The following is a 56,894-nucleotide window of genomic DNA, read 5'->3' as shown; positions in this document are numbered from 1 at the left end:
AAGGCGTCGAAACCCAGGAGCAGCTGGCCTGGCTCGACGACCAGGGCTGCCATTACGTCCAGGGCTACCTGACGGGCAAGCCGATGCCGGCCAACGTGGCCGTCACGGCGCTCAAGGAAAATCTCTATACCGCTCTTCTGCCGGCCGACCACCGGACAGGAAAATCATGACCACACAAGCCAGCATCACGGCCACTGCGCCGGCCCCCAGCCCGCACTCGGCGAAGTCGCAAGCCACCCTCGCCCTGCTGTGGGAGCGTATCCGGCGCCAGGGCGACATGCCGGGCTTTACCAAGGCCATCAGCGCCATCCTGGCCTCGATGCGCGGCGAGGACGAGCGCGACTTCTCGATGACGCAGACGGTGCTGTCCGACCCGGTGCTGACCCAGAAGGTGCTGCGCCTGGCCAACAGCAGCATGTATGCGGCCTTCGGCCAGCACGTCAACACCATCTCCAAGGCGGTGCTGGTGCTGGGCACCGAGTCGATCGGCCACCTGGCGCTCGGCCTCAAGCTGATCGAGGAGCTGAGCCGCAGCAGCCCGGACACCGAGGCCGCCCACGTCGAGATGGAAAAGGCGGTGCTGGCCGGGATGGTGGCGCAGCAACTGGCGGCCGACGCCCGCTCGCGCGACCCGGAAGAAGCCGTGGTGTGCTCGATCCTGCACTCGCTGGGCCGCATGATGCTGACCTTCTACATGCCGGAGCGCTGGACCAGGATGCGTGAAGCGGCCGGCGAAGGCCGCGAAGAGAACGCCGCCCGGGAAGTGCTCGGCCTGTCGCTGGAAGAAGTCGGCCGCGCCACCGCCGCCCATTGGGGCCTGCCGCGCAACCTGGTGGCCGGCATGCGCCGGGTCGAGCCGGGCGAGCGCTTCGAAGGCTTCGCCCACGAGGACTGGCTGGCCGCGCTGGGCAGCATGTCGACCCAGGCCGCCGACGCCCTGTGGGCCGACGACGCGGCCGGCGCCGAAAAGGTCGCGCAACTGGCCGAGCGCTTCGCCCCGATGCTGGGCCTGCCGGCGAGCGGCATCCTGGCCTCGATCGACAAGGCCAGGGTGGAAGCCGCGTCCGACCTGTCGATCGCGCCGCTGGCCAAGCCGGCCGAAAAACGCGCGCAACAGGCCGCGGCCACCCGGAAGCGCATTGCCGGCAACAAGATCCTGATGAGCGGCGTGGCCGACATGCGCGACGCCGGCGCCACCGCCACCGCCGGCCAGATGATCTCGATGGCCCTCGAGACGATGCACGAGGGCCTGTCGTTCACGCGCTCGTTCGCTTTTCTTCGAAACCGGCGCGAAGGCCGTTACTCGGCGCGCCTGGGACTGGGCGAAGACGTCAAGGCGATGCTGCCGAACCTGGCGTTCGACGACGTCTACGAGCCGAACGTGTTCCACGCCGCGCTGGGGAGCGACCGCGTGATCTTCATCGAGAACGCGCACGACACCAAGTTCGCGACCAAGCTGCCGGGCTGGTGGAAAGGCACGCTGGCCGAGGCGCGCTGCTTCGTGATCATTCCCCTGGCGGCCCACGGGCAGCCGGCGGGCTTCATCTATGGCGACTGGGACGGCACCTTCCCGCAGGTGATCCTGAGCCAGACCGAGTTCTCGCTGCTGAACGACCTGCGCGCGCTGGTGGTGCGCACGGTCGAGCGGCGGCATCAGATGGAAGCGATCGTCACCCGCGTCTGACGCGGCCGCGCGACATGGCGGGGTTGGACGGCGAAGCCGACCAACCCACCCCGCTCATGTCAATTTTGGCGTGGCGACCTGCACGTCGCCGCACTGCGCCCGGTTCATCAGCGCGTGGTCGATCAGCACCAGCGCCAGCATCGCTTCCGCGATCGGCGTCGCGCGGATGCCCACGCAGGGGTCGTGGCGGCCGAAGGTCTCGACCGTCGCCGGATTGCCGGCCTTGTCGATCGAGCGGCGCGGCACCCGGATCGAGGACGTCGGCTTGATCGCCAGCGACGCCGTGATGTCCTGGCCGGTCGAGATCCCGCCCAGCACGCCGCCCGCGTGGTTGCCGACGAAGCCCTCGAGGGTCAGCTCGTCGCCATGCTCCGAGCCGCGCTGCGCCACCGAGGCGAAGCCGGCGCCGATTTCCACGCCCTTGACCGCGTTAATCCCCATCATCGCATACGCGATGTCGGCATCGAGCTTGTCGTAGATCGGCTGGCCCAGGCCCACCGGCACCCTGGTGGCCACCACGTCGATGCGCGCGCCGATCGAGTCGCCGTCGCGGCGCAGCTGGTCCATCGCATCCTCCATCCGCTGCAGCAGGGCGGCGTCGCCGGTGGCGGCGAAGAAGGGATTGGCGTGCACGTGTTCCCACCCCTCGAACGGCACGGCGATGTCGCCGAGTGCGCGCATGTATCCCATGACTTCGGTGCCATACTTCTCGCGCAGCCACTTCTTGGCGACGGCACCGGCGCCGACCACCGGCGCGGTCAGGCGCGCCGACGAACGGCCGCCGCCGCGCGGGTCGCGCACGCCGTATTTATGCCAGTAGGTGTAGTCGGCATGGCCGGGGCGGAAGCTTTCGGCGATATTGCCGTAGTCCTTGCTGCGCTGGTCTTCATTGCGGATCAGGAGCGCGATCGGCGTGCCGGTGGTGACGCCCTGGTAGACCCCGGACAGGATCTCGACCCGGTCCGCCTCCTGGCGCTGGGTGACGTGGCGCGAGGTGCCGGGCTTGCGGCGGTCGAGCTCCGGTTGGATGTCGGCCTCGCTCAGGGTCATGCCGGGCGGGCAGCCGTCGATGACGCAGCCGATCGCGGGACCATGCGATTCGCCGAAGGTGGTGACGGAAAACAGCTTGCCAAATGTATTGCCGGACATGGTAATGATGAGTTCGGATTGATCGAATTACCATTTTAACAGGCCGTCTGGCAAGCAGAAACGAACATCGAACGATCGACTGTCGCAAATATGTTTCCTCATGGATATATTTTTCGCTAACAGCCCCGGAACGGGCTCTTTCCTTTTTACAATTGCATATATACTGAAGTTATCCATGCCGAGCCAACCTGGAGACGTAGCACATGCCCGCATCGATTACGCCATCAGGACCACTGAAGGATGACAGCGTTACCGACGACCTCGTCTTTGCCGACGAAGCCGCCGCCGCCGCATCCCCGAGTCCAGCATGGCGGATCCTGGTGGTCGACGACGATGCCGACGTGCACTCGACCACCACCTTTGCTCTCGGCAACGTCGAGATGCAGGGCCGCCCGCTGGTCTTCCTGCACGCTTATTCCGCCAGCGAAGCCTTCGACCTGCTGGCGCGTGAACACGATATCGCCGTCATCCTGCTGGACGTGGTGATGGAAAGGGCCGACGCCGGCCTGCTGCTGGTGCGCCGCATCCGCGACGAGCTGGGCCTGCACGACGTGCGCATCATCCTGCGCACCGGCCAGCCCGGCTATGCGCCCGAGATGGAAGCCATCCGCGGCTACGACATCAACGATTACCGCACCAAGTCCGAGCTGACCCGCACCAAGCTGTATACGACGGTGGCGGCCGCGATCCGCTCTTACCAGCAGATCCGCGCGCTCGAGGCCAACCGCATCGGCATGGAACACATCGTCTCCGCCTGCGCCGAGCTGATGACCCTGCACGGCGTGCGCGACGTGGCGGCCGGCATCCTGGCCCAGGCCGGGCGCTTGGTCGGCCAGCCGCCCGAGGGCGTGCTGTGCACGCGCGACAGCGGCCATGGCCGCCCCGAGACCCTGCGCGCGGTGGCCGCCGCTGGCGCCTGCCGCAACCTCGACGGCCGCGAATTGACCGGCCATTTCGCGGTCGCCGCCGAGCGCACCCTGCTCCAGCGCCAGTGCGGCGCCGAGGACGGCCTGCTGAATATGTACTTCCCGGGCAAGGCCGGACGCGATTTCGCGGCCTGCATCCCGCTCGAGCGGCCGATGGACGAGGTCGAGCGGCGCCTGCTGAAGGTGTTCTGCGGCATGGTGGCGGTATGCCTCGACAACTGCGAGCTGGTCACCAGCCTGAACAAGTCGGCGTTCCACGATCCGCTTACCGGCCTGCCGAACCGCACCCGCATGGTCGAGCTGCTCGAGGCCATCCTGGCCGGCCCGGGCCGCGCGGGCGCGGTGCTGGCCCTGGTCGACCTCGACCATTTTGCCGAAACCAACGACGCCCTCGGCCACCATTTCGGCGACCTGCTGCTGGTGGCGGTCGGCCAGCGCCTGACATCGCGTCTGGCCCCTGGCCTGGAGATCGGCCGCATCGGCGGCGACATCTTCTGCGTGCTGGGCGACGCCGACGCGGTGCAGCCGGTCCAGATCCAGGCCCTGTTCCGCGAATCGTTCCGCATCGACGGCCAGGACGTGCTGGTGTCCGCCACCCTTGGCCTGGTGCGCCTGCCGGAACACGACGGCAGCGGCGCCAACGCCCTGAAGGACGCCGACATCGCGCTCAAGCGCGCCAAGTCGCAGCAGCGCGCCGGCCACTTCTATTTTTCGCGCAGCATGGGCGTCGAGATCCGCGAGCGCGTGCGCATGATGCACGCGCTGCGCAGCGGCTTCCAGCGCGGCCAGCTGTTCCTGCACTACCAACCCCAAGTCGACCTCGCCACCAACCGCCCGTTCGGCGCCGAGGCGCTGCTGCGCTGGCGCCTGGATGACGGCCGCCTGGTGCCGCCCGACCGCTTCATCCCGATCGCGGAATATTCGGGCCTGATCGTCGAGATCGGCGAATGGGTGCTGCGCCAGGCCTGCGCCGAACTGATGCGCCTGCGCGCGGCGGGTCACCGCGAGTTCACGATGTCGGTGAACGTCTCGCAGGTGCAGTTCCGGCATCCGCACTTCGTCGACATGCTGCAGCGCGCGCTGGCCGACACCGGCGCGCCGCCCGACTACATCGAGCTGGAGATCACGGAATCGATGGCGATGGAAGAGCCGGCGCTGCTGGTCGAGAAGCTGGCCCAGGTCAAGCGCACCGGCGTGTCGATCGCGATCGACGATTTCGGCACCGGCTTCTCGTCGCTCTCGCATCTGCAGCGCCTGCAGGTGGACCGGCTCAAGATCGACCGCACCTTCGTCACCGAGATCACCGGATCGGCGCGCGGCAGCAGCATCGCGCAGATGGTGGTGCAGCTGGGCCGCAACCTGGGATTGTCGGTGATCGCCGAAGGAGTCGAGGACGAGCGCCAGGCGCAGATCCTGCGCCAGCTCGGCTGCCCGCTGGCGCAGGGCTTCCTGTATGCGCGGCCGCTGTCGCCGGAAGGGTTGCTGGAGTGGCTGGCGGGGAATCCGATGACGCGCGCGGCGTGAACGATGCCGCGATCGGCATCGTCATCGATACATCAAACCAGCGTCATTCCCGCGGAGGTTCAATCCGGCGCGTTCTGCTCCGCCGGCCAATCGCGGATATACGCCTTGAGCATGCGGTTCTCGAAGCTTTGCGCTTCGAGCACGGCGCGCGCGACGTCGTAGAACGAGATCACGCCCAGCAGGGTGCGGGCGTCCATCACCGGCAGGTAGCGCGCATGCTTTTCGAGCATGATGCGGCGCACCTCGTTGACTTCGGTGTCCGGGGTCACGGTGATCGGGCTGTCGTCCATGTGGCGGCGCACGGTGCCGGCGCCGACCGAGCCGCCGTTCGCGTGCAGCGCCTTGAGCACTTCGCGGAAGGTCAGCATCCCGACCAGGTCGCCGTACTCCATCACCACCAGCGAACCGATATCGTTCTCGGACATCGTGGTCACCGCGTCGACCAGCGGCTGGTCAGGCGTCACGGTGTACAGGATATTGCCCTTCACTTGCAGGATTTCCGAAACTTTCATGTTCGCCACCCCCGCTTCGTCAATATTGCTGATACTGGATAAATTTGTATAAGGCATAACACCGACTGTAGCCTATGCCCGCCAAAAAATCCAGCGTTGCGCTGCATCATGGTGCGCGCTCAGTGACAAGATGGTGCAGCGCAGATTGCGCAAAGACCCATAACTGCTAGGATGCGCCATCCCTTTGATACGAGTCCAGCATGAGCGCTCCCCGACCTCCCGGTTTCGACACCCTGTCCCTGCACGCGGGCAGCGCACCCGATCCCGCCACCGGCGCGCGCGCCACGCCGATCCATTTCACGTCCTCGTTCGCCTTCCGCGACTCCGAGCATGGCGCGGCGCTGTTCAATATGGAACAGAGCGGCCATGTGTATTCGCGCATCTCGAATCCGACCAATGCGGTGCTCGAAGAGCGCATCGCGGCGCTCGAAGGCGGCGTGGCCGGCATCGCCACCGCCAGCGGCCAGGCGGCCATGCACCTGGGATTGAGCACGCTGGTGGGCGCCGGCGACCATATCGTGGCCTCGCGCGCGCTGTACGGCGGTTCGCACAACCTGCTGGCCCATACCCTGCGCAGGTTCGGCGTCGAGACCACCTTCGTCGACCCGCGCGACCTCGATGCCTGGCGCGCCGCGATCAGGCCAACGACGAAATTACTATTCGGCGAAACGCTCGGCAATCCGGGCCTGGACGTGCTCGACATCCCGGCGATCGCGGGGCTCGGGCACGCGCACGACCTGCCGCTGATGGTCGATGCGACCTTCACCACGCCGTACCTGCAGCGCCCCTTCGAGCTGGGCGCCGACCTGCTGTTCCACTCGGCCACCAAGTTCCTGTGCGGCCACGGCACCGCGATCGGCGGCCTGCTGGTCGATGGCGGCACCTTCGACTGGCAGGCCGCGCATGACCGGAGCGGCCGCTTCGCCACCCTGTGCGAGCCATATGAGGGCTTTCATGGCATGGTGTTCAGCGAAGAGTCGACCGTCGGCGCCTTCGCCCTGCGCGCGCGGCGCGAAGGCTTGCGCGACTTCGGCGCCGCAATGAGCCCGCACAACGCCTTCGCCATCCTGCAGGGCGTCGAGACGCTCGGCCTGCGCATGGAGCGCCACGTCGCCAATACCCGGCGCGTGGTCGAGTTCCTCGCCACGCAGCCGATGGTGGCGTCGGTGTCCTATCCGGAACTCGACAGCCACCCGGACCATGCGCTGGCGCAGCGTATCCTGCCGAAAGGCTGCGGCGCGGTCTTCACCTTCGAGCTGAAAGGCGACCGCGCCGCCGGCCGCCGTTTCGCCGACGGTTTGCAGGTGTTCTCGCATCTGGCGAACGTGGGCGACGCCAGGTCGCTGGTCATCCATCCGGCATCGACCACCCATTTCCGGGTGCCGGCCGGGCACCTGGCGGCCAGCGGGGTCACGGAAGGCACATTGCGCCTGTCGATCGGGCTGGAAGACCCGGACGACCTGATCGACGACTTGAAGCGTGGCTTGAAACTGGCCGCGAAGGGGGCCTGAGATGCTGCTCGACGTTCATGGCCATCAGGCCTACTGCTACACCGGCGGCAAGGCATTCGACCCAAGCCAGCCGGCCGTCGTGCTGCTTCACGGCGCGCAGAACGACCATTCCGTCTGGGCCCTGCAGAGCCGCGCCCTCGCCCATCGCGGCTACGCGGTGCTGGCGCCGGATCTGCCGGGGCACGGCCGCAGCAGCGGCCCGCCCTTGCAGCGCGTCGAAGCGATGGCGGACTGGATCCTGGCTTTGCTTGCCGTGGCCGGCGTAAAGCGCGCCGTCCTGGCCGGGCACAGCATGGGCGCGCTCATCGCGCTGGATGCGACCCACCGCGCGCCAGAGCGCGTGAGCGGCTTGGCCCTGCTGGGCGCCGCCTACCCGATGCGGGTATCGGACGCGCTGCTGGAAGCCGCGCGCACCGAACAGGACGCGGCCATCGACATGGTCGCCGCCTGGTCGCATGCCTCCTGGCTGCCCGGCCCCTCGACCGCCGGTCCGGGCATCTCCGTGATCAACACCGCGCGGCGCCTGATGCAGCGCATGGCGGCGCGCGGCGCGCCGCAGCTGTTCCATACGGATTTCGCCGCCTGCAATGCGTATGCGAATGGCGAGACTGCCGCCGCCTCGGTTGCCTGTCCGACGCTGTTCGTGCAGGGCATGAAGGACATGATGACGCCGCCGCGCTCGACGAAGCTGCTGACCGGTGCGCTCCGGCACGGCAAGATCGTCACCGTCGACGCCGGCCACGCGATGATGAGCGAAGCGCCGGATGCGGTGCTCGACGCCTTGCTCGGCTTTGTTGCAATGAGCCGATAACAAGGGAAAATTTATTTCCGGAGGATGTTCTTTTCCTGTTTTTAGGGGCAATATAAGGCGATTCTTTCCTATTCGGAAAATGACGATGAAATGGATTCGCCGCCTGTCGATCGTCTTGCTCGCCGGGGCCACTGCGTTCGGCATCGTCCTGGTCGGGACCGCCTTGCGCGCCGAGCGCCCCGTTGGATTCGATCTGGTCCGCGTGAACGACACCGATGGCCAGGCATTCGCGGTCGCCATCTGGTATCCGACCGAAGCGCGCGCCTGGCCGACCACCTGGCTCGGCCTCAGGCTGATGGCAGTGGCGCGCGATGCGCCGGTATCAGGACGGAACTTGCCGCTGGTGGTGATTTCACACGGAAATGCCGGCGGTCCGGGCAGCCACGCAGACCTGGCGCTCGCGCTGTCCGATGCCGGCTACGTCGTCGCGGCGCCCATGCACCCCGGCGACAATCACATCGACCAGAGCGCTGCCGGCACCGTGCCCTGGATCAGCGGACGCACCAGGCAGGTCGGCATCGCCATCGACCATCTGCTCACGAGGTGGAGAGGCAGCGCAGCCATCGACCCGGGCCGGATCGGGGCGTATGGGTTCTCCGCGGGCGGCGCCACGTTGCTGGCCTCCGCCGGCGCCCGGCCGGACCTGCGCCAGATTGCACACCATTGCGCCGAGACGCCCGAGTTCGTTTGCCAGCTGTTCCGGGACGGGCACTCTCCGCTGCTGGACCCCGAGGCAGCGCAACTGGGCAACAACTATTCCCATGATCCACGAATCAAGGCCCTGGTCGTGGCGGCGCCCGGCCTGGGCTTCCTGATGGGACCGGATGCCTTGCGGGACGTCCGCGTGCCCGTCCAGCTGTGGAGTGGCGAGCAGGATCGGCTCGTCAGCTATGCCAGCAACAGCAAGCCGCTGCGCGATGCGCTGGGCGAGCGCGCACAATTCCACTCGGTTCCCGGGGCCGGACATTTTTCATTCCTGGTGCCGTGCGGCGTCCTGGGACCACCGGCGCTGTGCGACGATGGCGAGGGATTCGACCGGCCAGCCTTCCATGCGCGCATGAACGCCAGCGTCATCGAATTCTTCGACCAGCATCTGAAAGCCACCCCGGCTTCGCTTTGACCAGAACGCCAACCCAGCTGCCCACTCAGTCGAAAGGCTGAGGCCGCTTGGTCGCGTCGCTCGACGGCGGCAGGATCGGCAGCACGACCCGGGGCTGCTCGCCGGTCAGCGTCTTCAGGAAGGCGACCACGTCGGCGATCTCGGCCTCGCTGAACTTCCTGCCCAGTTGCAGGCGGCCCATCGTGTCCACGGCCTGGCCCAGAGTATCGGCCGCGCCGTCATGGAAATACGGATAGGTCAGCTCGACGTTGCGCGAGGTCGGCACCTTGAAATAGAAGCGGTCGATGTCCTGCTTGGTGACGGCAAAGCGGCCTTCGGCCGTGCTGGTCGTCTTGCAGGCTTCGATCAGCCCCATCTTCTGGAACGAGGCGCCGCCGACGTTCGGACCGTTGTGGCAGGCGATGCAGCCGCTGCTCTTGAACAACCCGTAGCGCCGCAACTCCTGCGCATCGATCGCCGTCTGGTCGCCCTGCAGCCACTTGTCGAAGCGCGCATTGGGCGTGACCAGCGTTTCCTCGAAGGCGGTGATGGCGGACGTGACCTCGTCGATGGTGAGCTTGTCGTGGCCGAATATCGCGTGAACGCCATCTCGCCGGGGTTGGCATCCGCATGGTGTTCATCATCACTCCTGGCTGGAAAGACACGCCCGGTATTGATTTCCGGACAGTGTCTTCAGCCTAAGCGTGAGTGTCGCCGGAGGCAATATCGCCGGCCCGGCCAACGCGTCAAAACATAGCGTGAGTCAAGAAAGCGCCGTCACGACGGCAAGCTCAGCTGGTAGCGCGCGCCTCAATGTCCGCCAGCACGGCATCTTCGGGATCGCCGAAGTGCGCCGCCAGCGTCTGCTCCAGCCCCGCCTCGACCGCCTCCTCGACCTGGCGCGCGAGGTTGCCGACGTCGAGCGCCAGCGGCGTGTCCGGCCCGCCCTCTTCGCGCTGCGCGCCTTCCGCCGCCGCGCAGTCGAACACGAACAGCCGGTAGACGTCGGCCAGGCGCAGGCTCGCCGGATCGGCCAGCAGCACCCAGTTCTCCTGGCTGCCGCCGCGGTTGAAACGCCAGCCGGCCCGCGCCGGGGCGTCGTCCTGCACCCGGCCGACCCAGCCCTCGGCCACCATCCGGTCCAGCAGGCGGCCCAGCTCGTCGTAGCCGATCCGGGTGTGATCGCGGATCGTGCTGCTCGCCACCAGCGCATTGCCGCTCAGCTTCGCGCTGCCGTACAACACCTTGAGCACCGACATCGCGTCGACGAAGGCGCCACCCGGCGCCGGCTGGTACCACCAGCGTTCATGCTTGACCACCGGCAGCGCCGCCGTCAATACCGCGCCGACCAGCGTGATCATCCAGGTGACGTAAATCCAGACCAGGAACAATGGCAGCGCCGCCAGCGCGCCATAGATGATGGCGTAGGTCGGGAACTGGCGGATGAACAGGCCGAAGCCGCGCTTGGCGACCTCGAAGGCCATCGCCGCCGCCAGCGCGCCCCAGAACGCGTCGCGCCAGGCCACCTTGCGGTTGGGCACCACGACGTACAGCAAGGTGTAGCCGGCGGTGGTGACCGCCACCGAGGCCAGGGTGAAGAACAGGGTGCCGAGCAGGGAGGCGCCCTGCTCCAGGCCGCCGGTCACGTCCACCAGCTGCGAGGTGAAACTGATCGACAGGCCGAACAGCAGCGGCCCCAGCGTCAGCAGGGCCCAGTAGACCAGCAGGCGCTGGGGCAGCGGGCGCGGCTGGCGCACGCTCCAGATCTGGTTGAACACGCGCTCGATCAGGCTCATCGTGGCGGCCGTGGTGAACAGCAGCGCCACCGCCCCGAGGGCCGACAGCCCCTTGGCCTTGTCGGCGAACTGCGTCAGGTTGCCGCTGATCGTGCTGGCGATGGCCTTGGGCATCAGGTTCTGCACGAACCAGGCGTCGATCATCTCGCGCACCTGGCCGAAGGCCGGGAACATGGTAAAGATCGCCAGCACGATGGTGAGCAACGGCACCAGGGCCAGGGTCGTGGTGAAGGTCAGGCTGCCCGCCACCTGCGGCAGGCGCTCCTCGCGCAGACGACGCACGGCGAAGCGCACCAGGTCGCGCGCCTCGGGCCAGGTCAGGCCGCGCTCGGCGCCGCCACCCGCGAACTCGCCACTGGCACGCGACACGCCACTCACCGCCCCGGTCACCGTCTTGTTCGCCATGGTGTTGGATTTACCGTATTCGTCATCGTCGCCAGCATGTCATTTCAACAAACCGCACTATAATACCAAGGATGAACACGACCCCACTGAGCATCCTCGTCCTCTACTATTCGCGCCATGGCGCCACGCGCAAGCTGGCCGAACTGATCGCCCAGGGCATCGACAGCGTGCCGGGGGCCGAGGCCCGGCTGCGCACCGTGCCGCCGGTGTCGTCGGTGGCCGAAGCGACCGCGCCCGGGATTCCCGACCAGGGCTCGCCCTACGTCGAACTGGACGACCTGCGCGAATGCGCTGCCCTGGCGCTGGGCTCGCCTACGCGCTTCGGCAATATGGCCGCGAGCATGAAATACTTCCTCGACGGCACCGCGACCGAATGGGTCAACGGGTCGCTGTCCGGCAAGCCGGCCGTCGTCTTCGCTTCCACCGGCAGCCTGCACGGCGGCCAGGAAGCGACCCTGCTGTCGATGATGATCCCCTTGCTGCACCACGGGATGATGGTGATGGGCCTGCCCTATACCCATCCCGAACTGATGAACACCGCGAGCGGCGGCAGCCCCTACGGCGCGACCCACTGGGCCGGCGTCGATGGCAAGCGCCCCGTTACCGAAGAAGAGCGTACGCTGGCGATAGCGCTCGGTCGCCGCCTGGCAGAGGCGGCCCTGAAACTGCAGGGAAACCGCTGATGGGAACAGGGAAAAAAGTCTTTCACGTGGGAGCGATCGCCAGCCTGATCTGGCTGATCGGCTGGCTGGTCGCCTGGGAAGCCTACGTGGCGCCCCTGCAGCCTGGTAGCTGGCTGCTGGCCCTGAAGGCTTTGCCCCTGTTGTTGCCGCTGCGCGGCGTCATCAAGCGCGACCTGTACACCCTGCAATGGTCGTCGATGCTGATCCTGATCTATTTTGCCGAAGGCGTGGTGCGCGCCTGGGCCGACCAGAGCCCGGCCTCGCGCCACATGGCCATGGGCGAGATCGCCCTGGTCGTGGTGTATTACTTCTGCGCCCTGCTCTACCTGCGCCCCTACAAGAAAGAGGCGCAGCGCCTGGCCAAGGAATTGCTGGACAAGGTCAAAGTGCCGCATGGCTGAGCCGTGCCCCGATGCCCTGCTGGCGCGCTGCCGCGCGATCGCCGGCGACGCCCACGTGATCACCGACGAGGCCGCCATGGCGCCGTTCATGGCCGACTGGCGCGGCCGCTACAACGGACGCGGCCTGGCGGTGGTCCTGCCATCCGACACCGCGCAAGTGGCCGCCATCGTCGCCGCCTGCGCCGCAGCGCGCGTGCCGATCGTGCCGCAAGGCGGGCGCACCGGCCTGGTCATGGGCAGCGTCCCGGACTCCTCGGGCCGGGCCATCGTGCTGTCGCTGCGGCGCCTGAACCGCATCCGCGCCATCGATCCCCTGAACCGCACCATGACGGTGGAGGCCGGCTGCATCCTGGCCGATGTGCAGGCCGCGGCCAGCGAGGCCGGGATGCTGTATCCGCTGTCGCTGGCGGCCGAAGGCAGCTGCACGATCGGCGGCAACCTGTCGACCAATGCCGGCGGCACCGCCGTCCTACGCTACGGCAATACCCGCGAGCTGTGCCTGGGCCTCGAGGTCGTCAACGCCCAGGGCGAAGTCTGGGACGGCTTGCGCGGCCTGCGCAAGGACAATACCGGCTATGCGCTGCGCGAACTCTTCATCGGCGCCGAAGGCACGCTGGGCGTGATCACGGCGGCGGTGCTGAAACTGTATCCGGCGCCGCGCGCCGCCCTCACCGCGCTGGTCGCCCTCGACTCACCGCGCCAGGCCGTCGATCTGCTCGGCCTGCTGCAGGCGCGCTGCGGGGCGGCGCTGACCGGCTTCGAGCTGATGTCCGCGTTTTGCCTGGACCTGGTCGCGACGCAGTTTCCCGACCTGCCGCGGCCGTTCGCGGATCGGCATCCGCAATACGCCTTGGTCGAGCTCTCGAGCAATGAATCCGATGAACATGCCCACGGCCTGCTGGAATCGGGCATAGGCGAGGCGCTGGAAGCCGGCGCCGCGCGCGACGCCGTGGTGGCGACCTCGCACAAGCAGGCCCTGGACCTGTGGCGGCTGCGCGAACACATCCCGCTGGCGCAGGCGGCGGCCGGCAAGAACATCAAGCACGATATCTCGCTGGCGGTGTCGCGCATCCCCGACTTCATCGCGCGCGCCGACGCCGCGCTGCAGGCAGCTTTTCCCGGCTGCCAGCCGGTGACCTTCGGCCACCTGGGCGACGGCAACCTGCACTACAACGTGGCGCCGCCGGCCCGGCAGTCGCACGCGGCCTTCCTGGAAAACCAGGCGCTGGTCAACCGCATCGTGCACGACCTGGTCGTGGATTCCGGCGGCTCGATCTCGGCCGAACACGGCATCGGCATGCTCAAGCGCGAAGAACTGGCGCGCTACAAGTCGCCGGTCGAACTTGGCATGATGCGTGCCATCAAAGCCGCGCTCGACCCGCTCGGCATCATGAATCCTGGGAAGATACTATGACCAGGAGTCGCGCATGCACCGCTTGCTCTCGATCGCCACGGCCTGCATCCTGTGCCAGGCCCAGGCCGCTGGCGCCATCTACAAATGCCAGGAGAGTGGGCGCGTGACCTACGCCGACCGCCCCTGCCCCGGCGCCGGCGCGGAGTTGCCCGTGCGCGCCGCGCCGCCGCCCGATCCCGAAACGCTGGCGCGCCTGGATCGCGCGCGCGACCTGGCCATGGGTATCGACAAGCAACGCGCTGACCAGACCCTGCGCGAAGAACGCGACGGCGAACGCGCCCGGCGCGCAGCGCCGGCCCTGCGCAAGCGCTGCGACAAGCTGCGCCTGCAGCGCCAGTGGCTCGAGGAAGACCTGGCGCGCGCGCGCGGCGACGCCAAGGAGGCGGCGCGGATCAAGGCGCGGCGCCAGGCCGAAACGCTGGCGGTGGAATGCCCGGCCTGAGCCGGCTGTCGCGCTGGCTATTGCTCGGCGAATGGCGCGCGCATCCGGTGCGGGCGCTGGTCGCCATCGCGGCGATCGCCGCCGGGGTGGCGATGGGCTTCGCCATCCACCTGATCAACGCCGCCGCCTTCAACGAATTCTCGGCCGCCGTCAAGAGCCTGTCCGGCCAGGCCGACATACGGGTAGAGGGCCGCGAGCCGTTGTTCGACGAATCCGTCTACCCCTTCCTGGCCGAACATCCCGAAGTCGCGCTGGCCTCGCCCATCCTCGAGGTCCAGGCCGGCGTGCCGGGCGCCGACGCTCCGCTGCGCATCGTCGGCATCGACCCGTTTCGCGCCGGCGCCATCTCGCCCGACCTGCTCGGGGTGACGGACGAGGGCCGCCGGCTCGACATCCTGGCCGACGACGCCTTGTTCCTGTCGCCGGCGGCCGAGGCCTGGCTGAACAAGCGGCGCGGCGACACCCTGGTGCTGCGCGCCGGCACCGGCGAAGTCGCCCTGCGCGTGGCCGGCCCGGTGCAGCGCGCCCGCGCCGGCCAGCGCCTGGCGGTGATGGACATCGGCGCCGCCCAATGGCGCCTCAACCGGCTCGGCCAGCTGTCGCGGGTCGACCTCAAATTGCGCGACGGCGTCGACCGCGCCGCCTTCCAGCGCAATCTCGCCGCCCAGCTCGATCGCACCTGGCCGGGCCGCTTCACGGTCGGCCAGCCGAACGACGCCGACCAGGAAAGCCGCACCGCCAACATGAGCCGCGCCTACCGCGTCAACCTGACCGTGCTGGCGCTGGTGGCGCTGTTCACCGGCGCCTTCCTCGTGTTTTCGACGCAGGCGCTGTCGGTGATGCGCCGCCGCAGCCAGTTCGCGCTGCTGCGGGTGCTGGGCCTCGAACGCGGCCAGTTGCTGCGCCAGGTGCTGCTCGAAGGAGGCAGCCTGGGCGTGCTGGGCGCGCTGCTCGGCATCGGCGCCGGCTACGCTCTGGCGGCCGCCGCGCTGCATTTCTTTGGCGGCGACCTTGGCGCCGGCTACTTCCCCGGGATCCGCCCGCAGGTCGCGTTCACGCCCGGCGCCGCCCTGGTGTTTTTCGCGCTGGGCCTGGGCGTGGCCCTGCTTGGCTGCCTGGCGCCGGCCTGGGAGGCGGCGCGCGCGCGGCCGGCGGTGGCCATCAAGTCCGGCGCCGACGAGGCGCCGCTCACGCGCCTGGCGCGGGTCTGGCCCTCGCTCGTCTGCCTGGGATTGGCCGCGCTGTTCGCCTTCGCGCCGCCGGTGTTCGAGCTGCCGCTGTTCGGCTACCTGGCAATCGCCCTGCTGCTGGTCGGCGGCATCGGCCTGATGCCGCGCTTCGCGGCGCTGACCTTCCGCGCGCTCGAAGCCTCTCTCGGGCGGCGCCAGCGCAGTCCGGCGGTGCTGGCGCTGTCGCTGGCGCGCCTGGCCAACGCGCCGGGCCAGGCCTCGATCGCCCTGGGCGGCATCCTGGCCAGCTTCAGCCTGATGGTGGCGATGGGGATCATGGTGTCGAGCTTCCGGGTCTCGGTCGACGACTGGATGGCCCACATCCTGCCGGCCGACCTGTACGTGCGCACGATCGATGCCGGCGGCACCGGCTTCCTGAGCGGCGAGCAGCAGGCCGCGCTGGCCAGTCTGCCCGGCGTCGAGAGAGTCCAGTTCCTGCGCACCCGGCGCGTGTCACTGTCGCCCGAGCGGCCGCCAATCGTCGTCATCGCCCGCGACATCGACGCCAGCGACCCAGCCCGCCTGCTGTACCTGGTCGGTCAATCGGCGCCAATCCTGCCAGGCAGCCGCCCCGCCTGGGTGTCGGAGGCGATGCTCGACCTGTACGGCGCCCGCGTAGGGCAGCGCCTTCGCCTGCCCCTTGGCGGGGCGCAGGTGGAGTTCTTCGTCGCCGGCGCCTGGCGCGACTACGCCAACCAGGGCGGCTCGGTCGTGATCCAGCTGCAGGACTACCGCCGGCTGACGGGCGAGCGCGAGGTCACCGACGCCGCCCTGTGGAGCGCGCGCGGCGTGGACGCCGCGACGCTGGAAGGCAGCCTGCGCGCGCTGCCGTTCGGACCCTCGCTGAACCTGATGCGGCCCGGCGACATCCGCGCCACCAGCCTCAAGATCTTCGACCGCAGTTTCGCCGTCACTTACCTGCTCGAGGCGATCGCGATCGCCATCGGCCTGTCGGGCATCGCGGCGAGTTTTTCGGCCCAGACTTTGGCAAGGGCGCGAGAATTCGGTATGCTGCGCCACGTCGGCGTCACCCGGCGCCAGGTCTTGCAACTGCTCGCCTTCGAGGGCGGGTTGCTGACAGGCCTCGGCGTCGTCGCCGGTTTCGCGCTCGGGCTGGTGATCAGCCTGATCCTGGTGTACGTGATCAACCCGCAGTCCTTCCACTGGACCATGGGCTTGCACCTGCCCTGGCCCCTGCTCGGCAGCGTGGCCGCGGTGCTGGTCGCTGCATCGGTTGCTACCGCGCTCGTCTCGGGACGCCAGGCATTGTCCGGCGGCCCGGTGCGCGCGGTCAGAGAGGATTGGTAATGCGTTTTATTCTGTGCCTGTTGGTCTTGCTGTCGCTGTCTGCCCATGCCGCGGCGCCCGTGTATGCGCCGGTCACCCCGGGCGCCGGCCTGTCGTTCCCGCGCGACTACGGCGCCCATCCGGAGTTTCGCACCGAGTGGTGGTACGTCACCGGCTGGGTCGAGACGCCCGACAAGCGCCCGCTCGGCTTCCAGGTCACCTTCTTTCGCAGCCGCACCGGCGCCGACAACGCCAACCCGAGCCATTTCGCGCCGCGCCAGCTGGTGATCGGCCACGCGGCGCTGTCCGATCCCCAGGTCGGCCGCCTGGTGCACGACGAGCGCAGCGCGCGCGAGGGCTTCAGCATGGCCTGGGCGCGGCCCGGCAACACCGACCTCAAACTCGACGACTGGCGCATGGTCCGCGATGCGGGCGGCGTCTACCGGGTCACCGTCCGATCCAACCAGCTGACGCTCGAACTGCGCCTGCGCCCGACCCAGCCGGTGCTGGTGCAGGGCCAGGGCGGCTATTCGCGCAAGGGTCCCAGCGCCCGGCACGCGAGCTACTACTACAGCGAACCGCACCTGGAAGTGAGCGGCACGGTCGGCCGCGCCGGCATGGCGGCCACGCAGGTGAGCGGCAGCGCGTGGCTCGACCACGAATGGTCGAGCGAGGCGCTGCAGCCGGACGCCGTGGGCTGGGATTGGGTCGGCGCCAACCTCGACGACGGCGGCGCCCTGATGGCTTTCCAGATCCGCGACCGCCAAGGTGGTAAACTATGGGCGCACGCCACCCGGCGCGACAAGGCCGGCAAGGTGCTGCACTACGCGCCCGAGCAGATCACCTTCGCGCCGCAGACGCACTGGAAGTCGCCGCGCACCGGCGCCACGTATCCGATCGCGACCACGATCAGCACGGGCGGCCAGGCCTGGCAGGTGGTGCCGCTGCAGCAAGACCAGGAACTCGACTCGCGCCGCTCGACCGGCGCCGTGTACTGGGAAGGCGCGGTCACGATCCAGCAGAACGGCCGCCGGGTGGGCCGCGGCTACCTCGAGATGACCGGCTATGTGCAACCCATGAAGCTTTAATAACAATAACGATAACAAGAACGACCGACACGCCAAAACACGATGACCACCCGTAACACCAGCAAGACCGACCCAGAATCATCCCGCAAGAGCAGCCTGGCCACCCTCAGGGGCTTGAGCCCCTTCCTGCGTCCCTATCGCCGCCAGTTCCTGCTGGCCGGCATCGCGCTGCTGTTCGCCGCCGGCGCCACCCTGGCGATCCCGGCGGCCTTCAAGCAGATGATCGACCTGGGCTTCGGCGCAGCTTCAGCCAGCGCGGCCGCCGGCGCCGCGATCGAAGGCGGCAGCCTGGAACACATCAACGCCACCTTCCTGGCCCTGTTCGGCGTCGCCGCGGTGCTCGCGGTGGCCACCGCGGCGCGCTTCTACATGGTGTCGTGGCTGGGCGAGCGCGTCACCGCGGATATCAGGAGCAGCGTCTACGGCCACGTGGTGCGCCAGAGCCCCGAATTCTTCGAGACCACCCGCACCGGCGAAGTGCTGTCGCGCCTGACCACCGACACCACCCTGATCCAGACCGTGGTCGGCACCAGCATCTCGCTGGCGCTGCGCAACACGCTGCTGTTCTTCGGCGGCCTGGTGATGCTGTTCGTGACCAGCCCGCGCCTGACCTCCATCATCCTGGGCCTGCTGGTGCTGGTGGTGCTGCCGATCGTGCTGTTCGGGCGCCGCGTGCGCAAGCTGTCGCGCGATTCGCAGGACCGCATCGCCGACGCCTCGGCGGTGGCCGGCGAGATCCTGAACGCGATGCCGACCGTGCAGGCATTTACCCGCGAGGGCCATGAATCGGGCCGCTTCTCGAGGGAAGTCGAAGGCGCCTTCAGCACCGCGATGCGCCGCATCCGCGCCCGCGCCACGCTCACCATGCTGGCCATCGTGCTGGTGTTCGGCGCCATCGTGTTCGTGCTGTGGCTCGGCGCCCACGCCGTGCTCGAAGGCACCATGACCGGCGGCGACCTGGGCCAGTTCATCCTGTACGCCGGCATCGTGGCCGGTTCGGTCGGCGCCCTGTCGGAAGTGATGGGCGACGCCCAGCGCGCCGCCGGCGCCACCGAACGCCTGCTCGAACTGCTCGGCGCGCAATCCGAGATCCAGGATCCGCTGCAACCCAAAAACCTGCCCGCGCGCACCGAGAACGGCGCCCGCGTGACGCTCGACGACGTGACCTTCGCCTATCCGTCGCGCCTGGACGAAGCCGCACTGTCGCATCTCGCGCTCGAGATCCGCCCCGGCGAGACGGTGGCCGTGGTCGGCCCTTCCGGCGCCGGCAAGACCACCCTGTTCCAGCTGCTGCTGCGCTTCTACGATCCGCAGGCCGGCAGCATCCGCCTCGACGGCGTGGACGTGCGTGACCTGGCGCTGCAGACGCTGCGCGGCGCGGTCGGCATCGTGCCGCAAGATACCGTGATCTTCTCGCTCGACGCCATGGAAAACATCCGCTACGGCCGTCCGGACGCGAGCGACGACGAGGTGATCGCGGCGGCCAGGATGGCCGCGGCCCACGATTTCATCGAGCGCCTGCCGCAAGGCTACGCGTCGTTCCTGGGCGAGCGCGGGGTGCGCCTGTCGGGCGGCCAGCGCCAGCGCATCGCGATCGCGCGCGCCCTGCTCAAGAACCCGCCGCTGCTGCTGCTGGACGAAGCCACCAGCGCGCTCGACGCCGAATCCGAACGCCTGGTCCAGCGCGCGCTCGAAGCGGCGATGGTCGGCCGCACCACCATCATCATCGCCCACCGCCTGGCCACCGTGCAGCGGGCCGACCGCATCATCGTGCTGGACGAAGGCCGGATCGTCGAATCCGGCACCCACGCCGAGCTGATCGCCCTGCGTGGCGTGTATGCCAACCTGGCTGCGCTGCAGTTCCAGACCCATGCGCCGGTGGCGGCATGACGAGGCGCTCCGGGCAATCCGTAGTATCACGTAGCAATCCATCAAGCTGTTGTTACAGAGCGACCAGGTAGCATTCCAAAACTCACTAAATATTGCGGCAGGAAAAGTTTGCGAGGTATGATCGCGGCTTATATCCCTCTATTTTTCCTCGCTATAAATGAGCAACCGCAAATTTAGTCCAGCCAGCTGGAATGTTGACACGCGCATCAGCGCCGTCACCTTTTTGCTGGCCGGCGCCATCATTGCCGCCCTGATCGCGACCATCACCGTCCTGACCTCCGGCATGCTGGAACGGCGCGCCATCGACAGCGTGAGGAACGAGCTGCACGGCGTCTCCAGCACCGTCGAGCTGTTCAACAAGACCGTCAGCAGCCAGGCGGTCAGCTTCGGCCGCATCTTCCGCGCCGGCCTGCCGGGCGACTTCGCGCTCGACGAAGCGACCACCGTCGACATCGGCGGCCGCCAGGTGCCGACCCTGAGCGTGGCCGGCCAAGCGCTCAACCTCGACTTCAGCGCCCCGGACGCCTTCACCGAACGCACCGGCGGCAACGCCACCATCTTCGCCGCGTCCGGCGAAGACTTCGTGCGCGTGTCGACGTCGGTCAAGAAGGAAAACGGCGAGCGCGCGGTCGGCACCGCCCTCGACAAGGCCTCGCCGGCCTACCCGGCGCTGCGCGCCGGCCGCAACTACGTGGGCCTGACCACGCTGTTCGGCAAGCAGTTCATCACCCAGTACGAGCCGGTGCGCGACGCCTCCGGCAAGGTGGTCGGCGCGCTCTACGTCGGCGTCGACATCACCGCCGACGTGGCCGCCCTGAAGGAGCGCATCCGCGCCGTCAAGGTCGGCGAGACCGGCTACTTCTTCGTGCTGTCGTCGGCGCCGAAGACCTATGGCGACCTGATCGTCCACCCGAGCAAGGAAGGCGAGAACATCCTCGACAGCCAGTCGGCCGACGGCCATGCCTTCATCAAGGAAATGCTGGAGAAGAAGGAGGGCACGATCAGCTACGACTGGCAGAATCCGGGCGAGCTCCAGGCACGCGAAAAATTCGCGGCCTATTCCGAGATGAAGGACTGGAACTGGGTCATCGCCGGCGGCACCTACCGCGACGAGATCACCGCCGCCGCGACCGAGCTGCGCAACCGCTTCATCCTGTTCGGCCTGGCGGCGCTCGCCGTGCTGGCCAGCGTGCTGTACTTCCTGGTGCGCGCCACCGTCACCCGCCCGCTGGCCGAAGTGCAGGCGGTCGCCGCCCGCATCGCCGACGGCGACCTGACCGCCCAGGTCAAGGCGCGCCGCGACGACGAGATCGGCCGCCTCACCGGCGCCATCAACGAGATCGGCGCGCGCCTCTCGAGCGTGGTCGGCCAGGTGCGCGACGGCGCCGAGCACATCGCCACCGCCTCGCAGGAAATCTCGACCGGCAACCTCGACCTGTGCAGCCGCACCGAGGAACAGGCGGCCAGCCTGGCCACCACCGCCTCGTCGATGGACCAGCTGACCACGACCGTGCGCCAGAACGCCGACAATGCGCGCCAGGCCGACCAGTTGGCCCGCAGCGCGTCCGAAGTCGCCCAGAAAGGCGGCAGCACGGTGTCGCAGGTGGTGGCGCGCATGGACTCGATTTCCCAGGCCTCGCGCAAGATCTCGGACATCACCAGCGTCATCGACGGCATCGCGTTCCAGACCAATATCCTGGCGCTGAACGCGGCCGTGGAGGCGGCGCGCGCCGGCGAACAGGGCCGCGGCTTCGCGGTCGTGGCGAGCGAGGTGCGCAACCTGGCCCAGCGCTCGGCCGCCGCCGCCAAGGAGATCAAGGTCCTGATCGAAGCGTCCAACAGCGAAGTCGATGCCGGCAGCCAACTGGTCGCCCAGGCCGGCGTCACGATGCAGGAGGTGCTGGACAGCGTGCAGCGCGTGACCGACATCATGTCCGAGATCAGCAGCGCCAGCCAGGAACAGACGCAGGGCATCGAAGAGATCAACCGCTCGGTGGTCGAGATGGACACCGTGACCCAGCAGAACGCGGCCCTGGTCGAAGAGGCCAGCGCCGCCGCCCAGGCCATGCACGAGCAGGCCGACGCGCTGGCGCGTTCGGTGCGCCGTTTCCGCCTGGCCGACGAACGCGAGGTCGCCGCGCTGGCGGCCCCTGCCCGCCGCGCGCTGATCGCGAACTGAGTTTCTCAGAGCTCGCCATGCGGCTCTTTGAACCGCGCCGGCGGCGGTGTACAGTAACGGGCTCGCCTTCCAGGAGCCCGTTTTGTCCGACACCGACCTGCAGCGCCGCTGCCACACCATCTTCCCCGGCCATCGCCAGCGGCGTCCGGCCGAACTGTTCGCCGCCATGGCCGCCTGGTGCGAGGAGCACGACGTCGACCACGACGTCTATGGCAACGGCGCCCTGATCCAGGACTTCGAACGCAAGGTCGCCGCCCTGCTGGGCTTCGAGGCGGCCGTGTTCTGCATCAGCGGCACCATGGCCCAGGTCACGGCGCTGCGGCTCGGGGCGTCGGACCGGGGCAGCCGCCTGGTGGCCCTGCATCCGACCTCGCACATCTTCGTTCACGAACGTTCCAACTACCAGATGCTGGACCATTTCCAGGCGCTGTCCGTGGGCGACCGTCACCGCCCCTGGGTCGAGGCCGACCTGGCGGCGGTGCCGGACCGCCTCGGCGCCGTCGGCCTCGAAATCCCGATGCGCGAGATCGGCGGCCAGCTATCAAGCTGGGACGAGCTGGAAGCGATCAAGCGCCACTGCCGCAGCCGCGGCATCCACCTGCACATGGATGGCGCGCGCCTGTGGGAGGCGCAAGCCGGTCATGGCCGCGGCGTGGCCGAGATCGCGGCCGGCTTCGATTCGGTGTACGTGTCGCTGTACAAGGGCATCGGCGGGCTGGGCGGCGCCATGCTGCTCGGCAGCCGCGCCTTCGTGGATCGCTGCGCCGAGTGGTTCCGGCGCCAGGGCGGCAACGTCATCCACCGCTCGCCCTACATCGTGGCGGCGGCGATGCAGTTCGACGAGCGGCTGGCGGCGATGCCGGCGTATTTCGAGCGCACCCGCTTTCTTTACCAGGCCTTGCGCGCGCATCCCGAACTGCGCGTCAATCCCGCCGCGCCTCAATCCAATATGCTGCATGTCCACCTGCCGGTCGACCGCGAGCGCGCGCTGGCGGTGCGCGATGCGCTGGCGCGCGAGCACGGCATCTGGATGTTCAACCGCGCCGTGCATGGCGCGCTGCCGGCGTCGAGCGTCGTCGAGATCTACGTCGGCGACAACCTGCTGTCGATGTCCGACGAAACGGTGCGCGAAGCGCTGCGGCGGTTTGCCGCGGCACTGGTGGCGAATGCTAAAATGACAGATTCTCCGAAACCGTAACGCAATGCGCCAATATCTCGAATTCATGCGCCATGTGAAAGAGCATGGCGCCATCAAGACCGACCGCACCGGCACCGGCACCCGCTCGGTGTTCGGCTACCAGATGCGCTTCGACCTGCAGGAAGGCTTCCCGCTCCTCACCACCAAGAAGGTGCACCTGAAGTCGATCATCCATGAACTGATCTGGTTCCTGCAGGGCTCGACCAATATCGCCTACCTGAAGGAGAACGGCGTCAGCATCTGGGACGAATGGGCCGACGCAGAAGGCAACCTGGGCCCGATCTATGGCTACCAGTGGCGCAACTGGCCGACCCCGTCGGGCGAACACATCGACCAGATCGCGCAGGTGCTCGACCAGATCCGCACCACGCCCGACTCGCGCCGCATGATCGTCTCGGCCTGGAACGTGGCCGACGTGCCGCAGATGAAGCTGCCGCCCTGCCATGCGCTGTTCCAGTTCTACGTGGCCGACGGCAAGCTGTCCTGCCAGCTGTACCAGCGCAGCGCCGACATCTTCCTGGGCGTGCCCTTCAACATCGCCTCGTACGCGATCCTGACCCACATGATGGCGCAGCAGGCGGGCCTGGAGGTGGGCGACTTCGTCTGGACCGGCGGCGACTGCCACCTGTATTCGAACCACATGGAGCAGGTCGAGCTGCAGCTGTCGCGCGAGACCCGCGCGCTGCCGCGCCTCGAGATCAAGCGCAAGCCGGACTCGCTGTTCGACTACCGCTTCGAGGACTTCGAGATCACGGGTTACGATCCGCATCCCGCGATCAAGGCGCCGGTGGCCGTATGAACAGCGCGCCCCGCCTGACCCTCGTGGTCGCGGTCGACGCCAACAACGGCATCGGCCTGGACAACCAGCTGCCCTGGCACCTGCCCGAAGACCTGGCGCACTTCAAGCGCGTCACCCTGGGCAAGCCCATCATCATGGGCCGCAAGACCTTCGACTCGATCGGCCGCCCGCTGCCCAAGCGCCGCAACATCGTGGTCACCCGCAATGCCGGCTGGTCGCACGAAGGCGTCGACAGCGCGGCCTCGCTGGGCGCCGCCATCGCGTTGCTCGATGGCGAGCCGGCCAGCATCATCGGCGGCGCCCAGGTCTTCATCGAAGCCATGAACGTCGCCGACGCCATGATCGTCACCCACATCGACCACGCCTTCCGCTGCGATGCCTTCTTCCCGCCGATCGACCCGGACGTATGGGTCGAGACCGCGCGCGAAACCCACCGCGCCGAAGAGCAGGGATTCGACTATGCCTTCGTGACCTACGAACGCAGGGCCGCCTGATGAGCGAAACCGCACGCCCACCGGGCTCGCGCGGCGGCGACGGATTCGCCGCCCGCGTCGCGGTACTGATCGCGGTGCTGGCCACGCTCGGCACCCTGTTCGCCTTCCTGGGCACCTCGTCGCACAACGACGCCAGCCTGCACAAGACCCAGGCGGCGATGGAAAGGACCAGCGCCGCCAATGCCTGGAGCCACTACCAGGCCAAGTCGAGCCGTCAGAACCTGGCCGAGCTGGCCGCGACCCTGCCCGGGGTCGACGGCGCGCGCTACCGCGGCGAGGCCGAGCGCTACCGCGAAGAGAAGGACGTCATCCGCAAGGAAGCCGAGCGCTGGGAAGCGGCGTCGAGCGAGTCGAACCGCCGCTCCGAGGAAGCCCTGCACCGCCAGCGCCAGTGGGCCGCGGCCTCGGTGGCCCAGCAGATCGCGATCTCGCTGGCCGCCGTCGCGCTGCTGGCGCGCCGCACCTGGCTGCTCACGCTCACCGGCGCGGTGGCGGCCTTCGGCATCACGCTGGGGCTGTTCGCCTTCGTGCACGGCAGCGTCACCGCGCTGTCGCCGATCCCGCTGGTCGGCGCGCTGGCGGCGGCGCTGCTGACCGAGGGCATCCGGCGCGCGGGCCGAAGAATCGACTAGAGTGCGCCACCCTTCCGGAACAGTGGCTAACCTAGCAAAAAAACTTGCACCGGGACCCGCGTTTTCTGCGAAAATCCGCTTCTCATTTTTCTACGGTGCCGTGCGCGGCGGCCAGCTCCCCCGGAATGACCGGCGGACCTGCCGCTTCCACGGCGCTTCGTTTTGGAGCTGTCCATGAAATTTCGTTTCCCTATCGTCATCATCGATGAGGACTTCCGCTCGGAGAACACCTCCGGTCTTGGCATTCGCGCCCTGGCGGCCGCGATGGAACAGGAAGGCATGGAGGTCGTCGGTGTGACCAGCTATGGCGACCTGTCCCAGTTCGCCCAGCAGCAATCGCGCGCATCGGCCTTCGTCCTGTCGATCGACGACGAGGAATTCGGCGGCGGCTCGCTCGAAGAGACCGATTTCGCGCTGACCGGCCTGCGCGCCTTCGTGAAGGAAATCCGTCACAAGAACGCCAACATCCCGATCTATATCTACGGCGAGACCCGCACCAGCCGCCACATCCCGAACGACATCCTGAAGGAGCTGCACGGCTTCATCCACATGTTCGAGGACACCCCGGAATTCGTGGCGCGCCACATCATCCGCGAGGCCAAGGCCTACCTCGACAGCCTGGCGCCGCCGTTCTTCCGCGCGCTGGTCAACTACGCCTACGACGGCTCCTATTCGTGGCACTGCCCGGGGCACTCGGGCGGCGTGGCTTTCCTGAAGTCGCCGATCGGCCAGATGTTCCACCAGTTCTTCGGCGAGAACATGCTGCGCGCCGACGTCTGCAACGCGGTCGAGGAACTGGGCCAGCTGCTCGATCACACCGGCCCGGTGGCCAAGTCCGAGCGCAACGCCGCGCGCATCTACAGCGCCGACCACTGCTACTTCGTGACCAACGGCACCTCGACCTCGAACAAGATGGTGTGGCACTCGACCGTGGCGCCGGGCGACATCGTCGTCGTGGACCGCAACTGCCACAAGTCGATCCTGCACTCGATCATCATGTGCGGCGCGATCCCCGTGTTCCTGATGCCGACCCGGAATCACCTGGGCATCATCGGCCCGATCCCGCTCGAAGAGTTCACGCCCGAATCGATCGCCCGCAAGATCGAGGCGAATCCGTTCGCGCGCGACGCCGTCAACAAGAAGCCGCGCATCCTCACCATCACCCAGTCGACCTACGACGGCGTGGTGTACAACGTCGAGACCCTGCGCGAAATGCTGGACGGGAAGATCGACACCCTGCACTTCGACGAAGCCTGGCTGCCGCACGCGACCTTCCACGACTTCTACAAGAACATGCACGCGATCGGCCAGGACCGCCCGCGCGCCAAGGAGTCGATGATCTTCTCGACCCAGTCGACGCACAAGCTGCTGGCCGGCCTGTCGCAGGCGTCGCAGGTGCTGGTGCGCGAATCCGAATCGGTCAAGCTCGACCAGGATGCCTTCAACGAGGCCTACCTGATGCACACCTCGACCTCGCCGCAGTACTCGATCATCGCGTCGTGCGACGTCGCCGCGGCCATGATGGAAGCGCCGGGCGGCACCGCCCTGGTCGAGGAATCGATCCTGGAGGCGCTGGACTTCCGCCGCGCGATGAGGAAGGTCGACGAGGACTTCGGCGACGACTGGTGGTTCCAGGTCTGGGGTCCGGATAAGTTCTCGGAAGAAGGCATCGGCACCCAGGACGACTGGATGATCCGCGCCGAAGAGAACTGGCACGGCTTCGGCAAGCTGGCGCCGGGCTTCAATATGCTCGACCCGATCAAGGCCACCATCGTGACCCCGGGCCTGGACCTGTCGGGCCAGTTCGGCGAGACCGGCATCCCGGCCTCGATCGTCACCAAGTACCTGGCCGAGCACGGCGTCATCATCGAGAAGTGCGGCCTGTACTCGTTCTTCATCATGTTCACCATCGGCATCACCAAGGGCCGCTGGAACACGCTGGTGACGGCGCTGCAGCAGTTCAAGGACGACTACGACCGCAACCAGCCGATGTGGCGCGTGATGCCGCAGTTCGCCTCGGCCAACCCACGCTACGAGACCCGCGGCCTGCGCGACCTGTGCAACGAGATCCACACCTTCTACAAGTCGCGCGACGTGGCGCGCCTGACGACCGAGATGTACCTGTCGGACATGGTGCCTGCCATGAAGCCGTCGGACGCCTTCGCCAATATGGCGCACCGCCGAATCGAGCGCGTCGCGATCGACGAGCTGGAAGGCCGCATCACGGCGATCCTCTTGACGCCTTACCCGCCGGGCATTCCGCTCCTGATCCCGGGCGAGCGCTTCAACAAGACCATCGTCGACTACCTGCGCTTCGCGCGCGACTTCAACGAACGCTTCCCGGGCTTCGAGACCGACGTCCACGGCCTGGTCAAGCGCGAAGTCGACGGCAAGCGCGGCTACTTCGTCGATTGCGTGATGCAGGACGCGTAAGCGGGGGCGAACCCTCCGCCCGCCGAGAGAGGCCCGGAGCGATTCCGGGCCTTTTTTTTCGCGTGTCATCGCAGCGCATGAACGCGAGCGACCAGGCGTCCGGCCACGATGCACCCGATCTTCGCTCAGGAGAAGGTGCTGCGCTTCCTGCCGGCGCGCGCGGCGCGCCAGGAAGACTGATGACCGATCAGGTCTTCGGCAGGGTCACGCCGTGCTGGCCCTGGTACTTGCCGCCACGGTCCTTGTACGAGGTCTCGCAGACTTCGTCGCTTTCGAAGAACAGCACCTGGGCGCAGCCTTCGCCTGCGTAGATCTTGGCCGGCAGCGGGGTCGTGTTCGAGAACTCCAGGGTCACGTAGCCTTCCCATTCCGGCTCGAACGGCGTCACGTTGACGATGATGCCGCAGCGCGCATAGGTCGACTTGCCCAGGCAGACGGTCAGCACGTTGCGCGGGATGCGGAAGTATTCGATGGTGCGCGCCAGCGCGAACGAGTTCGGCGGGATGATGCAGACGTCGCTCTTGACGTCGACGAAGGAGTTCGAATCGAAGTTCTTCGGGTCGACGATGGTGCTGTTGATGTTGGTGAACACCTTGAATTCGTCGGCGCAGCGGATGTCGTAGCCGTACGAGGAGGTGCCGAAGGAGATGATGCGGCGGCCGTCCTGCTCCCGGACCTGCTTCGGCTCGAACGGCTCGATCATGCCGGTGCTCTCCGCCATGCGGCGGATCCATTTATCGCTCTTGATAGTCATTATTGGTATTCCAGCAGGAAGAAAATCCCGCGATTTTACGCGAAATGCCGGCGCCGGTGCGGGTCGGCGCGCATGCGCCAGGAATATTTGATTGCCCACCGACGCGATGTTGAATACCATAAGTCAATACACTACATGGAGATTCATATGCTCGTCTCGAAAGTCCCGTTGGTACTGCTCCTGGCCGCCCTCGCCGGATGCGCTTCCCCGCCCGCCACCGAGCAGGCGCCCGCGTCGCCCCCGGCCGCGGCCGCGCAGCAAACCGCCGCCAATGCGCCGCTCGACGAACCGATGACCGGCTCGCGCATCCGCAAGCGCAATGCGGATGGCGGCGACCGCACCGTCAAGACCGTCGGCGCGCAGGACGCGCGCAATGCGCTCGACACCTCCGTCAGGCCGCTCAACAGCAACTGAGATAGCGGCTAAGCCAGCAGCCGCTCGATCATGGCGTGCGCCAGGCGCGCCGTCTCCTGCGGCTTCTCCAGCGGATACAGGTGGCCGCCTTCGATCATCACCAGGTTCTCTCCCACCAGCTTGCGCGTCGAGCCCATGCCGGCCTGGCGCATTTCTTCCGAGCGGGTGCCTGCGATGAAGCCGACCGGCACCGGGAACGGTGCGCGCAGCACCGCATCCATGTGGTGCGGGAGCGTCTGGTAGATGGCCGATTCGACGTCGCGCCGGAAGCGCAGGGTGACGCCGTCCGGGTGCGGCGCCAGGCCGTGTTCCAGGTAGTCGTCCAGTGCGCCCGGGGCCCAGGCCTGGAAGATCGGCTTGGCACTGAAATGCGCATACGCGGCTTCGCGGCTGGGCCACAGCTCGCGGCGCTTGCGGGCGAAACGCGCCGGCGACAGGCGTTCGCCCCAGCCGGCCAGCTTGGCCAGGCGCCAGCCCAGCGCGCGCCAACCCGCCACCACCGGCGAATCGAGCATCACCACGCAGCGCGCCAGGTCCGGGCGGCGCTTGGCCGCCAGCATGCACAGCATGCCGCCCAGTGAATGGCCAACCAGGATCGCCGGCTGGCCATAGCCCTCCAGGTGTTCGACCAGTTCGTCGACCAGCGCGCCCCAGCCGTCGGCGACCGGATGGCGCGGATCGTGGCCGTGCATGTCCAGGGTGCGCACGTCGTAGTGCTCGCGCAGCAGCGCCAGCAAACGGTTGTAGGTGCCGGCCGGGTAGCTGTTGCCATGGGCGAAATGAAGCAGGGGTCTGGACATGGGGCGCGATCGAATGCAGGAGCGCCCCATTGTAATGTCCAGCGCCGCCGGGCGCTCCGCCTTTAGAAGGAAACGCCTACTACCAGCTCGGCGGTATAGCCCTGGACCGCATTGCCTGTTACGCTCGCCATCTGCAGCGCCGTGCCGTCGCTGAAGACGTTGTCCGTCGCGTAGCTGATGCGGGCCAGGTTGCGCACGCTGCTGGCGTAGCCGCTGCTGGCGTAGGCATCAATGAGCGTCGCCTGCGGGAAGGCGAACTGCGAGGTCTTGATCCGGTTGGCCGCGCTGTTGGCCTTGGCCAGGCTTGGATAGACCTCGAAGTGCACGTGCGGCATGCGGCCGTCATAGCAGCCCGGGAAGATGGTCGTGAACGTGACCCAGCCTTCGCTGTCGGCTTCCTGCACGCCGCGCAGGTAGTTCTCGTCCACGATGCCGCTCGAGTACATCGAGTAGCCGCCTTCGCGCGTGCAATGCCACAGATAGACGGCCGCGCCGCCGGCCGCGGCGCAGCCCTGGGTCACGTTCTCGATCTTCAGCCGGATCACCAGCGGCACGCCCTGGGCCACGCCGCTGGCGCCACCCACGCTGGCGCGAATATCGCTGCGCACGATGCCGGACAGGATCAGGGCATTGGCCACGCCGTTGGCGTTGCGGTTGGTGCCGTCGCCCGGATAGGGGCCGCCGGTCTCCTCGGGAATGACGGAACAGGCTGCATTGCCTCCCCCCGTGCCGCCGCTCGTGCCGCTGCCGGTCGTGGTGGTCGAGGTCGAGATGCCGTAGCCATCGTCGACGCTGCCGCCGCCGCAGCCGGCCAGCGGCATGGCCGCCGTGCTCACGCCGAACCCCAGCCAGCGCAGCGACTGGCGGCGCGTGGCCGGCCGCGCCAGCAGGCGCGCCAGGTCGGCGCCGAGTCCGAGATGGTGATCGTCGTGCTGGTCGTGATGCTGGTCCGACCCAAGGATGGTGGCCGGGACGCTCATTTGGCGGCCTCGCGCTGCTTGGCGCGCGCGCCCTTCGTGTCGGCCCTGCCCTTTCCGCCTTCGCCGCGCGGCCGGTCGAGCCGTGCGCGCTGCTCGGGCGTGAGCACCGCCTTGATCTGGGCGTCGGTCCGCAAACGCAGCAATTCCTGGTCGGCGATCGCCTGGCCCAGGGCCTGGGCGCTGGCGGAGGCGCGCGCCTCGTCGAGTTGGGGCGCACGCGCCAGTTCGCCCAGCGCCTGGCCGGCCTTGCGCTCGGCCTTCTCCAGCTCGCGCCGCTTTGGCGCCTGCGCGTGCAGGATGGCGAACACGCGATCCTGCTGCGCCTCGCTCAGGTCGAGACCGCGCAGGAAGGGCGGACCGGCGTGCGGGCCTGGTCCGAATGGCGGGAACGGACCCGCTGGGTCGAATGGGCCGTCGGCGCGGCCGTCCGCTTGCACGACGCCCGGGCCGGCGTCGTGGTCTTCAGCGGGCGGCATCGCTTGCGCCAGGACGGCGGGGGCGGCCAGCAGGCAGGTGGAAAGCAGCGCGGCGGCGCGCAGCGTGGTCAATCTGGTGTGCAGGGTCATCACGGATCCTCCGGTGTCTTGGAGCAGCCATTGTGTGGCGGGCAAGTGTAAAACGCGCCTAAGAGAGGTAAATCCGGGTAAAGCCGCGTCCTGCGGAAAAGACCGCGGCGCGCGACTGCGCTATCCTGTCGCCATGAACCATGTATTGCTTATCGACGACGACGTCGAACTCGTCGGCATGTTCGCCGAATACCTCGAACAGGAAGGTTTCAGGGTCACCTGCGTCCACAACGGCGACGATGGCGCGCGCGAAGCGCTCAGCGGCCGCCACGCCATCGCCATCCTCGACGTCATGATGCCCGGCGCCAGCGGCATCGACGCCCTGCGCCAGATCCGCGCCGCCAGCCGCATCCCGGTCTTGATGCTGACCGCGCGCGGCGACGACGCCGACCGCATCCTCGGCCTCGAACTCGGCGCCGACGATTACGTGGCCAAGCCCTGCACGCCGCGCGAACTGACGGCGCGGGTGCGCGCCATCCTGCGCCGCACCCACGCGCAGCCCGAGAGCAGCCCGGGCGCGACGCTCACGGTCGGCAAGCTGACCATGCATCCCGAGGGGCGGCGCGCCACCTGGGATGGCCAGCCGCTGGACCTGACCAGCACCGAATTCAACCTGCTGGAAGTGCTGGCGAGGAATGCCGGAAAGCCGGTGAGCAAGAACGAGCTGTCCGAGCAGGGCCTGGGGCGGCCGCTGGCGCGCTTCGACCGCAATATCGACGTCCACCTGAGCAGCCTGCGCCACAAGCTGGGACCGCTGGCCGACGGCCGCTCCTGCCTGCAGACCATCTACCGCCAGGGCTACCAATTGATCAAGGAGTAGCATGGGGCGGCTGTTCTGGAAGTTCTTCCTTTGTATTCTGCTGGCGCAGCTGACCGCCACGATCGCCATCGGCGGCGCCTTCTGGCTGCGCGACCAGGCGCGCCAGAAGGCCAGCTCGAGCCTCGATTCCGGCCCGCCGGCCGCAGTCGCCCTCGACGCGGCGTCCGCCACCCTGCGCCACGGCGGCGAAGCCGCGCTGCGCGGCCTGCTGGCCGACCTGCGGCGCCCGCAGCTGTATGTGCTCGATGCGGCGCGCCGCGACCTGCTCGGGCGCGCGGTGCCGGCCGAGCTGCTGAAGGAAGCCGAGCGCCAGCTCGGCAACGGTGAACAGCGCGGCGCCTGGCGCGGCGCGCGGCATCTGGTCGGGCCCGGCGGCGAGCAGTACCTCGCCTTCGTCCCGCGCCAGCCGGGACGGCCGGACGGAGCGCGCGGCGGCCCGCCAGACCCGCTGACGCCGGCGCTCGACCCCGGCGCGCGCCGGCGCCTCGGCCAGACCGTCGTGATCGGGGCGGCGGTCGTGGCGAGCCTGCTGTTCGCGGCCCTGCTGGCCTGGTATTTTTCGCGTCCGATCCGCGCCCTGCGCAGCGCCTTCGAGGCCGCCGCCGCCGGCGACCTGGCGCCGCGCTTCGGCCCCGCCACCAAGGGCGGCGACGAACTCTCCGACCTGGGACGCGACTTCGACCGCATGAGCGGACGCCTGCGCGCCCTGATGGATGGCCAGCGCCGCCTGCTGCACGACGTCTCGCACGAGCTGCGCTCGCCGCTGGCGCGCATGCAGGCCGCGGTCGGGCTGGCGCACCAGCAGCCGGACAAGTTCGCGACCACGCTCGAACGCATCGAGCGCGAAAGCAACCGCATGGACAAGCTGGTCGGCGAGCTGTTGACGCTGTCGCGCCTGGAAGCCCTTCCCGACGCGCTGCGGCGCGAGCCGGTCGACCTGACCGAACTGGCTGACGGCATCGTGGCCGACGCCCGTTTCGAGGCCGCGCAGCACGAGGGGCGCGAGGGCCAGTCCAGCGCCACCCGCATCCTGATCGAGGCCGAGGGCAGCGTCGGCGTGACCGGCGACCCGGACCTGCTGTGGAGCGCCCTGGAGAACGTGGTGCGCAACGCCGCCAAGCACGGCGCCGACGGCGGCATCGTGACCGTCGCGCTGAGCGCCGGCGACGGCCTGGCGCGCATCGACGTGCTCGATCGGGGACCGGGCATCCCGCCGGCGGACCTGGCGGCGGTGTTCCAGCCCTTCTTCCGCGCCGGCGCCTCGCGCACCGGCGTCGACGGCCACGGCCTGGGCCTGGCGATCGCCCAGCGCGTGGTGCAGGCCCATGGCGGGGAGATCGTGGCGCGCAACCGCGAGAATGGCGGGCTGCGGGTGACGATCACGCTGCCGCAGGCCTGAAGCGGGAGAGACATCACCGCCCGTGCCAATAGCGCGCGTGCGTCTCGCGATGGGTCTCGACCTGCAGTTCGGGACCGAAGCGCAGCGTGACGGCGCCGCGCTCGTCGGTGCGCAGGCGCCGTATCCCGTGCTCGGCGTAGCGCTCGTAGACCGCTTTTTTGGGATGCCTGTAGCGATTGCGATGGCCAACCTGGAAGATGCCCAGCGACGGCGCCACCGCCTGCAGGAAGGCGGCGGTCGACGAGGTGCCGCTGCCGTGGTGCGGCGCCAGCAGCACGTCGGCCCGCAAGCGCTGCGCGCCCATGCGCAGCAGCGCCGCCTCTTGCGCCGCCTCGATGTCGCCGGCCAGCAGGATCGCCTTGCCATCGGCGCTCACCCGCAGCACGCAGCTGCGCGCGTTGGCTTTCAGGCGCGGATTGGCGTAGCTGGCGGCGTCGGGCGCAAGCATCTCGAAGCGCACGCCGTCCCACTCCCAGCCCTGGCCGGCCAGGCAGCGCTGCCGGCGCGCCGCCATGCGCAGCAAAGGGTGCGCCGGCGGCAGCGACGATCTAACCTCCCCTACTTCCAGCGTTTCCAGCACGGCGTCGGCGCCGCCGACGTGATCGAGGTCGCTGTGCGACACCACCAGGGTGTCCAGACGCCCGATGCCGCGTCCGCGCAGGTAGGGCAGGATGACGCGGGTGGCGCCGCTGGCGCCGCTGGCGCCGGGCGCGTACTGCGGGCCGGTGTCGTACAGCAGGCGGTGGCGCCGGGTTTCGACCAGCAGCGCCATGCCCTGGCCGACGTCGAAGGCGGTGACGCTGAACGCGCCGGGTGGCGGCGCCGTCGGCAGCTGCGTCAACAGCGGGGTCCAGGCCGCGAAACCGGCCCAGCGCTGCGGCCAGCCGCGCGGCGCCAGCATCCATGCGGTGCCGATGAGCGCCAGCGCGAGGATCCAGGGCGGCGGCGCCGGCGCGTTCCATACCGCCAGCTCAGGCGCCGCCAGCCGCTGCAGGGGCCAGGCCAGCCATTCGATCGCCAGGTGGGCCATGCCCAGGACCAGGCTGGCCAGCGGCGACGGCAGGATGCTGCCGACCAGCGCCAGCGGCGTCACGAACAGGCTGATGACGGGGATCGCCACCGCGTTCGCCACTGGACTGACCAGCGAAATCTGGCCGAACAGCAGCAGCGTGAGCGGCGCCAGGCCGATGGTCACGGCCCATTGGGTGCGCGCGGCCACCAGCAACCCCGCGCGCCAGCCACGCGTGCGTTCGCCTAGCCGCCCGCTGCAGGCGTACAGGATGGCGGCGACGGCGCCAAAGGACAGCCAGAAACCGGGCCACAGCATGGCCCAAGGGTCGAGCAGCACCACGATGCCGAGCGCCAGGCACAGGACGTGGGAACTGGATGCGATGCGTCCGCACCAGAGCGCGGCGGCCACCACGGCCAGCATGTAGAAGGTGCGCTGGGCCGGCACGCCGAAGCCGGCCAGCAGCACGTAGATCAGCGCCACCGCCGCTCCCGCCAAGGCGGCGGCCTTCTGGGCCGGAAGGCGCAGCGGCAGCTGGGCGTCGGTCCAGAACGAGCGGCGCCACAGGCTGGCGACGATCCAGGCCGCGAGGCCCGCCACCATCGTGATGTGCAGGCCGGAAATCGACACCAGATGGCTGATGCCGGTGCGGTTGAAGACGTCCCAGTCGTCCTGGTCGATGCCGCGCTGGTCGCCGATGACCAGGGCCACGATGACGCCCGCGTAAGGCTCGCCGTCGAGGATCGCCAGGATGCGCGTGCGCAGGTAACCGCGCGCGCGTTCGATCGCGTAGCCGGCGCCAGGTGTCCAGTCGTCCAGACGTTCGTTCCGGCTGCCTGCGGGACGGACGTAGCCGGTGGCGCGCACGCCCTGCTCCAGCAGCCAGGCTTCGTAGTCGAAGCCGTGGGGGTTGGCGTTGCCGTGGGGGCGCTGCAGGCGCACCACCAGGCGCCAGCGTTCCCCGGGGTGGATGAGGGCGGGATCGGCGGCGGCGGCGCCGTACCAGGACAGCACGATCCTGGGCGGGACGGTGGCGCCGCGCGTCTCGGTGTGGGCGACGTCGAAATGGAAGCGCACGCCGCCGTCGAAGCGGTGCGGGAGGCTGGCGATGGCGCCGATGACGGTGATGTCGCGGCCTTCGTCCCTATGTGGCAAGGCATTGTGCAGGGCCAGGTGGGCGGTCAAACCTGCCCAGGCAAACCCAAGAAGTGCGCCCGCGCAGATGACCGTCGGCGCGCGGTCTCGCCATCGGCACGCCAGCACCGCGGCAAGTGCGCACACGAGCAGGTTCGGCGCCGAGGGCAGCGCCGCCTGCAGCTGCATCCAGGCGGCGCCGGCTGCAAACGCGAGGATGGCCAAGCGCATGGCTGAGTGTCTCGATCCTCGTCGCTGTCGACAGGACGGGAAAACCTGGTGGCCGCAACGATCTAGCTGGCCGAGGCAGAATCCGCCGCGCGTACGAGTTGCCAGGCGCTGCGTCGACGGATCAACTCGGTGTGGGCGACGCCATTCCGGCGCGGCAGCGCCTGGAATGTCGCAGCTGGCAGCAGGGCGCCAGCCGCGAACCAGCGGGTGCCGTCCAGCGCCTGGCTGTCTTCACAGCGCCACCAGCCGCTCGCCGGGCACTGCCATCCAGTCTTCGCCACACTCCCGATTGCCATGTCGACATGATTGAAAGGCGCCGCCCCTGCGGGCATATTGCCACGCTCGGAAACGCCCAGTGCCTGCTCCAGCCCGGGCAGCTGCGTCTTGCGCTCGCTGTTGCGCTTGTCCACCAGTGCCCATAAAGTCGCGTTCGCACTCTCGTAGCTGGGCTGCACGCCCCGCAAGCGCTGCCACATGGTTTGCTCAGGGAGCAACAGGGCCTGCGGCATGGTCTGGCCCTGCTTCAGGAACTGACGCTGCCCGCCCAGAACGGAAATGCCATTCCCTCCGTCGCCACAGTGCCACCATCCGGTCTGGGGGCAGGTCTCCCCTGCCAGGGCGCTCGTTCCCAGCGCTACCGCGGGACGGTCAGGCTTTGTATTGGCCGCCGGGGCAGCCGGTCTGGGCCGGATACTGGTGACGATGCTTTCCCATAATTCGAACATGGCCTCTTCGGTCAGCGTCGACTGTACCGGCTTGCCGCCAGAAACCGGGTTGACGCCCGACTCCAGTTCGAGCTTCAGGCGCGGCGCGTGGACATCGTCCTGGTTGCCGGCCATCTCCCATTGAAATGAATAGCCGGTCGTGAAATTCGGCTCGCGCGCGCGCAACACCAACTCTTCGCCCAGCAGTCCATTGATCGTGCGCTCGTGCTCACGTAGATGCGAAAACGCGAGCCGCATGAACATCGGGAAACGGGATACCGCTCTTTCGTGGCGTGCCAGCAGGCCAGGCGCCGGGCTGGTTCCCGACATCGACGACAGGGCGATGTTGACGTCCGGATGACCAGGGATTCCGGCGAACATCACGACAGTCTCGACATTGTCGTGTTCGTAGGGGTCCTGGAGAATGACATGTCCAAGGCAAAAGCCGCTCTCGCTCGGTATTTCCTCGTCAGCAAGTGGCCGGATACGGCTGAGTATCCTGGTCAAGCGATCGATATACCGGGGTGCGACCCACTCGATCTCGCCGGTGACGCTCACCCCGGGAAATCGGAGCATGCTGAGAAATTGGACATTCTCGCTGAAAAAAAAACCTTCGTCTCCCAGTATTTTCGTGCGTTCCCGGTTATACACGAAGGTTTTTCCACGCCCCGCGCCAACCGTGATCTCCTTGCTCGCCTCCAGGCTGGGTTGACCGTCCTCGTTGACGGCGCCCGCTATCTCGTGTTCTTCCTTGCGCAAGCGCTCGGCAAACTCCTCCTCGGATTCGGCGTTGGAAGTGGAGATATCAAAACCCCCTAATGCGCCGTACCGCATGGTGACCTGTGCATCTGCCGGCAAATCGATCAGGAAACGGCCCACGCAGCGTGTCTTCATTTTCTCGGTCATTTTCGCCACCTTCTGCTTGTCGTAGTCCGCCTGTACCGAACTGGCGATGAGCGACGTGAGCGCCAGCACGAACGCTGTCAGCCCACACACCCATCGCACTCGTCTGCCGCCGAGCCGCTTCATTTGATTTCCTGAACGATCTTGACGATAAGATGGCGTACCAGGAGGCGCATCGCCTCGGGCTCGAGGCTTTGCTGATGCCGGAATCCGGCCGGCGCGAACGTCTGCCGTACATGCGGAGAAGATCCAGCGCCGGATTGGACCGGCACGGTCTCGTCGCCATGGGCGTCTTCCGGCCAGACGAAGAAGCGCAGTTGTAGATCCCGCCCCACACGTACCTCGCGGTCGCCGTTGCGCGTCGCCGACACAAGTGTCGCGGCGCGAATCAGCGACGGGGATAACGCGGTAGGATTGATCGACGGTTCGCGGGCCACCCATCGGATTTGTCCAAAGGCTTTCAGTTCCTTGTCCGCACCGTAGAATACATAGGTATGCGGATGGTAGTAAGGTTTCGAAGACGAACTGCCTGCGCCCCCAGTCATCAGCAATGTCGTATGTAATCGCTCGGCGGCACCAATTGCCTTGCTAATGCGATCGACAACCGATTCGTCCATGTTGTCATGGCGCTTGGCTGGATCGGCAAGTGTCGGATCGATCATGCGATACCAGGATTTCATATCACGATAGAAATCGTAAGGATTACCATCCGGTAGCGATAGCAGATCGCGCACCTCATCACGGCGATTTACCGACCGCATCGACTTGATGACAATCCAGGGCCGGGGATACAGATGGTTCGGCAACAGTTGCAGGGCGCCGGGGGAAACGGCCATGACCGGCGTCGTTTCGGCACTGCTTTCGCCGATGATGTCAGCGATGGCGGACGCCTTGCGATTATCGCCAAAGCCGTTCGCGAAACGCCCGCCTTCGGTGCCGCATGCAATGCGCCGGTAGGCGACTGGCGCGCCCAGTGCCGGCATCGTCGCGTGGATGATCCCGGCAATATCCGGCGCGCTCCCATCCCCGGGGGGGCTCAGCCGCGCGCAGGCACGCGCGACCAGGCCTCCCATCGAATGGGTTATCAGGATCACTTTTTCGCACTGGTGCTTGCGTTCGGCCCAGAATGCCTTGATCGCGTCGATGCGAGTGCGCAGCCGGCGCGCCGAGTCTTCACATGAATTGAGCCAGTTGTAGCCGAACGCGTACACCGGGTATTGGTAGGCGGCAAATTTCTCGAGCTCAGCTTCTGTCACTTTCTCAATATGGCGTACACCCCACGACGACGCCTCGGTCTGCATGACCCTGCGCCAGAAGTGACGTATCTCGCGCGTACCACGAGGCGATACCTGGAAGGTCTTGTCCAGATGGCGCTGCAGATCGATGAGGAGCGCACCATAGGATCCGGCGTGCACTTCGCCCCAGCCACGCTCACGCAAAACCCCTGGATCGAACACATTCGGTGCGAATGCCAACTCGCCGCCTGGGTCTACTTCGAGAGTGCTTGCGTCCAGGATCCGCTGCCGTTCGGAAGGACTGCGCACAGACCATTTCAACGATTCGAGATAGCCGTCGATATTGCCGCTTGGCGGGCGCCAGGCCGATTCACCCGGCCTCAGGATGTCATCCGCCCTGGGTTTCATGTCGGCCCTGGCCCGCAGATTGGACCCCATGATTCCAGGCACGAGAATCACCGGAATCACCTTGCGCGACCCAATAGTGACCCGGGCCCTCACCTTGAAGGCCGTCGGCGTCGCGACCGTATGCGCTACCAGGCTTCCATCGCGATCGATAGTTGGCTGGGGAATTGGACGGGTCGGCTCCTTCATGCCCGGCCCGCACCGGGATCGTCTGGTTCGTCGTCGGGCAACACGCGGATTTCGATGTCGCCCATCGCGTAGCTGCTCAGGATGCTGGTGCGTCCCTCGTCGTCAGTGACGCCCTGGATGCGCGTGCCGTCTTCGTGGCGCGCGACGTAGCGCTTGCCGCGGGCCGGCAGATTGGTCTGGCGGTCGATCACGACCACCCGCTCGTCCGTCTCCAGTTCGGTCGCCGGCAGGCGCAAGCCGGCGGGCGTACCTCCGCCCGGTGACAGGTGCTCTACCGAGGCCGCCCTGACCACATGCTTGCCGCTGCTCTGGTGCGTGATGGTGCCGCCGTCCCAGTCGGTCTGGGTGCCCTGCGATACCACTTTCACCGACGGCGCTTCGAGCTCGATGCCGGTGGCGGCGATCAGGCGGATACGGTTAGAGGACTTGATCTCGATGTCGCCGCGGTGGGTCTCCACCACGATGTCGCCACGGGCGGCGATCAGCTTCATGCCCAGCTCATAGGCGAACATGCTGAGCGCGCGCGAGGCGCGCAAGAAGAGGCTGCGGCCGGTCGCCATTTCGGCGTCGCCGGTCGAGACGATGTCGACCTTGGTCTGGGCGCCGAGAGCGATGCTGTCGTCGCTGGCCAGCACCACGCCGGCCGGGGCATGCACAGCCACCAGCGGCTCGCCCCCCGTTCCCGAACCCGGCGCGACATTCGAGCCGTCATGCCAATGGCGCAACCGTTCGGCCAGCGCATCCAGGCGCGGCTTGGCTTCTTCACTCTCGCCATGGTCGCCCGCCAGCCGCCCGAGCGTGTCCAGCACGCCGTGCATCGCCTCCGCGATCCCGACCAGGCTGGCGCGCTCCAGCTGGGCGCCGGCATCAGTCTGCTTGCCGCCCGCGCTGAGCAGGATGCCTTCGCCGCCGCGCAGCGCGACCGCCTTGTCGCTGCGCAGTTCCGCGCCTTCGCCGCGCGCGCCGGCCTGGCCGTTCGCGCGCGGCTCGGACAGCCAGCCGAGATTGAGCTCGGAAGCCGCATGTTCGCTGGCCAGCTGCACCGCGATCTGGCCCGGCGTGTCGTCGAACAGCAGCTGGCCGCCGCGCGCACCACCGATCTCGCGGCTGCGCATCCCCGACAGATACCGGTTGCCCGGCAACTCCCCTGCCCTGCTGAGCGCCGGCGGCTGCGCACGCTGGTTGTACAGCTGCGACAGGATCACCGGCCGATCCGGGTCACCGCCCATGAAGGCCACCAGCACCTCGGTGCCCACGCGCGGCAGGCCGAGCGTGCCGGCCTGCTGCTGGCTGCCCGGCCCGGCGCCGGCCCAGTTGGAAGCCACCCGCACCCAGGCCGAATCGGCAGGCGTGTCGGACGCGCCGGCGCCGTGCGCATGGCGATGGTCGCTGGTGCGCATGCCGGGAAAGCGGATCTTGACCCGGCCCAGCGCATCGCAATGGACCTCTTCGCCGGGCGGGCCGGTGACGATCGCGCTTTGCAGCTGCGGATGCGGCAGGTCGACCCGCGGGTCGAAGCTGGGCACCAGCGGGATGCCGCGCCGGACCGCGTCGAAGCTGACCCGCACCCGCACCGCATCGAGCGATGGCGGCGTGTCTGGAAAGGCGGCGTCGTCCATCCAGGCGCCCATCAGGCGCCGCACGCGCGCCGCGACGTCGGCCGGCAGGTTGTTCTCGGCCTCGACGTGCAGCGCGGTGATGGTGAAGTCGCGCTCGGCCGCCGGGTGGGTGTCGATCTCGGGATGGCCGCTCAGGGTGAACCATTCGCCGGCGCGCAGGTCGCGCACGCTGCCCTCGCCGTGGAAGCACTTGGTCTCGAATTCGTGCCGGTTCATGCGCACCTGGCCGAGGCGCCAGTGGTCTTCGACGTCGTTGCCGGCATGCGGCATCTCGACCTGGTAGTCGTCGAGGCTGGCGGCAAGCTGGTTGCCGCTGCGGCCCTGGTCGGCCATGCTGCGCGCGGTGGCGGTCATGAACTGGGTGCCGAGCGGGTTGCGGTAGTCCCAGCTGTGGCGCGTGGTGCTGCCCGCCTGCAGGCGGCGCGCGGCGCTCCAGGAGACGATGGTGTCGCGTTCTTCGCTGGCGCCGCCGCGGTGGTAGCGCACGGTGCCGGCGCCGTTGCGCGGCAGCGAGTTGGAGTCGGCGAACAGCACCAGCGTGTGCACCGGCGACGTGTCGCGCTCGACCTCGAGGTTCCGGGTGCGCGCATGGCCGGGGCGGAAGGTCCAGGCCACGCCGCGCCGGCGCAGCAGGCGGCGCACGAAGGCGGCGTCGGACTCGTTGTATTGCATCGTCTGTTCGCGCGGCGGAAACTGACGCATGTCGAACAGCGGATCGAGTTCGTATTCGAAGGCGCTGGCCAGCACGCCGTTCGATTGACGCCATTCGTCGAACAGCACCTGCACGATCTCGAGTTCGTTCTGGTAGCGGAACACGCGACTGTTGACGCGCTTTTCCATGATCGCCAGCGCGTCGCGGATCACCAGCTGGTAAACGCCCAGGCCGCCGTCGTAGTCGCCGGCGCGGGCTTCGGCCACGATGCCGCAGGCACCGCGCAACTGGCCGCGGTCGGTGACGAACTGGATTTCGGCCGGCAGCGCGATCAGTTCCTTGAGCGGCAGGCGCGGGGTCGAGGCGACGCAGGTGACGACGTATTCGAGGCTGCCGCACACCGATTCGCTGCCGCTCACCCGCTGCGGCAGCAGGACTTCATCGGCGAGGTGGTCGGCGTGGCCCAGGCGCAGGCGGATCGGCCGGTGCGCCGTCGTCAGCGATTTCTCGTGCTGCAGCATGCGCAGGAATTCGCTCGCGCTGTCCAAATCTGTCTCCTGTCCGGTGATCGCTGAAGTCAGCGTAACTCGTCGAAACAGAATCTTGGCACGGCGGTATCAATTACGGTTTGCTCGCGCTCACAATTGACGAGTGAACTACGTCGAAAACCGATACTCGTGGCTTTCGTGTCAAGGACACAGCGCGGCTAGGCGGGGAATGGCCGCCAGCGAGGCGCGGTAGGCGGCTTCGCGCACCTCGTCCACCCCGATCCCGCGCAATTCGGCCAGGGTGGCGCCGATGCCCGGGAGTTGATCGGGACTGTTGCGTCCCGGATGAATCCAGCTCGGCGCGATGTCGGGCGAGTCGGTCTCCAGCACGATCGATTCCAGGGGCAGCTCGGCCGCCAGGCGCCGGATCTGCAGCGCGCGCGTGAAGGTCATGTTGCCGCCGAATCCCAGGTGAAATCCCAGCTCAATGAAATTCTGCGCCTGCTGGAAACTGCCGTTGAATGCATGGGCGATCCCCCCTGGCGGGCGAATCTGGCGCAGGTGCTTGAGCACCTGGTCTTGCGAGCGCCGCACATGGGTCAGGACCGGCAGGCCGAAGTCGCGCGCGATGCGCAACTGTTCGCGGAAGAACCGCTCCTGCTTGTCGCGCATGGCGGGTTCCTTCAGTTCGGGAATGAAGAAATCCAGCCCGATCTCGCCGATGCCCACGAAGCGCGGGTCGCTCATCGCCTGCTCGACCCGCGTGCGCATATAGGCCAGGTCGTCATCCTGCGCCTGCGGCACGCAGATCGGGTGTATCCCGAGCGCATAGCAGGCGTTCGGGTTGCCGTGCGCCAGGCTGGCCACGGCGTCGAAATTACCCCGCTCGACCGCCACGATCACGATCATCGACACACCCGCCTCGCGCGCCTTCAGTGCGACGCCAAGCCCATCGCCGCCATACTCCCGGGCATCCAGGTGGACGTGGGTATCGATCCACATGGTTCAGCCTTGCGCCGGCTGCAGGCCGTGTTCCGTCATGCGCAGCACGCGGTCGCAGCGGCGCGCCAGTTCCATGTCGTGGGTGACGATCACGAAGGCGGTGCCGAGGGTGCGCGACAGTTCGAGCATCAGGTCGAAAATGATCTGCGCCGTGGTGTGATCGAGGTTGCCGGTCGGTTCGTCGGCCAGCACGCATGCCGGCTGGGTCACCAGCGCGCGCGCCAGCGCCACCCGCTGGCGCTCGCCGCCCGACAGTTCGCCCGGACGGTGCACGACGCGCTTGCCCAGGCCCACGCGTTCCAGGATCGCCTGCGCACGCTCCATCGCGACCGGGCGCGGCTCGCGCCGGATCAGGAGCGGCATCATGACGTTGTCGAGCGCCGTAAACTCCGGCAGCAGGTGATGGAACTGGTAGACGAAGCCCAGCGCCGTGTTGCGCAGCTCGCCGCGGCGCGCCTCGGACAGGTTGGCGAAATCCTCGCCGTGCAGGGTCACCGAGCCGCTGCTCGGCGTATCCAGGCCGCCCAGCAGGTGCAGCAGGGTCGATTTACCGGAACCGGAGGCGCCGACGATGGCGACCCGCTCGCCGCGGTGGACGGCGAAATCGATGCCGTCGATTACGCGCACATTGGCGTCGCCCTGCTTGAAGGTTTTACCGAGGCCGCGGCAGGCCAGCACCGGGGCGCCGTTGAATGCATCACTCATAACGCAGCGCCTCCGCCGGTTTCACGCGCGATGCGGCCCAGCTCGGATACACGGTGGCGGCAAACGCCAGCAGCACCGAGATGACGCCGATGACGGCGACGTCCGGTCCATGCAGGTCGGACGGCACGGTACTGATCAAATATATATCTTTGGACAAGAACTCCACTCCCAGCAAACGTTCGATGAACGGAACGATGACATCGATGTTCAGGCTCACCGCCACCCCCATGCCGACGCCGGCCAGCGTCCCCAGCACGCCGATCACCCCGCCCTGCACCATGAAGATCTTCATGATCGATTGCGGCGACGACCCCAGCGTGCGCAGGATCGCGATATCGGCCTGCTTCTCGGTCACCGTCATCACCAGGCTCGAGACCAGGTTGAAGGCGGCCACCGCGATGATCAGGGTGAGGATAATGAACATCATCTTTTTTTCGGTCTGTACGGCAGCGTACCAGTTGGCGTTGAGCTTGGGCCAGTCGCGCACCGTGAGGTTACCCTCCTTCGCGCCGCTCATCTGGCCCTTCAGCTGCTCGGCCACTTCGGGCGCCTCGCGCATGTTCGCGATGCGCAGGCGCAGGCCGGACGGCGCCGGCAAGCGCTCCAGGCGCTGGGCATCTTCCACGTGGATGAAGGACAGCGCCGCATCGAAATCGAAGTGGCCGGCCTCGAAGATGCCGGCGACGGTGAAGCTGCGGGTGCGCGGCACCATGCCGGCCGGCGTCACCTGGCCCTGGGCCAGCACCATCGTGACCTTGTCGCCCAGGCCGACGCCGAGCGCGCGCGCCAGCGCGTAGCCCAGCACGATGTTGAAACTGCCGGGCTTCAGGGCGTCAAAGCTGCCGGCGCGCACCTGGCGCGCCACGGTCGAGACATTATCTTCTTCGCCCGGCAGCACGCCGCGCACGATCGACGGACGCATCACGCCGTCGCGCACCAGGAGGCCCTGGGTCTCGACGAATGGCGCCGCGCCCAGCACGTTTGGATTGCGCAGCGCCTCCTGCGCGGACGCGCGCCAGTCGGGCAGACTGCCGGAAGCGTCGAATACCTCGATATGGGCCAGCACCGACAGCATGCGGTCGGTGACCTGTTTCTGAAAGCCGTTCATCACCGACAGCACGATGATCAGGGCCGCGACGCCGAGGGCGATGCCGGCCACCGAGATCAGTGAAATGAAGGAGATGAAGCTGCTGCGCCCGCTGCGCTTGCCGGCCCGCGTGTAGCGCAGGCCGACCTGCCACTCATACGGCAGTTTGTGGATGATGCTCATGTGTTCCCATGATCGGATTGGTGATGACTGCTACGGTGTTATTCATACCTGAGCGCCTCGGCCGGCTTGACGCGCGACGCCGCCCAGCTCGGGTAGATCGTGGCCAGGAAGGACAGCAGCACGGCCACGCCGCCGATCCAGCCGACGTCGCGCCACAGCAGCTCGGACGGCATCTCGCTGATCAGGTAGACCTCTTGCGACAGGAAGTGCACGCCGAGCACGCGCTCGATGGCCGGCACGATGACATCGACGTTCAGCGCCACCAGCACACCCAGGCCGACGCCGAGCAGGCCGCCCAGCATGCCCACCAGCGTGCCCTGCACGACGAAGATCTTCATGATGCCGCGCGGCGAGGCGCCCAGGGTGCGCAGGATGGCGATGTCGGCCTGCTTGTCCTTGACCGTCATGACCAGGGTCGAGACCAGGTTGAAGGCGGCCACCGCCACGATCATGGTCAGGATAATGAACATCATGTTCTTCTGCGACTGCACGGCGGCGAACCAGACAGTGTTCACCTTGGTCCAGTCGCGCATGATCAGGTCGCCCCCCATCGACTGCTGCAGCTCGTAGGCCACGCGCGGCGCCTGCTGCAGGTCGGCCAGGCGCAGGCGCAGGCCGAGCGGCGCCGTGGCCCCGGTCGCGGCCTCGGCGTCGACAATGTTCACCAGCGCCAGCGTGGAATCGAATTCGAAGTGGCCGGCCTCGAAAATGCCCGACACCGTCAGCGCCCGCGAGCGCGGCAAGGGATTTTCGCCGGGCGAAGCGGCGCCACCCAGGATGCCGCTGCTGGCCACCAGCAGCGACACGCGGTCGCCCACGCCGACCCCGAGCGACTTGGCCAGCGCGCGGCCCAGCACGACGTTATAGGCACCGGGACGCAGCGAATCGAAGCTGCCTTCCTTCATCTGTCTGGCGACGTCGGATACCCTGGCTTCTTCGCTCGGCTCGACCCCGCGCAGCAGGGCCGGCTTCATGACGCCATCGACCAGCAGCATCGATTGCGCATCGAGGAAAGGCGCGGCGGCGCGTACCTCGGGATGACGCAGCGCATCAGCGCTTGTCGCGCGCCAGTCCGGCAGCGCGCCGCGCGCATCGAAGATCTCGACGTGCGCCAGCATCGACAGCATGCGGTTGGTGACTTCCTTCTGGAAGCCGTTCATCACCGACAGCACCACGATCAGGGCGGCCACGCCGAGGGCGATGCCGGCCACCGACGCCATCGAGATGAACGAAATAAAACTGTTGCGGCCGCTGCGCTTGCCGGCGCGGGTATAGCGCAGGCCGATCTGCCATTCATACGGAAGTTTATGGGTGATGCTCATACAATCCTGTCGGTTCTTGTTCTTTTGGCTGCGCCAACCCGGCAGTTTGCCAGACAAACCACTTTTGTGGCGCGGATTAGCAAAAAACCATGTGCAAACGCCGGCCGGCAAGCCGAGATCAAACCCGCCGGCCGGCCGATTTTGGCCTAGAATAGCGGGATGGCTCATATTACGCTTGTCCTGCCGTTCGCCCTCCCGCTCCCCGAATTCGCTCCCGACCTGGTCCGCGCCCTGCAGGCGCCGGCACTCAGCGCGCTGCTGTCGCGCACGTCGAGCGACCGGCGCGCCCCCAAGGCCGACGTTGCCCACGCCCTGCCGCATGAAACCTGGCTGGCGCGCGAGCTCGGCCTTGCCGACGATGGCCATACCCCGTTCGCCGTGGCCGCCATGCGCGGCTTCGGGCTCGAACCCGGCGCCGGCCGCTGGCACCTCGTCACGCCGGCCCACATCCAAATCGCGCGCAGCCACCTGATGATGGCCGACACGCGCCAGGTGAGCCTGGACGACGCGGACGGCCGCGCGCTGTTCGAGGCCGCCCGGGGCCTGTGCGAAGAGATCGGCCACGAACTGCGCTATGGCGACGCCCACACCTGGTTCCTGCGCGCCGACGACTGGACCGGTTTCGAGACCGCCAGCCCGGACACGGTCGCCAATATGGACCTGACCGACTTCATGCCGAAGGGCGTCGGGGCGCAAGCCTACCGGCGCCTGCAGAACGAGGTGCAGATGGCCTGGCACGCGCACCCCGTCAACGCCGCGCGCGAGGCGCGCCGGCTGCCGGTGGTGAACGCGTTCTGGGTGTGGGGTGCAAGCATGCAGGCGCAGCCGCCTTCGACAACGATGGCCACCTATGCCGTCCCCGGTTGGCTGGCCGCCCTCGGCCAGCAGCGCCTGACGTCGCTCGAACGCCTGGACGGCATCCTGGCGCAGGATGGCCTGCTGGTCGCCGGCAACCTGGGCGAGGCGGCGCTGGCCGCCGACTGGAACGGCTGGCTGCAGGGCATGCAGCACCTCGAAGACACACTGTTCGCGCCGCTGCTGGCTTCCCTCAAGGATGGCCGCGTGCGCGAACTGCGCCTGGTCCTGAGCAGCCGCGAAGGCCTGGCCGAGCACACGACGACCGCGATGGCGCAGCGCAAATTCTGGCGCCGCCCGACATTGGATTCACTGACTTGACCCAGAAGACCCGTATCTCCACCCGCCCCTGCCCGTTCCGCATCTCGGAACTGCTGCGCCAGGATGGCGTCCACCCGGTGCTGGCGCGCATCTATGCCGCGCGCGGCCTGGAGCACGTGCGCGAACTCTCGAGCGAGCTGGCGGCGCTGTCCCCACCCTCGGGCCTGAAGCACATCGACGCCGCCGCCGTGTTCCTGGCCGACGCCATCCAGGCCGGCAAGCGCATGACCATCGTCGCCGACTACGATTGCGACGGCGCCACCGCCTGCGCGGTCGCCCTGCGCGGCCTGCGCGCGATGGGCGCCGAGGTCGACTACTTCGTGCCCAACCGCGTCGTGCACGGCTATGGCCTCACGCCCGGCATCGTCGAGATCACCGCGCGCGAAAAGAATCCCGACATCATCGTCACGGTCGACAACGGCATCGCCAGCATCGAGGGCGTGCTCGAGGCCAACCGGCTCGGCATCGAAGTCGTGGTCACCGACCACCACCTGCCGGGCGACACGCTGCCCCCGGCGCGCGTGATCGTCAATCCGAACCAGCCCGAATGCGGCTTCCCCAGCAAGAACCTGGCCGGCGTCGGCGTGGTGTTCTACGTGCTGCTGGCCCTGCGCGCCGAGCTGCGCCGGCGCGGCGTGTTCGACGCCCAGACCCAGCCCAAACTCGACAGCCTGCTCGACCTGGTTGCGCTGGGCACCGTGGCCGACGTGGTCAAGCTCGATGCCAACAACCGCATCCTGGTCGCGCAAGGCCTCAAGCGCATGCGCGCCGGCCGCATGCATCCGGGCGTGGCCGCCCTGTTCCGCGTGGCCGGCCGCGAAGCGCGCTGCGCCTCGCCGTTCGACCTGGGCTTTGCCGTCGGCCCGCGCCTGAACGCCGCCGGCCGGCTGGAAGACATGGCGCTCGGCATCGAGTGCCTGACCACCGACGACGAGGGCCGCGCCTGGGCCATCGCCCAGCAGCTCAACGAGATCAACCTCAAGCGGCGCGAGATCGAGGCCGAGATGCAGGACACCGCCCTGCTGCACCTGGATACCTTCGAGCCCACCAGCGCCAGCACCATCGCCGTGTTCGACGAAGGCTGGCACCAGGGCGTGATCGGCATCGTGGCCTCGCGCCTGAAGGAAAAATTCTATCGGCCGACGATCACCTTCGCCCCGGCCGGCGACGGCTGGATCAAGGGCTCGGGCCGCTCGATCCCGGGCTTTCACTTGCGCGATGCGCTCGACCTGGTGTCCAAGCGCGTGCCGGGCCTGATCGACAAGTTCGGCGGCCATTCAATGGCGGCCGGCCTGTCGATCCGCCACGACGCCTTCGAGCATTTTTGCCAGGCCTTCGAGGCGGTCGGCCAGGCCTGGCTGACCGAGGCCCAGCTCGAGCGCATCGTCGAGACCGACGGGCCGCTGGAAGATGAGTTCTACTCGACCCAGTTCATCGAACTGATGGATGGCCAGGTCTGGGGCCAGGGCTTCGCGCCGCCGGTGTTCTGCGACGAGTTCCGCGTGATCAGCCAGCGCGTCCTGAAGGAGCGCCATTTGAAACTGCTGCTGGAGAAAAACGGCCGCCGTTACGATGCGATCTGGTTCGGGCATCCCGACAGCCTGCCCGAGCGCGCGCGGGTGGCGTTCAGGCTCGATGCGAATGAATACAATGGGGTGACCAAGGTGCAGTTGCTGGTGGAGCATGCCGAAGCGGCCTAGCTCGACTTCAGCCGGTACCAGGCAATCCCGATCAGCTCATACGAGGCATACCACGCGCGCCGCATGCCTTCGGCACTCGGCGCCCAGGCGCCCGCGCCGCGCGCCTGCTCGCCGAAGAACATGGTCGGCGCATCCGTCACCTGCAGCCCGCCGCGCTGGAATACGGTGCGGGCGCGCTCCATGTGCATCGCATCGGTCACCAGCAGCACGCGTCCGACCTTCTCGGGACGCAGCAGCGCGGCGCTGAACATCGCATTCTCGGCCGTATTGCGCGAGCGTCCCTCGACCCAGCGTACCGGAACCCCGAAGTCCTCGCGCAACGCGGCGGCCATCGCATCGGCGAGGCTCATGGCGCCTGGACCTGGCGCGCCGCCGCTGACCAGGATCGGCAGCCCGGTGCGCCGGTGCAGGTGCGCCGCGTAGCGCAGGCGCGCCAGCGCGATATGGTCGGGGATGTCGCGGTCGCCGTATTCCGGCGCCGCCCGCAGGCGGCCGGCCGCCAGCACCACGATCGCCTGCGCCCCGGCCTTTTCCGGCTCGCGCAGCGGGGTCGCCATCGCTTCCAGCGGCCGGACCAGGAAGCCCGCGCCGGCGCCGCTCGACAAGAAGACCAGCAACGCCAGCGCCGCGCCGGCGACGATGCCGCCGGCACGGCGCCAGCGGTGGCGCAGCAGCAGGCCGATCGCGATCAGGAGGAGCAGGCTGGCGGGAGGAAGGATCAGGTTGCGCGCGACCGCGTTAAGCAGTTCTGTCACTGGGGCGATGGTTCATGAACGGGAACAACGCAGTATAAACCCGACACTGACCTAAGGATAATTCCTGGCGACATGCAGATTGCATTCCCGCTATGATTGCCCGGTTCTGGACTACGCTCGCCGGCCCGAACCGGTGTAAGTACGCATGTTTTCACTCATCCTCAACGGCATCGGCACACTGATGCATTTCTACGTGGCGCATCGCCTGTATGCGCTGGCGCCGATACGCACGCGCGTCAAGGCGCGCTGGTGGTGGCTCGGCGCCGTGGTGGTCTGGGCCGTCTACCTGCTCGGCGTGCGCCTGGGCGACGCCGCCCTCGACTGGCGCTGGTGGCCGGGTCAGTTCGCCATGACCTGGCTCGGCATCCTGTTCGTGATGACGCAATACCTGCTGCTGGCCGACCTGGCGACCGGCTTCGGGCTATGGCTGCGCCAGTGGGCGCCAGGGATCCTGGCGGCCGGCGCCATCGCCGGCGTGTCGGTCAGCGCCTTCGCCATCTTCCAGGCGGTGCGCGCGCCCGGCATCGTCGAGCACGAATTGACGCTGGCCGGACTGCCGCAAGCGCTCGACGGCACGACCCTGGTCGCGATCAGCGACACCCACCTCGGCGCCCAGCGCCGCGCCGCCTGGCTCGGCAAGCGGGTCGACCAGATCAATGCCCTGGAACCGGCCGCGGTCGTGATGCTGGGCGACCAGGTCGAGGACGAGCCGATCAACGACGACCAGTTGGCGCCGGTGCTCAAACGCCTGCGCGCGCCGCTGGGCGTGTGGGCGGTGACGGGCAACCACGAATACTACGGCGACGCCGGCGGCACGATCGAGGAATTCTCCGCCGGCGGCGTGCAATGGCTGCGCGACGAGCGGGTCGAGATCGCGCCCGGCCTGCACCTGGCGGGGCTGGACGACATCGGGCGCGCCATGCGCGGCGGCGGTGATATTTACGCCGGACTGGAGCGCACGATTCCGAGCCGCGCGCAGGGCGCCACCATCCTGCTGGCGCACATCCCGGCGCCCGGCCTGGTCGAACGCGCGGCGCGCGAAGGCGTGAGCCTGATGCTGTCCGGCCATACCCACGGCGGCCAGATCTGGCCGTTCAGCTATCTGGTCAAGCGCGAATTCCCGCACCTGGTCGGACTGCACCGCGAAGGCGACATGCAGCTGGTGATCAGCCGCGGGGCCGGCGGCTGGGGGCCGCGCATGCGGCTGTGGCAACCGGGCGAGATCCTCAAGCTGACCCTGCGCGCGCCGCAACCGTGAGTGTCAGCGCGGGCCCGACGCGCGGTAGGTCTCGCCGATCTTCATGACGAAGAATTCGTCATCGGCCACGCCCTGCGCCTTGCGCGCGGTGGCCAGGTCGATCGCGGCCTGGTCCAGCCTCTCCTGCCCCATCGGATACGTCCCCCAGTGCATGCCGACGCTGCGTTTGACGCGCAGCTCGCGGTGGATGCGCACCGCTTCGTCCGGGCTCACGTGCGAATTGCGGTACCAGACCGGCTGGTAGGCGCCGATGCCGATCGCCGCCAGGTCGAAGCCGTCGAAGCGCGCCGCGATGTCCTGGATGTCTTTCGAGTACCCCAGGTCGCCCGAGAAGAAGAAAGAATGCCCCGGGCGCGTCACCGCGAAGCCGCCCCACAGGGTCTCGTTGCGGTCCCACAGCGAGCGCGCCGACCAGTGATGCACCGGCAGCAGGTGCAGTTCGAGCCCCTGGTAGACGGTCTTGTCCCACCAGTCCAGCTTGACGATGCGAGAGCGGTCGCCGCCGGTGACGTTCTTTTCCAGCCACAGGTCCACGCCCAGCGGCGCCACTAGCAGCGGCGGGCCGCCGGCCTGGCGGTACAGCCGGCGCAGCGAGTCGCGCGACAGGTGGTCGTAGTGCGAGTGGCTGATCAGGACCACGTCGATGCGCGGCAGGTCGGCGAGCGACACGCCCGGCGGCTGGTGACGCTTCGGCCCGGCGAAGGACAGCGGCGAGGCGCGTTCGTCGAACACCGGATCGAACAGCAGGTTCACGCCCGTCCCGGTCTGGAACAGGAAGGTCGCATGGCCGATCCAGGTCAGCGCCGGGGTGCCGCGGTTGGCGTGGATGAAGGCCAGGTCGGGCGCCACCGTCGGAATCGGCGCGCTCGGGGCGCGCACGGATGCGTCCTCGGTCCAGTTCCTGATGCGCGCCGCCCAGCCCTCGAAGAAGCCGAGTGTCGGGCGCTGGTAGGCGGGGTTGTTCGGGTAGTTGTTGGCGAAACCTTCGGGCCGGTGGTGCGGCTTGCTGGAGTCGAAATAAGGATGTTGGTTCGCACACCCAGCCCCAAGCAAGACAAGGATCAGGATGAGTAGTACGGGTAAAGTACGCATGCAGCAGAGTCCGGGCTGTCGAAAACGCAAGTATAGGGGCAGTTGCAGGCGGAGTTGTGGCCTTGTTATCGAGAAATTGCCGATAACTTGGCAAGCTTGCCATGATCTGCCCTTACCTGGCGGTATCCAGCGTGTCATGACGCCTGTCCAGGCATCGATTTCGGACCGATATCGCCTCTGACTGATGTGTTTTCCGTGGCTTTCCGGTACGATAGCGCCTTTTGCTGGCTGGCCATTTAGCGCTAGCAACCCCGCAGCGACATCCTCGCCTCCCGGGACGTTCAATGCTCGAACCCGCGGTGCAGGACGCAAAGCTGGGTTCCCTCTACTGGAAGCGAATGGAGAATCCCCAGATCCCTCAGCCGCGCCCCCGCAATCTCGTCTTGCTCGGCTGTGTGCTGCTCGTGCTGCTCATGATCGGCGCCGAGGGCCTGCGCTGGAGCCGCAGCGCCCACGCCGCCGGCCAGCCGAGCCTGGCCGGCGCCATGCGCGGCGGCCCGGTCACGCTCACCGAACTGTCGAGCACCCATATTCCCGCGCCGCAGGGCATGCCGTCGGCCCACGCCAGCTCGATGACGCCGCTGCCGGGCAACCGCATGCTGGCCTTCTGGTGGGCCGGCAGCCGCGAGAGCGGTCCCGACGTCAAGGTGTATGCCTCGACCTGGGCCAATGGCGCCTGGAGCGCGCCGTGGATGGTCGCCAGCCGCGAGTCGCTCGGCGCCGCGCTCGGTTTCGGGGTGCGCCGCATCGGCAATCCGGTCGCCTGGACCGACCGCGACGGCAAGATCCACCTGTACGTCGTCGCCACCGGCCTGGGCGGCTGGGCGGCGTCGCGCATCGCCCACATCGTGTCGAACGACCAGGGCGCCAGCTTCCGCGTGCGCCGCGTGCTGCCGACCTCGCCGCTGTTCAACACCAGCGCGCTGGTGCGCACCTCGCCGCTGGCGCTCAGCGACGGCGGCTGGTGGCTGCCCGTCTATTTTGAGATCGGCAACAAGTATCCGATGCTGATGGCGTTCGACGCCCAGGGCAACCCGACCTCGCTGGCGCGCATCGGCCAAAGCACCTCGACCCTGCAACCGGCGATCGTGGCGGTGTCGAAGACCGAGGTGCGCGCCCTGCTGCGCGACGACAGCGACGCGCGCCGCATGCAGCACGCGGCCAGCCTCGACGGCGGCGCCAGCTGGCAAGACCTGCCGGCGCTCGACCTGCCCAACCACAATACCTCGATGGCGGCCATTCGCCTGTCCAGCGGCCAGTTCCTGATGCTGCACAACCACGCCGCCGACGACGCCTCGGCGCGGAGCAGGTTGCGCCTGTCGATTTCCGACGATATGCGCACCTGGCGCACGGTGGCCGACATCGCCAAGGGCAAGGCCGGCGACGAATTCTCGTATCCGACCCTGCAGCAGGTCGGCGACGAACTGCATGTGACCTACACCTGGCAGCGCCAGGCGATCGCCCACCACCGCTATCGCATCAACGCCGGAGGACTGATTTGATGAACCTGCCAGATCTCTCGCTGCAAATGCTGTACGGCCGCCTCGGCTGGGCGATCGTCCTCGCCACCCTGGCGTGCGCGCTGTGGCGCCGCTCGGCGCCGATGTCGCGCGTGGCGCTGGCCGCGGTGCTGGCGCTCGCGCTGGCGGCGATGGCCCTGCCGGGCGAACTGTCGCCGGCCTGGTGGCTGGGCCTGGCCTTCCAGTATCCGAGCGGCCTGCTGGTCGGCTGCTGCCTGCTGCGCCTGGCCGAGCGCTGGCATGGCATCCGCCGCAGCCAGGTGATGCCGCAGGCGCTGGCCGGCGTGCTGGTCGTCAGCGGCGCCCTGCTGTATCTCGACGCCGTCGGCTTCCTGGCGCGCGGTTTTTATTATGCCGGCTTCGGCCAGGCCGCCGCGCCGCTGCTCGGCATCGCCGCCGCCATCGTCTGTGTCGTGGCCATCATGCGTGGCCATGCGCGCGGGCCGGCGGCGAGCCTGCTCGGCGCGCTCGCCCTCTTCGCCCTGCTGCGCCTGCCGACCGGCAACCTGTGGGATGCCCTGATCGACCCGCTGCTGTGGGCCTGGGCCGTGGCCGTCCTGCTGGCCGCCGCGCTGCGCCGCACCGGACGCCGCGCTTCCGACCGCCTGGCGGAACCCGAGCCCGATCCGGTCCCGGCGCCAGGACTGCGGCCGCTGGCGGCCGAACATTTTTCGTCTTTGAAGGAGTAATTTAGTGGTACATAACAAATGGTACAAGCATCCGGTGATCATCTCGGCCAGCATCATCAACGCGTTCTGCCTGCTGCTGGCCCTGATCTGGGCCAACAACCCGCATGAGCTGTCGCGCCTGCTGGTGGAAGACGGCATCGTCGAATGGATGCAGTTCCTGGCATTTTCGCTGACCTCCGGCCTGCTCGGCTATGTCGCGATCGACCGCTGGAAGACCGAGGGCTTCAATCTCGGCGTGCTGGTGCTGGCCGGCCTGACCGGCCTGGTCGCCCTGGCCGCGCTGGAAGAAATCAGCTGGTTCCAGCGCATCCTGCAGATCCAGTCGCCGGAATGGTTCCTGCAAAATAACCGCCAGGCCGAGACCAATCTGCACAACCTGGGCTTTGGCAAGGAAAGCCTGCACAAGGCCGTGCTGCTGAAGGTCATCGTCATCACCGGCCTGATCCACAACCTGTTCCTGCCGCTGCTGGCGCTCAAGCGTCCGGCGATCCGCGCCTTCGTCGAGCGCTTCGGCCTGTACCTGCCGCCGCTGGCCGCGTCGGTGCCGTACCTGATCCTGGTGATCCTGTCGCACCTGCTGGTCGACCATCCACGCAAGGGCGAGCTGGGCGAGACCTTCGGCGCGGTGCATTACATGGCCACCGTGTTCGGCGCCTATTTCGTCGGCGTCGCCTATGGCAAGAAACCGCTGTTCGAAGGCATCAACGCGCGCCGCGTGTCGGTGCTGTTCACGCTGCTGATGTTCTATCTCCTGATGACCGGCTGGATGCTCAGCGCGGGCGCCGGCGCCGATGCGGCCATCGCCACGGGCCTGGGCGCAGACTAAAGCGTCAACGGGGCGGCGCACGCGTCGCCCCAACTTATCCTCACGACTACTTCCTGCAGTCGCACCCGCGGTCGAACACGACCGCCCATCTCCCCGGCGCTTCCAGCCGCCACACCGTGTTGAAGCTGCCGATGCGGCGGCCGGCCGCATCGCGGATCGGACCGCTGCTGTAGGCCAGCGTGCCCGACTCGACCACTTCCACCTGCTCGGGTTCCCACGAGAACGGCGGCTGCTGGCCGTCGTAGTAGCGGCGCCAGGCTTTCAGCACCGCGTCCTTGCCGCGCTGGGCGTCGCTGCCCGTCATGAACACCGCCTCGCGCGACAGGTAACGGCCAAAGCCCTCGAAGTCGCGCCCCGCCATGGTGGCAGCGAAGGCGCGCTCGTGCGCCATCACCTGGTTGCGCAAATCGTCGTGCGAAACACGCGCACGGCCGGCGGCGATGGCGGCCACCAGGCAGACGACGATCAATGATAGCGAGCTGAGGCGCATTCCGCGAGGTCGAAACTTTGCTATTTGGCAATTGAGCGATTCTGTCACGGGGCGGCCCGCTTGACAACCGCTCCTTGCACGCTATCCTGAAACGGAGTATAAACACTCCACGATCGGAGGAATCATGAGCCTAGCCTACGCCTACCCCAAGAGCCGCTTCGAGCCGGCAACCCTGGTCGACCTCCACTCGCGGGCCGAGCGCGAGCGCTTGTCGCAGTCGGCGCTGAAGGGTTTCTTCCGGCTGGCGACGGCCTGGAACCTGCGCGACGACGATGCGCGCGAACTGCTCGGCGGCCTGTCGTCCTCGGCGTTCTACGACTGGAAGAAGAACCCCGACCGGGTGCTCGAAGTCGACCGCATCACCCGCATTTCTTACCTGCTCGGCATCTATAAAAGCCTGCACATCCTGTACGGCGACAAGCTGGCCGACGAATGGGTCCAGCTGCCCAACACCAACCCCATCTTCGCCGGCCGCACGCCGCTTGCCTTCATGCTCGGCGGCGGCCTGCTCGCGATGCAGAGCGTGCGCCGCCTGCTCGACGCCCGTCGCGGCGGCCTGTAAACGATGGGCAATCTACGGCCACGCCTGACCCTGCTCCGCCAGAACGATACCTGCCGCCTGATCCCCTCGCGCTTCGCCGACATGGAAGACTCGGTGCTGGCGCCGCTGGCCGAGGGCGACGACGTGCTGCGGGACCTGTTCGACCTCGATAACGCCACCAACGACCGCCTGCGCGGCGAGTCCGGGCTGTTGCCGGGCATCGGCGTGGACGAGCTGGTGTTCGGCGTGCCGAACTTCCGCATCATCAATGCCGCCTTTACCTATGCGCGGCCCGAGGGCAGCCGCTTCAATGACGGCGACCGTGGCGCCTGGTATTGCGGCTTCGATGCCGAGACGTCGCTGGCCGAGGTGATCTTTCACAAGACGGTGGAATACGCCGAGATCGACCGCTTCGACGACAGCGTCACCTACCAGTGCCTGCTGGCCGATTTCAGCGCCAGCTTCCATGACGTGCGCGGCATCGCCGCCTACGAGGACTGTCTCGACCCGGGCAGCTACGTCGCTTCGCAGGCGCTGGCCAGCGAACTCCTCGACGGCGGATCGATGGGCGTCATCTACCCCAGCGTGCGGTACACGGGCGGCACCTGCCTGGCCTGCTTCCGGCCGGCGCTGGTCGGCAATGTGCGCAAGGCGCAGACC

The 56,894-nt window shown here is 67.9% G+C and carries 48 protein-coding genes and 1 pseudogene (2 of these 49 only partly in view); 30 read left to right on the top strand and 19 right to left on the bottom strand.

Features of this window, described 5'->3' with window-relative positions; all coding sequences use genetic code 11:
• Positions 1 to 170, top strand: partial view of a putative bifunctional diguanylate cyclase/phosphodiesterase gene (locus HMPREF9710_RS22780; RefSeq protein ID WP_143054593.1) — the final stretch only. The gene continues 1,582 nt to the left of window position 1, outside the view; 170 of the gene's 1,752 nt are visible here — the last part of the coding sequence; its start codon lies beyond the left edge, outside the window; the stop codon is at positions 168 to 170.
• Positions 167 to 1,684 (top strand): HDOD domain-containing protein, encoded by a 1,518-nt coding sequence (locus HMPREF9710_RS22775; RefSeq protein ID WP_005670330.1) that lies wholly within the window; start codon positions 167 to 169, stop codon positions 1,682 to 1,684. Before HMPREF9710_RS22780 ends, HMPREF9710_RS22775 begins: the two co-directional genes overlap by 4 nt.
• 54 nt (positions 1,685 to 1,738) lie before the next feature.
• On the opposite strand, the gene aroC is transcribed toward HMPREF9710_RS22775, so the two are convergent.
• Complete coding sequence (aroC, locus tag HMPREF9710_RS22770; protein ID WP_005670328.1) at positions 1,739 to 2,833, bottom strand: chorismate synthase; 1,095 nt, start codon at positions 2,831 to 2,833, stop codon at positions 1,739 to 1,741.
• Positions 2,834 to 3,036: 203 nt separating this feature from the next.
• Here aroC and HMPREF9710_RS22765 point away from each other — a divergent pair, with 203 nt between their 5' ends.
• Positions 3,037 to 5,283 carry a GGDEF/EAL domain-containing response regulator gene (locus HMPREF9710_RS22765; protein ID WP_005670325.1) on the top strand — a complete coding sequence of 749 codons (2,247 nt, stop codon included), beginning with the start codon at positions 3,037 to 3,039 and terminating at the stop codon, positions 5,281 to 5,283.
• Between the two features lie 59 nt (positions 5,284 to 5,342).
• Here HMPREF9710_RS22765 and HMPREF9710_RS22760 read toward each other — a convergent pair whose 3' ends face one another.
• Positions 5,343 to 5,795, bottom strand: a complete 453-nt coding sequence (locus tag HMPREF9710_RS22760) for a CBS domain-containing protein (protein ID WP_005670324.1) — start codon at positions 5,793 to 5,795, stop codon at positions 5,343 to 5,345.
• Positions 5,796 to 5,995: 200 nt separating this feature from the next.
• Between HMPREF9710_RS22760 and HMPREF9710_RS22755 the strand changes: the two genes are divergently transcribed.
• The 3 genes from HMPREF9710_RS22755 to HMPREF9710_RS22745 all read left to right on the top strand — a co-directional run bounded on the left by HMPREF9710_RS22755 (position 5,996) and on the right by HMPREF9710_RS22745 (position 9,237).
• Positions 5,996 to 7,306 (top strand): O-acetylhomoserine aminocarboxypropyltransferase, encoded by a 1,311-nt coding sequence (locus tag HMPREF9710_RS22755; protein ID WP_005670322.1) that lies wholly within the window; start codon positions 5,996 to 5,998, stop codon positions 7,304 to 7,306.
• A 1-nt stretch (position 7,307) separates the two neighbouring features.
• Positions 7,308 to 8,117: an alpha/beta fold hydrolase gene (locus HMPREF9710_RS22750; RefSeq protein ID WP_005670320.1), complete on the top strand. Its 810-nt coding sequence runs from the start codon at positions 7,308 to 7,310 to the stop codon at positions 8,115 to 8,117.
• Between the two features lie 85 nt (positions 8,118 to 8,202).
• Positions 8,203 to 9,237, top strand: a complete 1,035-nt coding sequence (locus HMPREF9710_RS22745; protein ID WP_005670319.1) for an alpha/beta hydrolase family protein — start codon at positions 8,203 to 8,205, stop codon at positions 9,235 to 9,237.
• 25 nt (positions 9,238 to 9,262) lie between these two features.
• Here HMPREF9710_RS22745 and HMPREF9710_RS22740 read toward each other — a convergent pair.
• Together HMPREF9710_RS22740 and HMPREF9710_RS22735 are read right to left on the bottom strand one after the other, a co-directional pair.
• A pseudogene (locus tag HMPREF9710_RS22740) lies at positions 9,263 to 9,811 on the bottom strand (cytochrome-c peroxidase); the annotation flags it as partial.
• A gap of 196 nt (positions 9,812 to 10,007) precedes the next feature.
• A complete protein-coding gene (locus HMPREF9710_RS22735) occupies positions 10,008 to 11,417 on the bottom strand; it encodes a YihY family inner membrane protein (protein WP_005670315.1) in 1,410 nt (469 codons plus the stop codon).
• Positions 11,418 to 11,488: 71 nt separating this feature from the next.
• Between HMPREF9710_RS22735 and wrbA the strand changes: the two genes are divergently transcribed.
• From wrbA to HMPREF9710_RS22670, 13 genes are all read left to right on the top strand, one after another.
• Positions 11,489 to 12,100: an NAD(P)H:quinone oxidoreductase gene (gene wrbA, locus HMPREF9710_RS22730; protein WP_005670314.1), complete on the top strand. Its 612-nt coding sequence runs from the start codon at positions 11,489 to 11,491 to the stop codon at positions 12,098 to 12,100.
• Positions 12,100 to 12,501, top strand: a complete 402-nt coding sequence (locus HMPREF9710_RS22725) for a DUF2069 domain-containing protein (protein ID WP_005670312.1) — start codon at positions 12,100 to 12,102, stop codon at positions 12,499 to 12,501. The genes wrbA and HMPREF9710_RS22725 overlap by 1 nt, the downstream gene beginning before the upstream one ends.
• Positions 12,494 to 13,915: an FAD-binding oxidoreductase gene (locus tag HMPREF9710_RS22720; RefSeq protein WP_005670310.1), complete on the top strand. Its 1,422-nt coding sequence runs from the start codon at positions 12,494 to 12,496 to the stop codon at positions 13,913 to 13,915. Before HMPREF9710_RS22725 ends, HMPREF9710_RS22720 begins: the two co-directional genes overlap by 8 nt.
• A 13-nt stretch (positions 13,916 to 13,928) precedes the next feature.
• Positions 13,929 to 14,357 carry a DUF4124 domain-containing protein gene (locus HMPREF9710_RS22715; RefSeq protein ID WP_005670307.1) on the top strand — a complete coding sequence of 143 codons (429 nt, stop codon included), beginning with the start codon at positions 13,929 to 13,931 and terminating at the stop codon, positions 14,355 to 14,357.
• Positions 14,345 to 16,894 (top strand): FtsX-like permease family protein, encoded by a 2,550-nt coding sequence (locus HMPREF9710_RS22710; protein ID WP_005670305.1) that lies wholly within the window; start codon positions 14,345 to 14,347, stop codon positions 16,892 to 16,894. Before HMPREF9710_RS22715 ends, HMPREF9710_RS22710 begins: the two co-directional genes overlap by 13 nt.
• Positions 16,894 to 17,961, top strand: coding sequence for a lipocalin-like domain-containing protein (locus HMPREF9710_RS22705; protein WP_005670303.1), 1,068 nt, complete (start codon positions 16,894 to 16,896; stop codon positions 17,959 to 17,961). Before HMPREF9710_RS22710 ends, HMPREF9710_RS22705 begins: the two co-directional genes overlap by 1 nt.
• 42 nt (positions 17,962 to 18,003) lie before the next feature.
• On the top strand, positions 18,004 to 19,851 hold the full coding sequence (locus HMPREF9710_RS22700) for an ABC transporter transmembrane domain-containing protein (RefSeq protein WP_005670301.1): 1,848 nt from the start codon (positions 18,004 to 18,006) through the stop codon (positions 19,849 to 19,851).
• Positions 19,852 to 20,008: 157 nt separating this feature from the next.
• Positions 20,009 to 22,030 (top strand): methyl-accepting chemotaxis protein, encoded by a 2,022-nt coding sequence (locus tag HMPREF9710_RS22695; RefSeq protein ID WP_005670299.1) that lies wholly within the window; start codon positions 20,009 to 20,011, stop codon positions 22,028 to 22,030.
• Between the two features lie 82 nt (positions 22,031 to 22,112).
• Positions 22,113 to 23,228, top strand: a complete 1,116-nt coding sequence (locus HMPREF9710_RS22690) for a threonine aldolase family protein (RefSeq protein WP_005670296.1) — start codon at positions 22,113 to 22,115, stop codon at positions 23,226 to 23,228.
• 4 nt (positions 23,229 to 23,232) lie between these two features.
• Positions 23,233 to 24,027: a thymidylate synthase gene (locus HMPREF9710_RS22685; RefSeq protein WP_005670294.1), complete on the top strand. Its 795-nt coding sequence runs from the start codon at positions 23,233 to 23,235 to the stop codon at positions 24,025 to 24,027.
• Positions 24,024 to 24,521 (top strand): dihydrofolate reductase, encoded by a 498-nt coding sequence (locus HMPREF9710_RS22680; protein WP_005670292.1) that lies wholly within the window; start codon positions 24,024 to 24,026, stop codon positions 24,519 to 24,521. The genes HMPREF9710_RS22685 and HMPREF9710_RS22680 overlap by 4 nt, the downstream gene beginning before the upstream one ends.
• Positions 24,521 to 25,153, top strand: a complete 633-nt coding sequence (locus HMPREF9710_RS22675; protein WP_005670290.1) for a DUF4337 domain-containing protein — start codon at positions 24,521 to 24,523, stop codon at positions 25,151 to 25,153. Before HMPREF9710_RS22680 ends, HMPREF9710_RS22675 begins: the two co-directional genes overlap by 1 nt.
• Positions 25,154 to 25,327: 174 nt before the next feature.
• Positions 25,328 to 27,586 carry an arginine/lysine/ornithine decarboxylase gene (locus HMPREF9710_RS22670; RefSeq protein ID WP_005670289.1) on the top strand — a complete coding sequence of 753 codons (2,259 nt, stop codon included), beginning with the start codon at positions 25,328 to 25,330 and terminating at the stop codon, positions 27,584 to 27,586.
• Between the two features lie 187 nt (positions 27,587 to 27,773).
• Here the strand turns inward: HMPREF9710_RS22670 and dcd are convergent, their stop codons facing one another.
• On the bottom strand, positions 27,774 to 28,340 hold the full coding sequence (gene dcd / locus HMPREF9710_RS22665) for a dCTP deaminase (protein WP_005670287.1): 567 nt from the start codon (positions 28,338 to 28,340) through the stop codon (positions 27,774 to 27,776).
• Positions 28,341 to 28,487: 147 nt separating this feature from the next.
• On the opposite strand from dcd, the gene HMPREF9710_RS22660 reads away from it, so the two are divergent.
• Positions 28,488 to 28,754, top strand: a complete 267-nt coding sequence (locus HMPREF9710_RS22660; RefSeq protein WP_005670285.1) for a hypothetical protein — start codon at positions 28,488 to 28,490, stop codon at positions 28,752 to 28,754.
• Positions 28,755 to 28,762: 8 nt separating this feature from the next.
• Here the strand turns inward: HMPREF9710_RS22660 and HMPREF9710_RS22655 are convergent, their stop codons facing one another.
• The 3 genes from HMPREF9710_RS22655 to HMPREF9710_RS22645 all read right to left on the bottom strand — a co-directional run bounded on the left by HMPREF9710_RS22655 (position 28,763) and on the right by HMPREF9710_RS22645 (position 31,100).
• Positions 28,763 to 29,554, bottom strand: coding sequence for an alpha/beta fold hydrolase (locus HMPREF9710_RS22655; RefSeq protein WP_005670283.1), 792 nt, complete (start codon positions 29,552 to 29,554; stop codon positions 28,763 to 28,765).
• 62 nt (positions 29,555 to 29,616) lie between these two features.
• The gene (locus HMPREF9710_RS22650; protein WP_005670282.1) at positions 29,617 to 30,534 is read right to left on the bottom strand and encodes a peptidase associated/transthyretin-like domain-containing protein; all 918 of its coding nucleotides are present in this window, start codon (positions 30,532 to 30,534) and stop codon (positions 29,617 to 29,619) included.
• Positions 30,531 to 31,100: a Spy/CpxP family protein refolding chaperone gene (locus tag HMPREF9710_RS22645; protein ID WP_005670280.1), complete on the bottom strand. Its 570-nt coding sequence runs from the start codon at positions 31,098 to 31,100 to the stop codon at positions 30,531 to 30,533. Before HMPREF9710_RS22645 ends, HMPREF9710_RS22650 begins: the two co-directional genes overlap by 4 nt.
• Positions 31,101 to 31,233: 133 nt before the next feature.
• Here HMPREF9710_RS22645 and HMPREF9710_RS22640 point away from each other — a divergent pair, with 133 nt between their 5' ends.
• Both HMPREF9710_RS22640 and HMPREF9710_RS22635 read left to right on the top strand, forming a co-directional pair.
• Entirely contained in the window at positions 31,234 to 31,920 is a 687-nt protein-coding gene (locus HMPREF9710_RS22640) for a response regulator transcription factor (RefSeq protein ID WP_005670278.1), read from the top strand.
• A 1-nt stretch (position 31,921) separates the two neighbouring features.
• Entirely contained in the window at positions 31,922 to 33,319 is a 1,398-nt protein-coding gene (locus tag HMPREF9710_RS22635) for a sensor histidine kinase (protein WP_005670275.1), read from the top strand.
• Between the two features lie 13 nt (positions 33,320 to 33,332).
• On the opposite strand, the gene HMPREF9710_RS22630 is transcribed toward HMPREF9710_RS22635, so the two are convergent.
• The 8 genes from HMPREF9710_RS22630 to HMPREF9710_RS22595 form a co-directional block, all read right to left on the bottom strand.
• Entirely contained in the window at positions 33,333 to 35,693 is a 2,361-nt protein-coding gene (locus HMPREF9710_RS22630) for a DNA internalization-related competence protein ComEC/Rec2 (RefSeq protein ID WP_005670273.1), read from the bottom strand.
• 62 nt (positions 35,694 to 35,755) lie between these two features.
• Positions 35,756 to 37,426, bottom strand: coding sequence for a T6SS immunity protein Tli4 family protein (locus HMPREF9710_RS22625; RefSeq protein WP_005670272.1), 1,671 nt, complete (start codon positions 37,424 to 37,426; stop codon positions 35,756 to 35,758).
• Positions 37,423 to 39,129, bottom strand: coding sequence for an esterase/lipase family protein (locus tag HMPREF9710_RS22620; protein ID WP_005670271.1), 1,707 nt, complete (start codon positions 39,127 to 39,129; stop codon positions 37,423 to 37,425). The genes HMPREF9710_RS22625 and HMPREF9710_RS22620 overlap by 4 nt, the downstream gene beginning before the upstream one ends.
• Positions 39,126 to 41,948, bottom strand: a complete 2,823-nt coding sequence (locus HMPREF9710_RS22615; protein WP_005670269.1) for a type VI secretion system Vgr family protein — start codon at positions 41,946 to 41,948, stop codon at positions 39,126 to 39,128. Before HMPREF9710_RS22615 ends, HMPREF9710_RS22620 begins: the two co-directional genes overlap by 4 nt.
• 141 nt (positions 41,949 to 42,089) lie before the next feature.
• The gene (locus HMPREF9710_RS22610) at positions 42,090 to 42,890 is read right to left on the bottom strand and encodes a TatD family hydrolase (protein ID WP_005670267.1); all 801 of its coding nucleotides are present in this window, start codon (positions 42,888 to 42,890) and stop codon (positions 42,090 to 42,092) included.
• A 3-nt stretch (positions 42,891 to 42,893) separates the two neighbouring features.
• A complete protein-coding gene (lolD, locus tag HMPREF9710_RS22605) occupies positions 42,894 to 43,595 on the bottom strand; it encodes a lipoprotein-releasing ABC transporter ATP-binding protein LolD (RefSeq protein WP_005670265.1) in 702 nt (233 codons plus the stop codon).
• Positions 43,588 to 44,865 (bottom strand): lipoprotein-releasing ABC transporter permease subunit, encoded by a 1,278-nt coding sequence (locus HMPREF9710_RS22600; protein ID WP_005670263.1) that lies wholly within the window; start codon positions 44,863 to 44,865, stop codon positions 43,588 to 43,590. Before HMPREF9710_RS22600 ends, lolD begins: the two co-directional genes overlap by 8 nt.
• A gap of 38 nt (positions 44,866 to 44,903) precedes the next feature.
• Positions 44,904 to 46,187: a lipoprotein-releasing ABC transporter permease subunit gene (locus HMPREF9710_RS22595; protein ID WP_005670261.1), complete on the bottom strand. Its 1,284-nt coding sequence runs from the start codon at positions 46,185 to 46,187 to the stop codon at positions 44,904 to 44,906.
• Between the two features lie 159 nt (positions 46,188 to 46,346).
• Between HMPREF9710_RS22595 and HMPREF9710_RS22590 the strand changes: the two genes are divergently transcribed.
• Positions 46,347 to 47,363, top strand: a complete 1,017-nt coding sequence (locus HMPREF9710_RS22590; protein WP_005670260.1) for a hypothetical protein — start codon at positions 46,347 to 46,349, stop codon at positions 47,361 to 47,363.
• Positions 47,360 to 49,063 (top strand): single-stranded-DNA-specific exonuclease RecJ, encoded by a 1,704-nt coding sequence (gene recJ / locus HMPREF9710_RS22585; protein ID WP_005670258.1) that lies wholly within the window; start codon positions 47,360 to 47,362, stop codon positions 49,061 to 49,063. Before HMPREF9710_RS22590 ends, recJ begins: the two co-directional genes overlap by 4 nt.
• On the opposite strand, the gene HMPREF9710_RS22580 is transcribed toward recJ, so the two are convergent.
• Positions 49,060 to 49,818, bottom strand: coding sequence for a YdcF family protein (locus HMPREF9710_RS22580; RefSeq protein WP_005670255.1), 759 nt, complete (start codon positions 49,816 to 49,818; stop codon positions 49,060 to 49,062). The two genes, recJ and HMPREF9710_RS22580, sit on opposite strands and share 4 nt — an antisense overlap.
• Positions 49,819 to 49,963: 145 nt before the next feature.
• Here HMPREF9710_RS22580 and HMPREF9710_RS22575 point away from each other — a divergent pair, with 145 nt between their 5' ends.
• Complete coding sequence (locus tag HMPREF9710_RS22575; protein ID WP_005670253.1) at positions 49,964 to 51,076, top strand: metallophosphoesterase; 1,113 nt, start codon at positions 49,964 to 49,966, stop codon at positions 51,074 to 51,076.
• Positions 51,077 to 51,079: 3 nt separating this feature from the next.
• Here HMPREF9710_RS22575 and HMPREF9710_RS22570 read toward each other — a convergent pair whose 3' ends face one another.
• Positions 51,080 to 52,168, bottom strand: a complete 1,089-nt coding sequence (locus HMPREF9710_RS22570; RefSeq protein WP_005670250.1) for an MBL fold metallo-hydrolase — start codon at positions 52,166 to 52,168, stop codon at positions 51,080 to 51,082.
• Positions 52,169 to 52,452: 284 nt separating this feature from the next.
• On the opposite strand from HMPREF9710_RS22570, the gene HMPREF9710_RS22565 reads away from it, so the two are divergent.
• Genes HMPREF9710_RS22565 through HMPREF9710_RS22555 form a run of 3 tightly spaced genes read left to right on the top strand, consistent with a single transcriptional unit; the run spans position 52,453 to position 55,203 of the window.
• Positions 52,453 to 53,670: a sialidase family protein gene (locus HMPREF9710_RS22565; protein ID WP_005670248.1), complete on the top strand. Its 1,218-nt coding sequence runs from the start codon at positions 52,453 to 52,455 to the stop codon at positions 53,668 to 53,670.
• Complete coding sequence (locus HMPREF9710_RS22560) at positions 53,670 to 54,377, top strand: hypothetical protein (protein ID WP_005670245.1); 708 nt, start codon at positions 53,670 to 53,672, stop codon at positions 54,375 to 54,377. Before HMPREF9710_RS22565 ends, HMPREF9710_RS22560 begins: the two co-directional genes overlap by 1 nt.
• Before the next feature lie 4 nt (positions 54,378 to 54,381).
• Positions 54,382 to 55,203, top strand: a complete 822-nt coding sequence (locus HMPREF9710_RS22555) for a hypothetical protein (RefSeq protein WP_005670244.1) — start codon at positions 54,382 to 54,384, stop codon at positions 55,201 to 55,203.
• 46 nt (positions 55,204 to 55,249) lie between these two features.
• Here HMPREF9710_RS22555 and HMPREF9710_RS22550 read toward each other — a convergent pair whose 3' ends face one another.
• A complete protein-coding gene (locus HMPREF9710_RS22550; protein ID WP_005670243.1) occupies positions 55,250 to 55,693 on the bottom strand; it encodes a YybH family protein in 444 nt (147 codons plus the stop codon).
• 124 nt (positions 55,694 to 55,817) lie between these two features.
• Here HMPREF9710_RS22550 and HMPREF9710_RS22545 point away from each other — a divergent pair, with 124 nt between their 5' ends.
• Both HMPREF9710_RS22545 and HMPREF9710_RS22540 read left to right on the top strand, forming a co-directional pair.
• Positions 55,818 to 56,255, top strand: a complete 438-nt coding sequence (locus HMPREF9710_RS22545) for an antitoxin Xre/MbcA/ParS toxin-binding domain-containing protein (RefSeq protein ID WP_005670241.1) — start codon at positions 55,818 to 55,820, stop codon at positions 56,253 to 56,255.
• Positions 56,256 to 56,258: 3 nt separating this feature from the next.
• A protein-coding gene (locus HMPREF9710_RS22540) for an RES domain-containing protein (protein WP_005670239.1) crosses the window boundary here: on the top strand, positions 56,259 to 56,894 show its 5' portion. 51 nt of this gene lie beyond the right edge of the window; 636 of the gene's 687 nt are visible here — the first part of the coding sequence; the start codon lies at positions 56,259 to 56,261; its stop codon lies off the right edge, out of view.

Source organism: Massilia timonae CCUG 45783 (assembly GCF_000315425.1).
Lineage (GTDB): Bacteria > Pseudomonadota > Gammaproteobacteria > Burkholderiales > Burkholderiaceae_D > Telluria > Telluria timonae.
Note: the sequence above shows the minus strand (reverse complement) of the source record. Positions and strands in the feature narration are given on the sequence as shown.

Coding starts and splice junctions, on each gene's coding strand:
- HMPREF9710_RS22575 (WP_005670253.1), top strand. CDS start 49,964: ATGTTTTCACTCATCCTCAACGGCATCGGCACACTGATGCATTTCTAC.
- HMPREF9710_RS22675 (WP_005670290.1), top strand. CDS start 24,521: ATGAGCGAAACCGCACGCCCACCGGGCTCGCGCGGCGGCGACGGATTC.
- wrbA (WP_005670314.1), top strand. CDS start 11,489: ATGAACACGACCCCACTGAGCATCCTCGTCCTCTACTATTCGCGCCAT.
- HMPREF9710_RS22590 (WP_005670260.1), top strand. CDS start 46,347: ATGGCTCATATTACGCTTGTCCTGCCGTTCGCCCTCCCGCTCCCCGAA.
- HMPREF9710_RS22595 (WP_005670261.1), bottom strand. CDS start 46,187: ATGAGCATCACCCATAAACTTCCGTATGAATGGCAGATCGGCCTGCGC.
- dcd (WP_005670287.1), bottom strand. CDS start 28,340: ATGACTATCAAGAGCGATAAATGGATCCGCCGCATGGCGGAGAGCACC.
- HMPREF9710_RS22565 (WP_005670248.1), top strand. CDS start 52,453: ATGCTCGAACCCGCGGTGCAGGACGCAAAGCTGGGTTCCCTCTACTGG.
- HMPREF9710_RS22760 (WP_005670324.1), bottom strand. CDS start 5,795: ATGAAAGTTTCGGAAATCCTGCAAGTGAAGGGCAATATCCTGTACACC.
- HMPREF9710_RS22545 (WP_005670241.1), top strand. CDS start 55,818: ATGAGCCTAGCCTACGCCTACCCCAAGAGCCGCTTCGAGCCGGCAACC.
- HMPREF9710_RS22700 (WP_005670301.1), top strand. CDS start 18,004: ATGACCACCCGTAACACCAGCAAGACCGACCCAGAATCATCCCGCAAG.
- HMPREF9710_RS22620 (WP_005670271.1), bottom strand. CDS start 39,129: ATGAAGGAGCCGACCCGTCCAATTCCCCAGCCAACTATCGATCGCGAT.
- HMPREF9710_RS22750 (WP_005670320.1), top strand. CDS start 7,308: ATGCTGCTCGACGTTCATGGCCATCAGGCCTACTGCTACACCGGCGGC.
- HMPREF9710_RS22720 (WP_005670310.1), top strand. CDS start 12,494: ATGGCTGAGCCGTGCCCCGATGCCCTGCTGGCGCGCTGCCGCGCGATC.
- HMPREF9710_RS22630 (WP_005670273.1), bottom strand. CDS start 35,693: ATGCGCTTGGCCATCCTCGCGTTTGCAGCCGGCGCCGCCTGGATGCAG.
- HMPREF9710_RS22560 (WP_005670245.1), top strand. CDS start 53,670: ATGAACCTGCCAGATCTCTCGCTGCAAATGCTGTACGGCCGCCTCGGC.
- HMPREF9710_RS22645 (WP_005670280.1), bottom strand. CDS start 31,100: ATGACCCTGCACACCAGATTGACCACGCTGCGCGCCGCCGCGCTGCTT.
- HMPREF9710_RS22650 (WP_005670282.1), bottom strand. CDS start 30,534: ATGAGCGTCCCGGCCACCATCCTTGGGTCGGACCAGCATCACGACCAG.
- HMPREF9710_RS22685 (WP_005670294.1), top strand. CDS start 23,233: ATGCGCCAATATCTCGAATTCATGCGCCATGTGAAAGAGCATGGCGCC.
- HMPREF9710_RS22710 (WP_005670305.1), top strand. CDS start 14,345: ATGCCCGGCCTGAGCCGGCTGTCGCGCTGGCTATTGCTCGGCGAATGG.
- HMPREF9710_RS22775 (WP_005670330.1), top strand. CDS start 167: ATGACCACACAAGCCAGCATCACGGCCACTGCGCCGGCCCCCAGCCCG.
- HMPREF9710_RS22765 (WP_005670325.1), top strand. CDS start 3,037: ATGCCCGCATCGATTACGCCATCAGGACCACTGAAGGATGACAGCGTT.
- HMPREF9710_RS22680 (WP_005670292.1), top strand. CDS start 24,024: ATGAACAGCGCGCCCCGCCTGACCCTCGTGGTCGCGGTCGACGCCAAC.
- HMPREF9710_RS22600 (WP_005670263.1), bottom strand. CDS start 44,865: ATGAGCATCATCCACAAACTGCCGTATGAGTGGCAGGTCGGCCTGCGC.
- HMPREF9710_RS22640 (WP_005670278.1), top strand. CDS start 31,234: ATGAACCATGTATTGCTTATCGACGACGACGTCGAACTCGTCGGCATG.
- HMPREF9710_RS22610 (WP_005670267.1), bottom strand. CDS start 42,890: ATGTGGATCGATACCCACGTCCACCTGGATGCCCGGGAGTATGGCGGC.
- HMPREF9710_RS22655 (WP_005670283.1), bottom strand. CDS start 29,554: ATGTCCAGACCCCTGCTTCATTTCGCCCATGGCAACAGCTACCCGGCC.
- HMPREF9710_RS22735 (WP_005670315.1), bottom strand. CDS start 11,417: ATGGCGAACAAGACGGTGACCGGGGCGGTGAGTGGCGTGTCGCGTGCC.
- HMPREF9710_RS22570 (WP_005670250.1), bottom strand. CDS start 52,168: ATGCGTACTTTACCCGTACTACTCATCCTGATCCTTGTCTTGCTTGGG.
- HMPREF9710_RS22635 (WP_005670275.1), top strand. CDS start 31,922: ATGGGGCGGCTGTTCTGGAAGTTCTTCCTTTGTATTCTGCTGGCGCAG.
- HMPREF9710_RS22625 (WP_005670272.1), bottom strand. CDS start 37,426: ATGAAGCGGCTCGGCGGCAGACGAGTGCGATGGGTGTGTGGGCTGACA.
- HMPREF9710_RS22550 (WP_005670243.1), bottom strand. CDS start 55,693: ATGCGCCTCAGCTCGCTATCATTGATCGTCGTCTGCCTGGTGGCCGCC.
- HMPREF9710_RS22725 (WP_005670312.1), top strand. CDS start 12,100: ATGGGAACAGGGAAAAAAGTCTTTCACGTGGGAGCGATCGCCAGCCTG.
- HMPREF9710_RS22745 (WP_005670319.1), top strand. CDS start 8,203: ATGAAATGGATTCGCCGCCTGTCGATCGTCTTGCTCGCCGGGGCCACT.
- aroC (WP_005670328.1), bottom strand. CDS start 2,833: ATGTCCGGCAATACATTTGGCAAGCTGTTTTCCGTCACCACCTTCGGC.
- HMPREF9710_RS22755 (WP_005670322.1), top strand. CDS start 5,996: ATGAGCGCTCCCCGACCTCCCGGTTTCGACACCCTGTCCCTGCACGCG.
- lolD (WP_005670265.1), bottom strand. CDS start 43,595: ATGAGTGATGCATTCAACGGCGCCCCGGTGCTGGCCTGCCGCGGCCTC.
- HMPREF9710_RS22715 (WP_005670307.1), top strand. CDS start 13,929: ATGCACCGCTTGCTCTCGATCGCCACGGCCTGCATCCTGTGCCAGGCC.
- HMPREF9710_RS22660 (WP_005670285.1), top strand. CDS start 28,488: ATGCTCGTCTCGAAAGTCCCGTTGGTACTGCTCCTGGCCGCCCTCGCC.
- HMPREF9710_RS22670 (WP_005670289.1), top strand. CDS start 25,328: ATGAAATTTCGTTTCCCTATCGTCATCATCGATGAGGACTTCCGCTCG.
- HMPREF9710_RS22695 (WP_005670299.1), top strand. CDS start 20,009: ATGAGCAACCGCAAATTTAGTCCAGCCAGCTGGAATGTTGACACGCGC.
- HMPREF9710_RS22705 (WP_005670303.1), top strand. CDS start 16,894: ATGCGTTTTATTCTGTGCCTGTTGGTCTTGCTGTCGCTGTCTGCCCAT.